Origin of the sequence: Klebsiella sp. CN_Kp104 (assembly GCF_040064515.1) — a bacterium.
Lineage (GTDB): Bacteria > Pseudomonadota > Gammaproteobacteria > Enterobacterales > Enterobacteriaceae > Klebsiella > Klebsiella aerogenes.
Genome location: NZ_JBEAII010000034.1, coordinates 1 through 57153, shown reverse-complemented (window position 1 = coordinate 57153; position 57153 = coordinate 1). Strand labels below are relative to the sequence as shown.

The 57153-nt window shown below is 56.5% G+C and carries 53 protein-coding genes and 1 pseudogene; 36 read left to right on the top strand and 18 right to left on the bottom strand.

Annotation, left to right across the window (positions count from 1 at the left end):
- Positions 1–61: 61 nt before the first annotated feature.
- Complete coding sequence (gene nagB, locus ABLU80_RS17980; protein WP_015367707.1) at positions 62–862, bottom strand: glucosamine-6-phosphate deaminase; 801 nt, start codon at positions 860–862, stop codon at positions 62–64.
- A 314-nt stretch (positions 863–1176) separates the two neighbouring features.
- Between nagB and nagE the strand changes: the two genes are divergently transcribed.
- Positions 1177–3129: a PTS N-acetyl glucosamine transporter subunit IIABC gene (gene nagE / locus ABLU80_RS17975; protein WP_047080588.1), complete on the top strand. Its 1953-nt coding sequence runs from the start codon at positions 1177–1179 to the stop codon at positions 3127–3129.
- Between the two features lie 177 nt (positions 3130–3306).
- Positions 3307–4974 carry a glutamine--tRNA ligase gene (gene glnS, locus ABLU80_RS17970; protein WP_348850276.1) on the top strand — a complete coding sequence of 556 codons (1668 nt, stop codon included), beginning with the start codon at positions 3307–3309 and terminating at the stop codon, positions 4972–4974.
- A 252-nt stretch (positions 4975–5226) separates the two neighbouring features.
- On the opposite strand, the pseudogene ABLU80_RS17965 reads toward glnS, so the two are convergent.
- Positions 5227–5304: pseudogene (locus ABLU80_RS17965) on the bottom strand (methionine synthase); the annotation flags it as partial.
- Positions 5305–5409: 105 nt separating this feature from the next.
- On the opposite strand from ABLU80_RS17965, the gene chiP reads away from it, so the two are divergent.
- Positions 5410–6810, top strand: coding sequence for a chitoporin (gene chiP / locus ABLU80_RS17960; protein WP_015704749.1), 1401 nt, complete (start codon positions 5410–5412; stop codon positions 6808–6810).
- Positions 6811–6857: 47 nt separating this feature from the next.
- Positions 6858–7190 carry a ChiQ/YbfN family lipoprotein gene (chiQ, locus tag ABLU80_RS17955; RefSeq protein ID WP_015367703.1) on the top strand — a complete coding sequence of 111 codons (333 nt, stop codon included), beginning with the start codon at positions 6858–6860 and terminating at the stop codon, positions 7188–7190.
- Between the two features lie 52 nt (positions 7191–7242).
- Here chiQ and ABLU80_RS17950 read toward each other — a convergent pair whose 3' ends face one another.
- From ABLU80_RS17950 to ybfF, 8 genes are all read right to left on the bottom strand, one after another.
- Positions 7243–8538 carry an MFS transporter gene (locus ABLU80_RS17950; protein ID WP_348850274.1) on the bottom strand — a complete coding sequence of 432 codons (1296 nt, stop codon included), beginning with the start codon at positions 8536–8538 and terminating at the stop codon, positions 7243–7245.
- Between the two features lie 54 nt (positions 8539–8592).
- Complete coding sequence (gene tcuB / locus ABLU80_RS17945) at positions 8593–9732, bottom strand: tricarballylate utilization 4Fe-4S protein TcuB (RefSeq protein WP_015367701.1); 1140 nt, start codon at positions 9730–9732, stop codon at positions 8593–8595.
- Positions 9719–11122: an FAD-dependent tricarballylate dehydrogenase TcuA gene (gene tcuA, locus ABLU80_RS17940; protein WP_047080589.1), complete on the bottom strand. Its 1404-nt coding sequence runs from the start codon at positions 11120–11122 to the stop codon at positions 9719–9721. The genes tcuB and tcuA overlap by 14 nt, the downstream gene beginning before the upstream one ends.
- A 96-nt stretch (positions 11123–11218) precedes the next feature.
- Entirely contained in the window at positions 11219–12145 is a 927-nt protein-coding gene (gene tcuR, locus ABLU80_RS17935) for a tricarballylate utilization LysR family transcriptional regulator TcuR (protein WP_047080590.1), read from the bottom strand.
- 113 nt (positions 12146–12258) lie between these two features.
- Positions 12259–12711, bottom strand: coding sequence for a ferric iron uptake transcriptional regulator (fur, locus tag ABLU80_RS17930; protein WP_015367698.1), 453 nt, complete (start codon positions 12709–12711; stop codon positions 12259–12261).
- Between the two features lie 292 nt (positions 12712–13003).
- Positions 13004–13534 (bottom strand): flavodoxin FldA, encoded by a 531-nt coding sequence (fldA, locus tag ABLU80_RS17925; RefSeq protein ID WP_015367697.1) that lies wholly within the window; start codon positions 13532–13534, stop codon positions 13004–13006.
- Between the two features lie 149 nt (positions 13535–13683).
- The gene (gene ybfE, locus ABLU80_RS17920) at positions 13684–13977 is read right to left on the bottom strand and encodes a LexA regulated protein (protein WP_015367696.1); all 294 of its coding nucleotides are present in this window, start codon (positions 13975–13977) and stop codon (positions 13684–13686) included.
- A gap of 133 nt (positions 13978–14110) precedes the next feature.
- Entirely contained in the window at positions 14111–14884 is a 774-nt protein-coding gene (gene ybfF / locus ABLU80_RS17915; RefSeq protein ID WP_015367695.1) for an esterase, read from the bottom strand.
- A gap of 229 nt (positions 14885–15113) precedes the next feature.
- Here ybfF and seqA point away from each other — a divergent pair, with 229 nt between their 5' ends.
- Entirely contained in the window at positions 15114–15674 is a 561-nt protein-coding gene (gene seqA, locus ABLU80_RS17910; protein WP_015367694.1) for a replication initiation negative regulator SeqA, read from the top strand.
- A gap of 32 nt (positions 15675–15706) precedes the next feature.
- Positions 15707–17347: a phosphoglucomutase (alpha-D-glucose-1,6-bisphosphate-dependent) gene (gene pgm, locus ABLU80_RS17905; protein ID WP_015367693.1), complete on the top strand. Its 1641-nt coding sequence runs from the start codon at positions 15707–15709 to the stop codon at positions 17345–17347.
- A gap of 54 nt (positions 17348–17401) precedes the next feature.
- Here the strand turns inward: pgm and kdpE are convergent, their stop codons facing one another.
- From kdpE to kdpF, 6 genes are read right to left on the bottom strand one after another with little or no spacing between them, the layout of a single operon-like run.
- Entirely contained in the window at positions 17402–18079 is a 678-nt protein-coding gene (gene kdpE / locus ABLU80_RS17900) for a two-component system response regulator KdpE (protein ID WP_020079352.1), read from the bottom strand.
- Positions 18076–20763: a two-component system sensor histidine kinase KdpD gene (kdpD, locus tag ABLU80_RS17895; RefSeq protein ID WP_320944397.1), complete on the bottom strand. Its 2688-nt coding sequence runs from the start codon at positions 20761–20763 to the stop codon at positions 18076–18078. The genes kdpE and kdpD overlap by 4 nt, the downstream gene beginning before the upstream one ends.
- Before the next feature lie 3 nt (positions 20764–20766).
- The gene (kdpC, locus tag ABLU80_RS17890; RefSeq protein WP_348850271.1) at positions 20767–21339 is read right to left on the bottom strand and encodes a potassium-transporting ATPase subunit KdpC; all 573 of its coding nucleotides are present in this window, start codon (positions 21337–21339) and stop codon (positions 20767–20769) included.
- A gap of 10 nt (positions 21340–21349) precedes the next feature.
- Entirely contained in the window at positions 21350–23398 is a 2049-nt protein-coding gene (gene kdpB, locus ABLU80_RS17885; protein ID WP_126028432.1) for a potassium-transporting ATPase subunit KdpB, read from the bottom strand.
- A 20-nt stretch (positions 23399–23418) separates the two neighbouring features.
- Complete coding sequence (gene kdpA, locus ABLU80_RS17880) at positions 23419–25098, bottom strand: potassium-transporting ATPase subunit KdpA (RefSeq protein ID WP_032705584.1); 1680 nt, start codon at positions 25096–25098, stop codon at positions 23419–23421.
- Complete coding sequence (kdpF, locus tag ABLU80_RS17875) at positions 25098–25187, bottom strand: K(+)-transporting ATPase subunit F (RefSeq protein WP_020079348.1); 90 nt, start codon at positions 25185–25187, stop codon at positions 25098–25100. Before kdpF ends, kdpA begins: the two co-directional genes overlap by 1 nt.
- A gap of 313 nt (positions 25188–25500) precedes the next feature.
- Here kdpF and ABLU80_RS17870 point away from each other — a divergent pair, with 313 nt between their 5' ends.
- Together ABLU80_RS17870 and phrB are read left to right on the top strand one after the other, a co-directional pair.
- Positions 25501–25707: a DUF2517 family protein gene (locus tag ABLU80_RS17870; protein WP_015367687.1), complete on the top strand. Its 207-nt coding sequence runs from the start codon at positions 25501–25503 to the stop codon at positions 25705–25707.
- 179 nt (positions 25708–25886) lie between these two features.
- Positions 25887–27296, top strand: a complete 1410-nt coding sequence (gene phrB, locus ABLU80_RS17865; protein WP_015704758.1) for a deoxyribodipyrimidine photo-lyase — start codon at positions 25887–25889, stop codon at positions 27294–27296.
- Between the two features lie 3 nt (positions 27297–27299).
- Here phrB and dtpD read toward each other — a convergent pair whose 3' ends face one another.
- Positions 27300–28778, bottom strand: coding sequence for a dipeptide permease DtpD (dtpD, locus tag ABLU80_RS17860; RefSeq protein ID WP_015704759.1), 1479 nt, complete (start codon positions 28776–28778; stop codon positions 27300–27302).
- A 268-nt stretch (positions 28779–29046) separates the two neighbouring features.
- Here dtpD and ybgI point away from each other — a divergent pair, with 268 nt between their 5' ends.
- The 8 genes from ybgI to nei all read left to right on the top strand — a co-directional run bounded on the left by ybgI (position 29047) and on the right by nei (position 35372).
- The gene (ybgI, locus tag ABLU80_RS17855) at positions 29047–29790 is read left to right on the top strand and encodes a radiation resistance protein YbgI (protein WP_015367684.1); all 744 of its coding nucleotides are present in this window, start codon (positions 29047–29049) and stop codon (positions 29788–29790) included.
- A gap of 14 nt (positions 29791–29804) precedes the next feature.
- A complete protein-coding gene (pxpB, locus tag ABLU80_RS17850) occupies positions 29805–30461 on the top strand; it encodes a 5-oxoprolinase subunit PxpB (protein ID WP_015704760.1) in 657 nt (218 codons plus the stop codon).
- Positions 30455–31387, top strand: a complete 933-nt coding sequence (gene pxpC / locus ABLU80_RS17845; RefSeq protein WP_047080596.1) for a 5-oxoprolinase subunit PxpC — start codon at positions 30455–30457, stop codon at positions 31385–31387. The genes pxpB and pxpC overlap by 7 nt, the downstream gene beginning before the upstream one ends.
- On the top strand, positions 31377–32120 hold the full coding sequence (gene pxpA, locus ABLU80_RS17840; protein WP_045362033.1) for a 5-oxoprolinase subunit PxpA: 744 nt from the start codon (positions 31377–31379) through the stop codon (positions 32118–32120). Before pxpC ends, pxpA begins: the two co-directional genes overlap by 11 nt.
- A 73-nt stretch (positions 32121–32193) precedes the next feature.
- Positions 32194–32919 carry a DUF969 domain-containing protein gene (locus tag ABLU80_RS17835; protein ID WP_047080597.1) on the top strand — a complete coding sequence of 242 codons (726 nt, stop codon included), beginning with the start codon at positions 32194–32196 and terminating at the stop codon, positions 32917–32919.
- On the top strand, positions 32916–33911 hold the full coding sequence (locus ABLU80_RS17830) for a DUF979 domain-containing protein (protein WP_015367679.1): 996 nt from the start codon (positions 32916–32918) through the stop codon (positions 33909–33911). The genes ABLU80_RS17835 and ABLU80_RS17830 overlap by 4 nt, the downstream gene beginning before the upstream one ends.
- Before the next feature lie 9 nt (positions 33912–33920).
- A complete protein-coding gene (gene pcp, locus ABLU80_RS17825) occupies positions 33921–34565 on the top strand; it encodes a pyroglutamyl-peptidase I (RefSeq protein ID WP_015367678.1) in 645 nt (214 codons plus the stop codon).
- A 15-nt stretch (positions 34566–34580) separates the two neighbouring features.
- A complete protein-coding gene (gene nei, locus ABLU80_RS17820) occupies positions 34581–35372 on the top strand; it encodes an endonuclease VIII (RefSeq protein ID WP_015367677.1) in 792 nt (263 codons plus the stop codon).
- A gap of 99 nt (positions 35373–35471) precedes the next feature.
- On the opposite strand, the gene gltA is transcribed toward nei, so the two are convergent.
- Positions 35472–36755: a citrate synthase gene (gene gltA, locus ABLU80_RS17815; protein WP_015367676.1), complete on the bottom strand. Its 1284-nt coding sequence runs from the start codon at positions 36753–36755 to the stop codon at positions 35472–35474.
- A gap of 639 nt (positions 36756–37394) precedes the next feature.
- Here gltA and sdhC point away from each other — a divergent pair.
- From sdhC to cpoB, 20 genes are all read left to right on the top strand, one after another.
- Positions 37395–37799 (top strand): succinate dehydrogenase cytochrome b556 subunit, encoded by a 405-nt coding sequence (gene sdhC / locus ABLU80_RS17810; RefSeq protein WP_020079340.1) that lies wholly within the window; start codon positions 37395–37397, stop codon positions 37797–37799.
- The gene (gene sdhD, locus ABLU80_RS17805) at positions 37793–38140 is read left to right on the top strand and encodes a succinate dehydrogenase membrane anchor subunit (protein ID WP_015367674.1); all 348 of its coding nucleotides are present in this window, start codon (positions 37793–37795) and stop codon (positions 38138–38140) included. The genes sdhC and sdhD overlap by 7 nt, the downstream gene beginning before the upstream one ends.
- A complete protein-coding gene (gene sdhA, locus ABLU80_RS17800; RefSeq protein WP_015367673.1) occupies positions 38140–39906 on the top strand; it encodes a succinate dehydrogenase flavoprotein subunit in 1767 nt (588 codons plus the stop codon). The genes sdhD and sdhA overlap by 1 nt, the downstream gene beginning before the upstream one ends.
- A gap of 15 nt (positions 39907–39921) precedes the next feature.
- A complete protein-coding gene (gene sdhB, locus ABLU80_RS17795) occupies positions 39922–40638 on the top strand; it encodes a succinate dehydrogenase iron-sulfur subunit SdhB (protein ID WP_008805686.1) in 717 nt (238 codons plus the stop codon).
- A 265-nt stretch (positions 40639–40903) separates the two neighbouring features.
- Positions 40904–43711: a 2-oxoglutarate dehydrogenase E1 component gene (gene sucA, locus ABLU80_RS17790; protein ID WP_015367672.1), complete on the top strand. Its 2808-nt coding sequence runs from the start codon at positions 40904–40906 to the stop codon at positions 43709–43711.
- A gap of 14 nt (positions 43712–43725) precedes the next feature.
- Complete coding sequence (gene odhB / locus ABLU80_RS17785; RefSeq protein WP_020079338.1) at positions 43726–44946, top strand: 2-oxoglutarate dehydrogenase complex dihydrolipoyllysine-residue succinyltransferase; 1221 nt, start codon at positions 43726–43728, stop codon at positions 44944–44946.
- 145 nt (positions 44947–45091) lie between these two features.
- The gene (sucC, locus tag ABLU80_RS17780; protein ID WP_015367670.1) at positions 45092–46258 is read left to right on the top strand and encodes an ADP-forming succinate--CoA ligase subunit beta; all 1167 of its coding nucleotides are present in this window, start codon (positions 45092–45094) and stop codon (positions 46256–46258) included.
- The gene (gene sucD, locus ABLU80_RS17775; protein WP_015367669.1) at positions 46258–47127 is read left to right on the top strand and encodes a succinate--CoA ligase subunit alpha; all 870 of its coding nucleotides are present in this window, start codon (positions 46258–46260) and stop codon (positions 47125–47127) included. The genes sucC and sucD overlap by 1 nt, the downstream gene beginning before the upstream one ends.
- A 28-nt stretch (positions 47128–47155) precedes the next feature.
- Positions 47156–47317: a hypothetical protein gene (locus tag ABLU80_RS17770; protein WP_015367668.1), complete on the top strand. Its 162-nt coding sequence runs from the start codon at positions 47156–47158 to the stop codon at positions 47315–47317.
- A 601-nt stretch (positions 47318–47918) separates the two neighbouring features.
- Entirely contained in the window at positions 47919–49487 is a 1569-nt protein-coding gene (gene cydA, locus ABLU80_RS17765) for a cytochrome ubiquinol oxidase subunit I (protein ID WP_015367666.1), read from the top strand.
- Positions 49488–49502: 15 nt separating this feature from the next.
- A complete protein-coding gene (gene cydB / locus ABLU80_RS17760) occupies positions 49503–50642 on the top strand; it encodes a cytochrome d ubiquinol oxidase subunit II (RefSeq protein ID WP_015367665.1) in 1140 nt (379 codons plus the stop codon).
- A 15-nt stretch (positions 50643–50657) separates the two neighbouring features.
- The gene (gene cydX, locus ABLU80_RS17755; protein WP_004100325.1) at positions 50658–50771 is read left to right on the top strand and encodes a cytochrome bd-I oxidase subunit CydX; all 114 of its coding nucleotides are present in this window, start codon (positions 50658–50660) and stop codon (positions 50769–50771) included.
- Complete coding sequence (ybgE, locus tag ABLU80_RS17750; RefSeq protein ID WP_015367664.1) at positions 50771–51061, top strand: cyd operon protein YbgE; 291 nt, start codon at positions 50771–50773, stop codon at positions 51059–51061. The genes cydX and ybgE overlap by 1 nt, the downstream gene beginning before the upstream one ends.
- Positions 51062–51221: 160 nt before the next feature.
- Positions 51222–51626 carry a tol-pal system-associated acyl-CoA thioesterase gene (gene ybgC, locus ABLU80_RS17745; RefSeq protein WP_004859689.1) on the top strand — a complete coding sequence of 135 codons (405 nt, stop codon included), beginning with the start codon at positions 51222–51224 and terminating at the stop codon, positions 51624–51626.
- The gene (gene tolQ / locus ABLU80_RS17740; RefSeq protein WP_015704769.1) at positions 51623–52315 is read left to right on the top strand and encodes a Tol-Pal system protein TolQ; all 693 of its coding nucleotides are present in this window, start codon (positions 51623–51625) and stop codon (positions 52313–52315) included. The genes ybgC and tolQ overlap by 4 nt, the downstream gene beginning before the upstream one ends.
- Before the next feature lie 3 nt (positions 52316–52318).
- On the top strand, positions 52319–52747 hold the full coding sequence (gene tolR, locus ABLU80_RS17735) for a colicin uptake protein TolR (RefSeq protein WP_015367661.1): 429 nt from the start codon (positions 52319–52321) through the stop codon (positions 52745–52747).
- A gap of 90 nt (positions 52748–52837) precedes the next feature.
- A complete protein-coding gene (gene tolA / locus ABLU80_RS17730; protein ID WP_015704770.1) occupies positions 52838–54142 on the top strand; it encodes a cell envelope integrity protein TolA in 1305 nt (434 codons plus the stop codon).
- A gap of 130 nt (positions 54143–54272) precedes the next feature.
- Positions 54273–55565, top strand: coding sequence for a Tol-Pal system beta propeller repeat protein TolB (gene tolB, locus ABLU80_RS17725; RefSeq protein WP_015367659.1), 1293 nt, complete (start codon positions 54273–54275; stop codon positions 55563–55565).
- A 34-nt stretch (positions 55566–55599) separates the two neighbouring features.
- Positions 55600–56124 carry a peptidoglycan-associated lipoprotein Pal gene (pal, locus tag ABLU80_RS17720; RefSeq protein ID WP_004859700.1) on the top strand — a complete coding sequence of 175 codons (525 nt, stop codon included), beginning with the start codon at positions 55600–55602 and terminating at the stop codon, positions 56122–56124.
- Between the two features lie 9 nt (positions 56125–56133).
- Positions 56134–56937: a cell division protein CpoB gene (cpoB, locus tag ABLU80_RS17715; RefSeq protein ID WP_015704771.1), complete on the top strand. Its 804-nt coding sequence runs from the start codon at positions 56134–56136 to the stop codon at positions 56935–56937.
- Positions 56938–57153: the final 216 nt, after the last annotated feature.

Sequence of the window (57153 nt, the reverse complement as noted above, 5' to 3'; positions counted from 1 at the left end):
TGTTCTGGCGTTGCATACAAAGAAAAAGATGGTCCCACGCCAGGGCGCGGGACGGACTACATTACAGACCTTTAATATTTTCAGCTTCTAATTCGTTGAAATATTTCAGGGTCTTCACTTTCAGTTCCATCGTGGACGGCTCGTCGCAGACCACAACCGCTTTCGGATGCAGCTGCAGACAGGTGATGGTCCACATGTGGTTGACGTTACCTTCGACCGCCGCCTGCAGCGCCAGCGCTTTCTGATGGCCCAGTACCAGAATCATCACTTCTTCTGCATCCAGCAGGGTACCCACGCCCACGGTCAGCGCATATTTCGGCACCAGATCCACATCGCCGTCGAAGAAGCGGGAGTTGGCCACGCGGGTGTCATGGGTCAGGGTTTTAATACGGGTACGGGACGCCAGAGAAGAGGCCGGTTCGTTAAACGCGATATGACCATCGTTACCTACGCCGCCCATAAACAGGTGGATTTTACCGTAGGAGCGGATTTTTTCTTCATAACGACGGCATTCTGCATCGATATCTGGCGCATTACCATTCAGCAGGTTGATATTTTCAGCTGGAATATCAACATGGTCAAAGAAATTGCGGTGCATGAAGCTATGATAGCTTTCCGGATGCTCTTTCGGCAGGCCGACATACTCATCCATGTTGAAGGTAACAACGTGCTTGAAGCTAACCTGGCCTGCTTTATGCATTTCAACCAGCGCTTTGTAAGCGGTAAGAGGCGTACCACCGGTAGGCAGACCCAGTACGAACGGACGGTCCGCGGTCGGTTTGAACGCGTTAATGCGGTTAACGATATGACGGGCAGCCCATTTACCTACTTGTTCAGCTGTTACCAGGGGGATCAGTCTCATTCTTCACCTCTATAGTTAAATTAGAACCTGGCGGATTGGCGCCAGCATACTATGAAGAGTATTGCAGCAACTGCGCCGACCGGGGTCAATCCGTGTTGATTTTTTGAATGATAAAATAAGTTTTCGATGTTAGCCAGTCAAAGGGAGGGGTGAATACGATATTTGGTGATTATAGTCACAAAAAATACCCGTTTAATTTGCGATACGAATTAATTTTTCACACACTTTGCCGGTAAGTGATAAATCCGACCTTGTTACACAATAAAAAAGTGGCTTTGAAATGAGCCTCATCGGGGTCTCATAGGGGGAATAAGATGAATATTTTAGGTTTCTTTCAGCGGCTGGGTAGGGCATTACAGCTCCCTATCGCAGTGCTGCCGGTCGCGGCATTGCTGCTGCGATTCGGGCAACCGGATCTGCTGAACGTACCCTTCATCGCGCAAGCGGGTGGGGCAATCTTTGACAACTTAGCGTTGATCTTCGCCATCGGCGTGGCATCAAGCTGGTCCAAAGATAACGCGGGTTCTGCGGCGCTGGCCGGCGCGGTAGGTTATTTCGTGATGACCAAAGCGATGGTTACCATCAACCCGGAAATTAACATGGGTGTGCTGGCGGGTATCATTACCGGTCTGGTCGCGGGTGCTGTTTATAACCGCTGGGCCGGCATTAAACTGCCAGACTTCCTGAGCTTCTTCGGCGGCAAACGCTTCGTACCGATCGCTACCGGCTTCTTCTGTCTGGTGCTGGCTGCCATCTTCGGCTATGTCTGGCCGCCGGTGCAGCACGCTATTCATGCGGGCGGTGAATGGATCGTGTCTGCGGGCGCGCTGGGTTCCGGTATCTTCGGTTTCATTAACCGTCTGCTGATCCCAACCGGTCTGCATCAGGTGCTGAACACCATCGCCTGGTTCCAGATTGGCGAGTTCACCAACGCCGCGGGTGCGGTCTTCCACGGCGACATCAACCGCTTCTATGCCGGTGACGGCACCGCGGGGATGTTCATGTCCGGCTTCTTCCCGATCATGATGTTCGGTCTGCCGGGCGCTGCGCTGGCAATGTACATGGCTGCGCCGAAAGATCGTCGTCCGATGGTCGGCGGTATGCTGCTGTCCGTGGCCATCACCGCGTTCCTGACCGGTGTGACCGAGCCGCTGGAATTCCTGTTCATGTTCCTGGCGCCATTGCTGTACCTCCTGCACGCTATCCTGACCGGTATCAGCCTGTTCATCGCAACGGCGCTGGGTATCCACGCGGGCTTCTCCTTCTCCGCGGGCGCTATCGACTACGTGTTGATGTATAGCCTGCCGGCAGCCAGCAAAAACGTCTGGATGCTGCTGGTGATGGGCGTGGTGTTCTTCTTCGTTTACTTCCTGTTGTTCAGCGCGGTTATCCGCATGTTCAACCTGAAAACGCCGGGTCGTGAAGATAAAACCGACGACGTCGTGACTGAAGAAGCTAACAGCAACACCGAAGAAGGTCTGACTCAGCTGGCGACCAACTACATCGCAGCCGTAGGCGGTACCGATAACCTGAAAGCCATTGATGCTTGTATCACCCGTCTGCGTCTGACCGTCGGCGACTCGGCGAAAGTCAACGATGCCGCCTGTAAACGTCTCGGCGCCTCCGGGGTGGTGAAACTGAACAAACAGACCATCCAGGTCATTGTTGGCGCGAAAGCGGAATCCGTTGGCGACGCCATGAAGAAAGTGGTTGCCCGTGGTCCGGTTGCTGCTGCGGCTGCTTCGACTGACAGCGCGCCAGCCGCCGCGCCTGCGGCCAAACCGCAGGCGGTCGCGAACGCCAAAACCGTCGAAGCGCTGGTTTCCCCGATCACCGGTGAAGTGGTGGCGCTTGAGCAGGTGCCGGATGAAGCCTTCGCCAGCAAAGCCGTTGGTGACGGTATCGCGGTGAAACCGACCGATAACATCGTTGTCGCGCCGGCGGCCGGTACGGTGGTGAAAATCTTCAACACCAACCACGCATTCTGCCTGGAAACCGATAACGGCGCGGAAATCGTCGTCCATATGGGCATTGATACCGTCGCGCTGGAAGGCAAAGGCTTTAAACGTCTGGTTGAAGAGGGCGCACAGGTGAAAGCCGGCGAGCCGATCCTGGAAATGGATCTGGCGTTCCTTAACGCCAACGCCCGCTCGATGATCAGTCCGGTCGTCTGCAGCAACAGCGATGATTACAGCGCGCTGGTGATTCAGGCAACGGGTAACGTTGTTGCCGGCCAAACGCCGTTGTTCGAGATTAAAGGCAAGTAAGGCTCCTGAGTAGAGTTTTGCCTCAGCGGCGCAGCGAAACCTGCGCCGCTTTTTTTTGCAGCAAATACCCCCATATCCAACAACAGATACGTATTTTGCGTAACTAATAGTTGTCTCTGCGCCCTGCTTGTAAGATCATGTGCCGTTATACGTTGTTTACGCTTTGAGGAACCCGTGATGAGTGAGGCAGAAGCCCGCCCGACTAACTTTATCCGTCAGATCATCGATGAAGATCTGGCTACCGGTAAGCACACCACCGTTCATACCCGCTTCCCGCCGGAACCGAACGGTTACCTGCACATTGGCCATGCAAAATCCATTTGCCTGAACTTCGGCATCGCTCAGGATTATCAAGGTCAATGTAATCTGCGTTTCGATGACACCAACCCGGTGAAAGAAGATATCGAATACGTGGAGTCGATTAAAAACGACGTGCAGTGGTTAGGTTTCCACTGGTCCGGCGATGTCTGCTACTCCTCTGATTACTTCGATCAGCTGCATCAGTATGCGGTTGAACTGATCAACAAAGGTTTGGCCTACGTTGACGAACTGTCCGCCGACGAGATCCGCGAATACCGCGGTACCCTGAAAGAAGCGGGTAAAAACAGCCCGTACCGCGATCGCAGCGTGGAAGAGAACCTCGCGCTGTTCGAAAAAATGCGTACCGGCGGTTTTGAAGAGGGTAAGGCTTGCCTGCGCGCGAAGATCGACATGGCGTCGCCATTCATCGTGATGCGTGACCCGGTGCTGTATCGCATTAAATTTGCCGAACACCATCAGACCGGCAACAAATGGTGCATCTACCCGATGTACGACTTCACCCACTGCATCAGCGATGCGCTGGAAGGTATCACCCACTCGCTGTGTACCCTGGAGTTCCAGGACAACCGTCGTCTGTACGACTGGGTGCTCGACAACATCAGTATTCCGGTGCATCCGCGTCAGTATGAATTCTCGCGCCTGAATCTCGAATACACCGTGATGTCCAAGCGTAAGCTGAATCAGCTGGTGACCGAAAAGCATGTGGAAGGCTGGGATGACCCGCGTATGCCGACTATTTCCGGTCTGCGCCGTCGCGGCTATACCGCTGAATCCATCCGCGAGTTCTGCAAACGCATCGGCGTGACCAAGCAGGACAACACCATTGAGATGGCGTCGCTGGAGTCGTGCATTCGTGAAGATCTGAATGAAAACGCGCCGCGCGCGATGGCGGTGATCGATCCGGTTAAACTGGTTATCGAAAACTATCCGCAGGGCGCAAGCGAAATGGTGGCGATGCCGAACCATCCGAACAAGCCGGAGATGGGCAGCCGCGAAGTACCATTCAGCGCTGAGATCTGGATCGATCGCGCGGACTTCCGCGAAGAAGCTAACAAACAGTACAAGCGTCTGGTGCTGGGTAAAGAGGTGCGTCTGCGCAACGCCTACGTGATTAAAGCGGAACGCGTTGAGAAAGATGCAGAGGGTAACATCACTACCATCTTCTGTACTTACGATGCCGACACCCTGAGTAAAGACCCGGCCGATGGCCGCAAGGTCAAAGGCGTTATCCACTGGGTGAGCGCGGCGCACGCGCTGCCGGTTGAAATTCGCCTCTATGACCGTCTGTTTAGCGTGCCGAACCCGGGCGCGGCGGATGACTTCCTGGCGGTAATGAACCCGGAATCGCTGGTCATCAAGCAAGGTTTCGCCGAGCCGAGCCTGTCAAAAGCGCAGGCGGGTAAAGCATACCAGTTCGAGCGCGAAGGTTACTTCTGCCTCGACAGCCGCTACGCCACCGAGGGCCATCTGGTCTTCAACCGCACCGTTGGCCTGCGTGACACCTGGGCTAAAATCGGCGAGTAATGCTCACCGTATTCATGAAACGCCGCACATTGCGGCGTTTTTTTTATTTCAGAATCAGTGAATTAAAAATCGATATTTTTTCGATGCGAATTAATCTTATTAAAACACCGTAATAATTCCCCATCTCTTCCTGCCGGTGTATTTACATTTAACCGTTTCAGCTTCCGGCAACTATCAATTTTTTTTCGATATAACCATGACTTATCGTTAAAAAAGCTGAGAAGTAAGTCTGTAACAAAAAGACATAAATTATGTGCGCTTTGTCATAATCTTAAGCTTTGCTCTGCGAAAGAGATTGATAATTCGCGTCACGAAAAATAGTCTATCCATAGTGGTTTCGCGGACTTTTAACCGCACCGCTTTTAGTACTTTTTTATTTTTTTAGCGAGCTGCCTTTGGCAATCGCAATTTTAAAACGTCAAAGAGGATATGCACATGCGTACGTTTAGTGGCAAACGTAGTACGCTGGCGCTGGCTATTGCCGCCGTCACCGCGATGTCGGGTTGGGTTGTGGCTCCACAGGCCAGCGCAGCAGGCTTTATCGATGATTCTACTTTAACTGGCGGTATCTATTACTGGCAGCGCGAGCGCGACCGTAAAAACGTAGAAACCGACAAGTATGAAACCAACCTTTCCCATTCTACCTGGAACGCCAACCTGGATTTCCAGTCCGGCTATGCCGCCGATATGTTCGGGATTGATATTGCCGCCTTCACCGCGATAGAAATGGCGGAAAACGGCGACAGCGGCCACCCGAACGAAATTGCCTTCTCCTCCAGTAACCGTGCCTACAGTGAAGATTATTCCGGCGATAAGAGCGGGATTAGCCTGTATAAAGCAGCGGCTAAATTTAAATTCGGCCCGGCGTGGGCGCGCGCGGGTTATATCCAGCCGACCGGGCAAACGCTGCTGGCGCCGCACTGGAGCTTTATGCCGGGTACCTATCAGGGGGCGGAAGCCGGAGCCAACTTCGACTATGGCGATAACGGCGCGCTGAGTTTCTCCTACATGTGGACCAACGAATATAAAGCGCCGTGGCATATCGAGATGGATGATTTCTACCAGAACGATAAGAAAACCAAGGTCGACTATCTGCACTCTCTTGGCGCGAAATACGATTTTAAAAACGATCTGGTGCTTGAAGCCGCTTTTGGCCAGGCTGAAGGTTATATCGATCAATACTTTGCGAAGGCCAGCTACAAATTTGATATCGCCGGTTCGCCGTTAAGCGCCAGCTATCAGTTCTATGGTACCCGCGATAAAGTCAGCAACGGCGGCGTCAACGACATCTACGACGGCACCGCGTGGCTGCAGGCGATCACCTTTGGCTATAAAGCGGCCGATGTGCTGGATCTGCGTCTGGAAGGGACCTGGGTTAAAGCCGATGGCCAGCAGGGCTACTTCCTGCAGCGTATGACGCCAACCTATGCCTCCTCTAATGGTCGTCTTGATATCTGGTGGGATAACCGCTCCGACTTTAACGCCAACGGCGAGAAAGCGGTGTTCTTCGGGGCGATGTATGACATGAAGAACTGGGATATGCCGGGCTGGGCGTTTGGCGCTTCCTATGTTTACGCCTGGGATGCGAAGCCTGGCAGAATGGCATCCCCGGATGCTTACTACGATCCTAACTATCGTCTGAAAGAGTCCGCCTACAGTCTGGATGCTATCTACACCCTGCAGGAAGGCCGGGCGAAAGGAACGATGTTCAAACTGCACTTCACGCAATACGACAACCACTCCGACATCCCAAGCTGGAGCGGTGGTTACGGCAACATCTTCCAGGATGAGCGTGACGTGAAGTTTATGGTTATCGCGCCGTTCACCATTTTCTGATGCCTGCGCGGCGGGCGTGAGCCTGCCGCCCCTCTGGGAGAATAACTATGAAAAAGTTGCTGCTCATCGCTATCATGGCATCAGGTCTGGTTGCCTGCGCGCCATCGCCAGCGCCGAAAGAAGATTCCAAATTGAAAGATGCCTATAGCGCCTGTATCAACACGGCAGAAGGTAATCCGGACAAGATTGAAGCCTGTCAGAGCGTACTCAACGTCCTGAAGGAAGAGAAACCGCATCAGCAGTTTGCGACGCAGGAGAGCGTCAGAGTGCTGGATTATCAGGCCTGTATTCAGGCGACGCGCACCGGTAATGACCAGGCGGTAAAAGCGCGCTGCGATAAAATCTGGCAGGAGATTCGCAGTAATAACACCACTAAGTAAAGCAGACAGTTAAGCGTAAACGGGCGGAGCGCACACTCCGCCCGTCGCTATTTTAACGCGGTATTTCCGCTGGCTGATAGCCGCGGCTCAGACGCATGAACAGCATGGCGGTGGCGGCGAATCCGCATAGGGCCGCGCACATCAGCCACCAGCCTGGCGCGCTCTTATCACCGGTGATTTCGACCAGTGCGGTAGAGATAGCCGGCGTCAGCCCACCGAAGATAGCGGTGGCGAGGCTAAACGCCAGCGAAAAGCCCACGGTGCGAACGTAGACCGGCATCACTTCCGTTAGCGCCGCCACCATTGCGCCGTTATACATACCAAAGAAGAACGAGAACCACAGCAGCACCAGCGTCATGCGGGTGAAATCCGGCGCGGCGGTGAGCCATTGCATCACCGGCCAGGTGGTCAGCAGCGCCAGGACGGTAATTCCCATCAGTACCGGACGGCGGCCTATTTTGTCTGACAGCGCCCCGCCAATCGGCAACCAGATAAAGTTAGAGATACCGACCAGCATCGTGACCAGCAAGCTGTCGCGTGCGCTCAGATGCAGTACCGCTCTGCCATAAGTTGGGGTATAGACGGTAATAAAATAAAAGGTGGTGGTGGTCATCGCCACCAGTAAGGTGCCCGCGCTGATGATGCGCCAGTTTTTAACAATAGTGGTCAGTATCTCTTTGGTATCGGGACGATGCTTACGCTGCAGAAACGCTTCGGTCTCCTGCAGCGAACGCCGGAGCACGAAAATCAGCGGGATAATCAGGCAGCCGATAAAGAAGGGAATGCGCCAGCCCCATTCTGCAATCTCGTCGTGACCCAGCGTCTCGTTCAGCGCGTAGCCAATCAGCGCCGCCATGAGGATGGCGACCTGTTGGCTGGCGGACTGCCAACTGGTATAGAACCCCTTTTTCCCCGGTTTGGCGATTTCCGACAGGTAGACCGACACACCGCCGAGCTCGACCCCGGCCGAGAATCCTTGCAACAAACGGCCAATTAAGACCAGCACCGGCGCCAGCACGCCGATGGTTTGGTAGCCCGGCACCAGCGCAATCAGTAACGTGCCGCAGCCCATAATCGCCAGGGTGACCATCAGCCCTTTGCGGCGACCGATCCTGTCGATATAAGCTCCTAATACCACCGCGCCGATGGGGCGCATCAGGAAACCGGAACCAAATACGGCAAAGGTGAGCATCAACGCCGCGAACTCACTCTCTGCCGGAAAGAAGGTTCTGGCGATATAGGTGGCATAGAAACCAAACAGAAAGAAGTCGAATTGCTCGAGAAAATTACCGCTGGTTACGCGGAGAATTGCGCCGAAGGTACCGGCGCGCGAGGTTGGTTGGGTCATAGGGTGTGCTCTCCATTGTCTTTATCTTGTTTTTATAGAGGTAAGAGGGGCGGGTTAGTCACCTGCGACTGCCGCCTGTTTTCCGCGGCGTTTCTCAATCGCCCACTTGAGTAGCGCCGCACAGCGATAAAATCCGTGGGCAAATTTTCCGTAAGGCAGCGTTAAAAACAGCGCCATCACCACCCCGAGATGGATAGCGAGCAGAATGCCCATCCACGAGGTGTCCCGGCCCACCAGTAGCGCGAGCCCGGTAAAACTGGTCAGCAGCAACAGTAGGATAAAAGCGCGATCCATTGGTTTTTGCCGTGCGTCGCCGTGCAGCGGCGAGCGGCGCAGGTTCAGCCATAGCAAACCCGCCGGGCCCACCAGTAGCCCGATGCCGCCAAGTGTGCCAAGCAGCACCGGTACGCTGAAGAACGGATAGGGCGCTTCCCAGCCGGCGAAATAGTGATAGCCCGTAGCCACCAGCGTGGCGGCGAAACAGAGCATAAAGCCGTAAAAGGTGAAGTGGTGAAAACGGCGGCGCATCAGCGTGAAGGCATCATCGGCCTCGTTACAGCCTTTACCGTGGCCACCGTCGAGATATTTCAACGTCAGCGCATCATGCGAGGCCCTGGCGATATCACCAGCTTGCGGTTGGCCAGGCGAGATCTCGCGCCAGAAACGAATCACCCCGCTCATCAATAAACCAATGGCCACAATGAAAACCGAACCGAACATCCACGCCAGCAGGTTATGCGGGAAAATCTGGTAGAAATCACCGGCCAGCGGCGGGTGCAGCAGCGAACCTTTAAGCCCCATCGCCAGCAGCAGAAACAGAACAAGACCCGCGACCAGCGCCAGCACCGTGGCGATCCCCGCACGGCGATATAAACTGCCGAAAGCGGCGGGCCGGGCGTAATGTTGATAGGTTTCCAGCCGCACTTCCGCCATTGCTTTGGGAACATTAATCGCAAACTCGTGCGGCGGGGCATACTGACAGGCGTGCAGACAGGCGCCGCAGTTGTGGCACAGGTTCGCCAGATAGTTAATATCCGCCTTGCCGAATGCCAGACGCTGGGTCATGGCAGGGAATACGGCGCAAAACCCTTCGCAATAGCGACAGGCGTTACAGACCTGCATCACCCGTTCGACTTCCGCCTCCGGCTCGGTGATGATTTGCGCCTCGATGATCAGCTTTTCAAGCGACTTCATGATGTTTCTCCTGCTGCGCCGCCAGGGCGGCTTGCTGACCGGCAATGCGGCCGAATGTGGTCCCGATCGACATGCCTACGCCGGCGGTATAGCCTTTGCCCAGTACGTTGCCAGCCATCATTTCGCCGGCGACAAACAGGTTGCGGCTCGGCTTACCGGCAAAGTGAACGGCGGCGTGTTGATTGACGTACAGCCCGAGGTAGGTGAAGGTGATCCCTGGACGCAGGGCATAACCATAATAAGGCGGCGTATCGATAGGCCGCGCCCAGTGGGTTTTTGGCGGCGTCAGGCCGGAGGTAGCGCAATTATCAAGACGGGTATGGTCGAACTGGCCTGGCGTACAGGCGGCATTGTAGCTGGCGATGGTCTGCGACAAACGTTCGCCATCCAGCCCCAATTGGCGGGCCAGTTCCGCGATGGTATTGGCCTGGGCGCCCGGAAAAACGGGCGGCATAAACTGTCCAACGGCTTTACTGTCGATGATCGAATAGCCGATTTGCCCCGGCTGGTGGGCGACCAGACGGCCCCAGATGGCGTAACGTTTGGGCCAGAAATCCTCCCCTTCATCATAAAAGCGCTCGGCATCGCGGTTCACCACCACCCCCAGCGACACGCAGTCGACGCGGGTACAGATGCCGCCGTCATAGAGCGGCGCCCGGGCGTCAATGGCGACGCAGTGCGACTGTGAAGGATCGCCGATGATATCGGCTCCTGCGTCGATCATAAATTTGAGCAGCACTCCCTGGTTAAAACGGGTGCCGCGGATGAGAAAGTTGTCGGCAGGCCACTCGCCGCGCTCATTTTGCCCCCAGGCTTCGCGCAGCCACTCGCGGTTAGATTCAAAACCGCCGGCGGCGAGCACGCAGGTTTTCGCGGCGATCCGCTCGGTGCCCGCCAGCGCGGCGACGAATTCGCCATCACGTAATTCAAGCGCCTGCACCGGCGTGTTATAGCGGATCTGCACGCCCATCTGCTCGGCGCTGCGGTAATAGGCATTGACCAGGGCTTTACCGCCGCCCATAAAAAAGGCGTTGGTGCGGGCGACATGCAGGGCGCCGGATAAGGGCGGTTGAAAGTTAACGCCATGACGGCGCATCCAGTCCCGACATTGCGACGAAGTGCGGATCACCAGGCGAGCCAGCGCTTCGTTGGTGTTGCCCCCGGTGACGCGCAGCAGATCCTGCCAGTATTCTTCTTCCGGGTAGCTGTCGACTAAGACATCCTGCGGCGCATCGTGCATACAACGCAGGTTACGCGTGTGCTGAGAGTTACCGCCCCGCCATTCCCGCGGCGCGGCTTCCAGCAGCAGTACGGATGCGCCTGCTTCCCGGGCGGTTAAGGCGGCGCATAACGCGGCGTTGCCGCCGCCAATCACCAGTACATCCACCATTATCGGCTCCATTACGCTTTGACTAATTGTTAAATTTGTAATGGAAATGTAAGGCGCAGGGGCGACAGGCGCTATGGCGTAAAGCTAAAGAGGGGTTTAGGAAGTGTAAAGACTGGCGCCCGGCCAGCAGCCAGTTTCCACAAGCTGACGCATGACTTTGGTCAGTATCACGCGCGCGGCAAGGCCTGCCGGGGTGAGTTCGTCATCTGAGAGACTGACCAGAAAATTAGGTCGGCTTAGTACCGGATTGTCGACGCCGATCACTCTTAGCGCCTTGCTGTCGAGATGAGAAATCGCCGCGCCCGGCTGCAGCGTGGCGCCGAGCCCGTCACGGACGGCGCGCATCAGCAGGGCCAGGCCATCGATTTCAGCCACCACGTCAACGTTGATGGCGTGCTCCTGGCAAATAGCGTCCAGCCTGCCGCGCAGGCCATGTCCCTGGCTTGGCATAATCAGCGGGATGGCGGCAAGCTGGTCCGGAGAGATGCTATCGCCGGGCAGCGGCGCCAGCACGTCATGGGCGCCAATCAGGAACAGACGTTCCTCAAGAATGGGTCGGGCGCTCCAGCGCAGGATCTTCTCTTTCTGGAAAACGATGGCTAAATCGAGCTGGCGGGTGTTGATCATCCGTTCCAGATTGCCGGAGAGGCTTTCCACCAGGTGCAGGCGGACGTCGGCGTAGCTTTCGCGCATGGCGTTGATAAAAGGTACGCCCAGCACAGAAGCGGTACTCGGCGCCATACCGACGCTGACGTGACCGGAAAGGCGTGCTTCACGCGCGGCGAGAATGGCATCGTCAGCATGGCGCAGCGCCAGTTGCGCCTGCGAGTAAAAGGCGAGGCCGGCGCTGGTGGGCATTACGCCGCGCGAAGTCCGTTGCAGCAGGCGGATAGCGAGTTCATTTTCCAGACGCGCCATTTGCTGGCTGAGCGCAGAGACGCCAATATTCAGATCGAGCGCGGCGCGGCCCATACTGCCGGTTTCCACGATGCGGACAAAATAGCGTAGCTGGCGCAGCTCCATAGTAACTCTCCGTACAAGGCGTTAGGCTCTGACAGAATACGCATTCAGGCGGATTTCACCCATAAAAAAAGCCAACCTGAAGGCTGGCTTTTCATTACATACGAGACGGGAAATTATTTATTCACCGCATCGTGGGCATGTTCATCTTCGCGGCAGTCGCCTTCCGCACAGTGGCCGTAGAGGTACAGGCTGTGGTTGGTTAAGCGGATGCCGTGTTGCGCAGCAATTTCACGTTGGCGGGATTCGATAGAATCATCGCTGAACTCGATCACTTTGCCGCAATCGAGGCAAATCAGGTGATCGTGGTGGTGTTGCTGAGTCAGCTCGAATACGGATTTACCGCCTTCGAAGTTGTGGCGAGTCACGATGCCTGCATCGTCGAACTGGTTCAGCACGCGGTAAACGGTAGCCAGACCAATCTCTTCACCCATATCGATCAGGCGTTTGTATAAATCTTCCGCACTGACGTGATGGTTATCCGGTTCCTGCAACACTTCCAGAATTTTCAGTCGGGGAAGTGTGACTTTCAGGCCAGCCTTCTTTAATGCGATATTGTTGTCAGTCATGCGGAATCTGTCCTGTTGCTAAAGATCGGCTTCCTTTAAAGGGAAGCAATACAGAGAATCACCCGATGTAATGCGTCTCATTATAGAGCTGCTACTCTGAAATGAAAACTGCAACCATCGCGCCTTGTAAGCTGTCAAAAACGAATTACCAGCTACAAACTGTGTCACGTGACCTCGTGGAATCAGAGGACATTGTACAGATATGTGATGAAAAGTTAAAAACTTGTAGCTATTAGTTTGATTGCTTTTATCTATTAATTCAGCGCAGCTTAATAGCTGCGCTGTTTGATTCTTAGGCGTTTTTGATTTCTTCCAGATGCAGCTCTTCGGAAATCTGCTTCACCCACTTCTCAACGCGCTCGTTGGTCAGCTCCGGTTGACGGTCTTCATCAATCGCCAGACCGACGAAGTGATCGTCGTCCGCCAGGCCTTTAGACGCTTCGAAGTGGTAGCCCGCGGTCGGCCAGTGGCCAACGATGGTTGCGCCGCGCGGTTCAATAATGTCACGAATGGTGCCCAGCGCATCGCAGAAGTATTCTGCGTAATCTTCCTGGTCGCCGCAGCCAAAGACGGCTACCAGCTTACCGTTGAAGTCGATCTCTTCCAGCGTCGGGAAGAAGTCGTCCCAGTCGCACTGCGCTTCGCCGTAGTACCAGGTTGGGATGCCGAGCAGCAGAATATCGTGGCTTTCCAGATCTTCTTTGCTGCTCTTGGCAATGTCGTGAACTTCAGCAACGTCTTTACCGAGCTGCTTTTGGATCATTTTTGCAATATTTTCGGTGTTGCCGGTGTCGCTGCCAAAAAAGATGCCGATGATTGCCATGAGTAAAATAACCTCTTGAAACTTAATGATGTGGTAGTGGCATTATGCCTACAGTTAACGGCAATCATAGCAGAACAGGGAAGGGCGCGGAAACAGCAATAACGTCCTGGTGCACACTCTGCTACATGAAAGCGATTTTTTTGCGTTTTTCAGACTTCGCCCTGGTTACGCAGGCAGGCCAGTTGGTGCATCAGCATCTCTTCGATAAGATCGCTGCGGCTCATGTTGCGGGCTTCCGCCAGCTCATTAAGCGCGTCGACCGCATCGGCGTTGAGCTTCAACTCAACGCGCTTCAAGCCGCGAACCTTATCGCGTTTGAGCTGATTGCGTTTGTTGATGCGCAGTTGTTCATCGCGCGAAAGCGGATTGGTTTTCGGTCTACCCGGGCGACGCTCATTTGCGAACAAATCTAATGTCGTTCGGTCCGTTTGTTCTTTTGCCATGATTCAGAGTGACTTCGGGGAAACAAGCTGCCGGGCTATAGCCGGCGCAGATAGCGCGCCATAATACATCAGGCGAACCGCTGCGCCAACGACCGCGGGCATTCTGCCGCGCGGTCGGGCGTTTTTTAGCCACTCAGGCTTCAATTGTGCTCAGATAACGGCGAATTGCGCGTAAAACCGCCTCGGGTTTTTCCGCATGCACCCAGTGTCCGGCGCCGGCAATGACGTGGGCGCGGGCTTGCGGGAACTGCGCCAGCAGCGCGTCGCGGTATTCATCGGTGACATAAGGGGAGTTGCCGCCGGGAATAAATTGCGCCGGGTGCGGCCAGGCGGGCACGGTTTCCCAGCCGACAATATGCGGGTATTGATCCCACAGCGCCGGCACGTTGAAGCGCCACGCGCCGTCGACAAAGGATTTCAGCAGAAACTGAATGACGCCTTCTTCATTTATATACTCGCGCATTACCTGCGCCGCCTGCTGGCGGGTGCTGGCGGCGGATTCGCTGACGGCGTTAATCGCCGCGAAGATCTCATCATGACGGCGGACGTGATAAGCCACCGGCGCGATATCAATCGCCACCAGCCCGGCGATGCGATCCGGCGCCAGCGCGGTCAGCGCCATCACCGCTTTGCCGCCCATCGAATGGCCGATAAAGGTCGCTTTCTCGATCTGATGATCGTCGAGGGTATCGAGCAGGTCCTGCGCCATCGCGCGGTAGGTCATCTCCGGTGAACGCGGCGATAAGCCGTGGTTGCGCATATCGACCTGCAATATATCGTAGTCGGCGACCAGATCGCGGGCGAGGATCCCAAGGTTGTCCAGGCTGCCGAACAGGCCGTGTACCAGGACGATTGGGGATTTATTGTGCGGGTTTTGTGCAGATTGCGCTCGGCTATTTAATTTCATGGCAAAGTTCTTTTTTTCGCTCCGTCGGGTTAGGGTATTATGTTGGACATTCTGCCATTAGGCTGCAAGACCCGGAAGCATTCTGAGTTTTACCGCCATCCTGGTTTGACGCTATTCGCGGTTGGGATTTGTCCTCTATCTGATGCCTTTTGCGCAGTAGTGTGAAAGACAAAGGATAGTTAATCCCGACGACTTGTATTCAGAAACAAAGAAATCGCACTGGATTAAGATGAAAACAATCGAAGTTGATGATGAGCTCTACCGCTATATTGCCAGCCACACTCTGCATATCGGCGAGAGCGCATCCGACATTTTACGGCGCATGCTGAAATTTTCCGCCGTTTCTCAGCCTGCATCTGGCGCGCCAGCGGCGAAAGCCGCGCCGGCGGCTGCTCCTGCGGCGGCGCCAGTCGTCGAAGCGAAGCCGGCCAACCCGGTTAAAGATAAAGTCCGCGCCATGCGCGAGCTGCTGTTATCTGACGAATACGCTGAACAAAAGCGCGCGGTTAACCGCTTCATGCTGGTATTGACTACGCTTTACTCGTTAGACAGCAAGGCATTTTCAGAAGCCACTGAGTCTCTGCACGGACGCACCCGCGTATACTTCGCCGAAGACTCACGGACGCTGCTGAAAAGCGGTAATCAGACCAAACCGAAACAGGTTCCTGGTACGCCGTGGTGGGTTATCACCAATACTAATACCGGCCGTAAATGCAGCATGATCGAACACATCATGCAATCAATGCAGTTCCCTGCGGAGCTGATTGAAAAGGTATGCGGCACGATCTAGTTAATTAAACTTTGCACCAGAAGGATCAGGCAATGGCAATCGATAAACGTGCGGGTCAGCCGGCACAACAGAGTGATTTGATTAACGTCGCCCAGCTGACCGCTCAGTACTATGTGCTGAAGCCGGAAGCGGGCAATGCGGAGCATGCGGTTAAGTTCGGCACCTCCGGCCATCGCGGTAGCGCAGGGCGCCACAATTTCAATGAGCAGCATATTCTGGCGATTGCGCAGGCGATTGCGGAAAACCGCGCGAAAAACGGCATCACCGGCCCGTGCTACGTGGGTAAGGATACCCACGCTTTATCCGAACCGGCCTTCATTTCCGTGCTGGAAGTGCTGGCGGCGAACGGTGTTGATGTGATCGTTCAGGAAAACAACGGTTTCACCCCGACGCCGGCGGTTTCCAACGCGATTCTGGTGCATAACAAAAAAGGCGGCCCGTTGGCGGATGGTATCGTTATCACCCCGTCGCACAACCCGCCGGAAGATGGCGGTATTAAGTACAACCCGCCAAACGGCGGCCCGGCTGATACCAACGTGACTAAAGTGGTGGAGAACCGCGCGAATGAACTGCTGGCCGCCGGTCTGCAGGGCGTGAAGCGTATTTCTCTCGACGCCGCGCTGGCTTCCGGCCACGTGAAAGAGCAGGACCTGGTACAGCCGTTTATTGAAGGGCTGGCGGATATCGTCGATATGGCGGCTATTCAGAAAGCGGGCCTGAAACTGGGCGTCGACCCGCTGGGCGGTTCGGGTATCGAATACTGGAAACGCATCGGCGAGCACTACAAGCTGGATCTGACCATCGTTAACGATCAGGTCGATCAGACGTTCCGCTTTATGCACCTGGATAAAGATGGCGCGATCCGCATGGACTGCTCCTCCGAGTGTGCGATGGCGGGTCTGCTGGCGCTGCGCGATAAGTTCGATCTGGCCTTCGCCAACGATCCGGATTACGACCGTCACGGTATCGTGACCCCGGCTGGCCTGATGAATCCGAACCACTATCTGGCGGTGGCTATCAACTACCTGTTCCAGCATCGTCCGCAGTGGGGTAAAGACGTTGCGGTTGGTAAAACGCTGGTTTCCTCGGCGATGATTGACCGCGTGGTTAACGATCTGGGCCGTAAGCTGGTGGAAGTGCCGGTGGGCTTCAAGTGGTTTGTTGACGGTCTGTTCGATGGCAGCTTCGGCTTCGGCGGCGAAGAGAGCGCAGGGGCATCATTCCTGCGTTTCGATGGCACGCCGTGGTCCACCGATAAAGACGGTATCATCATGTGCCTGCTGGCGGCGGAAATCACCGCGGTGACCGGTAAGAACCCGCAGGAGCACTACAACGAGCTGGCGGAACGCTTTGGCGCCCCGAGCTACAACCGTCTGCAGGCATCGGCCACTTCCGCGCAGAAAGCGGCGCTGTCTAAGCTGTCGCCGGAAATGGTTAGCGCCGACACGCTGGCGGGCGATCCAATCACCGCGCGTCTGACCGCGGCGCCGGGCAACGGCGCTTCTATCGGCGGGCTGAAAGTGATGACCGACAACGGCTGGTTCGCGGCCCGTCCGTCAGGCACCGAAGACGCCTACAAAATCTACTGCGAGAGCTTCCTTGGCGAAGAACATCGCAAGCTGATTGAAAAAGAAGCGGTAGAGATTGTCAGTGAAGTGCTGAAAAACGCCTGATCCTGTTTACCCCGGCGGCATTAACCGACCGCCGGGGTCATTGATTTGTTTCCTTCAAGGCATAAAGCGATAGCCAATACCGGTTTCGGTCAGCAGATGCTGCGGCCGCGCCGGGTCAGCCTCCAGTTTTTGCCGTAAGTGCCCCATATAAATCCGCAAATAGTGACTGTGCTCCACGGCGTTAGGTCCCCATACCTGATTCAGAAGCTGGCGTTGGGTAAGCACTTTGCCCGGATTGTTCAGTAGCGCCGCCAGCAAGCGAAACTCGATGGGCGTCAGATGAATTTCTTCACTGCCGCGCATGATACGGCGGGCGGGGATATCGACGCTAATATCGGCAAAGCGCACCACCGGCTCATCGGCCTGTGCGCTGCCGTGACGGCGCAGCGCGACGCGCAGTCGCGCCTGCAGTTCGCCTATGCCAAACGGTTTACTCAGGTAGTCATCGGCGCCAGCGTCAAGGGCGGCGATTTTGTCATGCTCTTCGCTGCGTGCCGACAGCACGATAATCGGCATCTGGCTCCACTGGCGGACTTCACGGATAAAATCATTACCGTCCCCGTCCGGCAGGCCGAGATCGAGGATCGCTAAATCCGGTTTGCGGGTGGCGGCTTCGATGAGCCCCCGCTGCAGGGTTTCGGCTTCAAATACGCGCATACCGTCGGCTTCCAGCGCGGTGCGCAGAAAGCGGCGGATAGCGTGTTCGTCTTCGATGATTAAAACGTTAATCACATGTCCTCGGTTAACTCTTCCAGTTCTGGGGGCGCTTCTCGCGGCAGTGTAACACGGAAACAGGCTCCGCCCTCCGGACGGTTGCTGGCGGTAATGCTACCGTCGTGCACCTCGACAATGGCCTGGCAAATCGCCAGCCCCAGACCGACGCCGGGGATAGCCGATTCTTTATTACCACGCGCGAACTTATCAAAGATAGCCTGTTCCTGGCCTGCCGGGATCCCCGGCCCATTATCCCAGACTTCAATGATCAACTGCTGCCTATCCGCTTCGGAGTGAATGCCAATCTGCGCCTGCGCGCCGGCGTATTTATGCGCGTTTTCCAGCAGGTTGATCAGCACCCGCTCAAACAGCGGGCCGTCTACGTGGACCAGCAGTAGCGGGTCCGGCAGCGACAGCTGGATGTGCTGGCCGCCAAGCCCCGGCTCCAGCATACGCAGGGCGCTACCGACTATCTCTTCGAGGGTTAACCACTCTTTATGCAGATTAAAGCCGCCGGACTGAATACGCGCCATATCCAGTAAATTATTCACCAGCCGGGTGGTGTTGAGCACGTGCTGGCGAATTTCGTTGGCCTGCGGCGCGTGCTTCGAACCTTCGCTGGCCAGATCGAGGGTCAGGATCTCCGCCTGGCCGAACAGGACCGTCAGCGGCGTCCGCAGATCGTGGGAGAGGGCGGCCAGTAGTGAGTTGCGCAGGCTTTCGCGTTCGCTGGTCAAGCGCGCCTGCTCTTCGCTGGCGGTCAGGGTCAGACGTTCAAGGGCGCTGGCCACCAGCAGGGTAAAGGTTTCCAGCAGCCGTTGCTGTTCGGGGATCATCAGCTGACGCAGATTTTCCGGTTCGACCAGCAGCAGTCCCCAGGTGCGGGCGGCGCTTTGTAGCGGCAGAATTTGATACGGCACGCCGGGGAGAGTGTCGGTACCGGCTCCGGCTGGCTGGCCCTTATCGAAGCTCCAGCGGGCAATCGCATCATCCCACGAGAAAACGCCGGATTGCTGGGTCATCGGCTGCAGCTGCCCGTTCTCATCTGGCAGCAGTAGTTGGCTGCGGGCCTGAAAGGTGGAGGTAATAAAGCGTTCGCTGGTGGCGGCGATATCTTCGCGGCTGCGGCCGACCGCCAGCGCTTTCGACATTTCATACAGGTGGCGGGTGCGCCGCTCGCGGTAACGCGCCACCCGCGCCTGGTAACGCATCCCGGCGGTCAGGTTGCCGATCACCAGACCAACGGTCAGCATCACGCCGAACGTCAGCAGATACTGGACGTCGGAAACCGCCAGCGTGCCGCGTGGGGCGACAAAAAAGAGATCGAAGCTAATGACGTTGATAAAGGTCGCCAGCACCGATGGCCAGCGGCCATACAGCAGGGCGATAATCACCACGCCCAGTAGATAGAGCATCACCAGGTTGGCGGCTTCGAAGGCCATCAGCCACTGCATGGCGACTACGGTGATAATGGCGCATAGCGCCACAGCCAACAGACAGCCCTTCAACTGCTGGCGCCATTTGTCGAGCGCCGTACGATTGTCGTTCGCGCGGGCGGGCAGGGAGGCCGGTTTTTCATCCAGCGCGATCACCACCAGATCGAGGTCCGGGGCGCGACGCGCCAGACGGTCGGCAAACCCGGCTCGTTCCCACCAGCGGCGCTCTCCCTGGCGGCCAATCACAATTTTGCCGAGGTTGTGCTCGCGAGCGTAATGCAGCACCGCTTTTTCTTCCGATGGGTCGGAGAGGGTGGCGGTCTCGGCGCCTAACTCTTGCGCCAGCTTCAGCGCGGCGAGGATCGCCCGCCGCCTGGCCTCCGGCAGTCGGTGCAGAGCGGGCGTTTCTACATAGACCGCGTGCCAGACGCTGCCGAGCCTGGCTGCCAGCCGGGCGGCGGCGCGAACCAGTTTTTCACTGCCGGTGTTGTGGCCGATACACAGCAGAATGGCGTCGCGGGTGTGCCAGACTTTTTCCTGCCCCTGGCGGTCGCGCCAGGCGCGCATTTGCTCGTCTACCCGGTCGGCGGTACGGCGCAGCGCCAGCTCGCGCAGGGCGATCAGATTACCTTTGCGGAAGAAGTTTTCGATGGCGCGTTCGGCCTGACCGCCAATGTACACCTTGCCCTCATTCAGGCGCTGGCGCAGATCGTCCGGCGGCAAATCCACCAGAACGACATCATCGGCGGCGTCAAAGAAGGGGTCGGGGACGGTTTCGCGTACCTGCACGCCGGTAATACCGCTGACCACATCATTGAGGCTTTCAAGATGCTGGACGTTGACGGTGGTGAAGACGTCGATACCGGCTTCGAGCAGTTCTTCGACGTCCTGCCAGCGTTTCGGGTGGCGCGAACCCGGCGCGTTGCTATGCGCCAGTTCGTCCACCAGGATCAGCGCCGGGCGGCGGGCCAGTGCGGCATCGAGGTCAAACTCATGGACGTAGCGTCCGCGATGGGAAATGCGCTTTTGCGGGAGGGCGCTAAGCCCCTCCAGCATGGCGGCGGTATCTTTGCGGCCGTGGGTTTCCGCCACGCCGATCAGAATATCCAGCCCCTGAGCGCGCAGCCGCTGCGCTTCCGCCAGCATAGCCCAGGTCTTACCCACCCCGGCGCAGGCGCCGAAAAACACCTTCAGCTTGCCGCGATGCGGCGCAGCGGTTTGTTGCAGCAGACGGTCGGGGTCCGGGCGCAGCGGCTCGTCACTCATTGATTAATCCTTCAGGGCATCCAGCGCCATATTCAGTTGCAGTATATTTACCACAGGTTGACCGAGAAAGCTGAGCAACGGTTTTTGCGTCGCCTGATCCACTAACTGTTTCACCTGCACATCGCTGAGATTGCGCGCTTTGGCGACGCGCGGTACCTGCCACAGCGCCGCGGCAGGGGTCAGGTTGTTATCCAGCCCGCTGGCCGATGCGGTCACCAGCTCGACCGGCACCGTCGGATTCGCTTGCGGGTTAGCGGCGCGTAACGCCTCTACCCGTTCGCTAATCGCTTTATCCAGCGCCGGATTGCTGACCGCCAGGTTACTGCCGCCAGAGGCCAGCGGATTATCCGCCACCTCTGCCGTCGCGGAAGGGCGTCCATGGAAATAACCGGCGGCGGTAAAGTTCTGCCCGATCAGAGCGGAGCCGCGCACCTCGCCGTCGATCTGGATCAGCGAGCCGTTAGCCTGCTGCGGGAACCACCACTGCCCTAAGGCGGTAGTCAGCAACGGATACAGGCCGCCAGTGAGCAGGGTTAACAGAATAAATAGCACAAATGCCGGACGAATTAATGACATGGTAGTTTCCTCACACCAGACCGGTCAGGGTCAGCAACAGGTCGATAGCTTTAATACCGACAAACGGCACAATCAGCCCGCCGAGGCCGTAAACCCACAGGTTGCGGCGCAGCATCGCCGATGCCGACAGCGGACGATAGCTCACGCCCTTCAGCGCTAAAGGGATCAGGCAGACGATAATCAGGGCGTTGAAAATAACCGCGCTCATGATCGCCGAAGAGGGCGAGTGCAGATGCATCACGTTCAGCATCGCCAGCTGCGGATAGGCGGCGGCGAAGGCGGCCGGAATAATCGCGAAATACTTGGCGACGTCGTTGGCGATACTGAATGTGGTTAACGACCCACGGGTCATCAGCATCTGTTTACCGATATGCACCACTTCAATCAGCTTGGTCGGGTTCGAGTCGAGATCCACCATATTGCCCGCCTCTTTTGCTGCCTGGGTGCCGGAGTTCATCGCGACCGCCACATCAGCCTGCGCCAGCGCCGGGGCGTCGTTGGTACCGTCACCGGTCATCGCCACCAGCCGTCCTTCCGACTGATACTGACGAATCAGCGCCAGCTTGGCTTCCGGCGTCGCTTCGGCCAGAAAATCATCAACCCCCGCTTCGGCGGCGATGGCGGCGGCGGTCAGGCGGTTATCACCGGTGATCATCACCGTTTTAATGCCCATTTTGCGCAGCTGGGCGAAACGCTCTTTAATGCCGCCTTTGACGATATCTTTGAGCGAAATAATGCCCAGCACGCGTTCGCCTTCCGCCACCACCAGCGGCGTGGCCCCCTGGCGGGCGACCTCTTCTACCTGCTTATCGACATCGGCCGGGAAGTGGCCGCCGTTAGCTTCGATATGGCGGCGAATCGCGTCCACCGACCCTTTGCGGATCATGCGTTGGTCGATGTTGATACCGCTCATACGGGTCTGGGCGGTAAAGGGGACAAATGTGGCGTGCAGCGACTGCAGGTCGCGTTCGCGCAAATTAAAGCGCTGTTTCGCCAGTACCACGATGCTGCGGCCTTCCGGCGTTTCATCCGCCAGCGACGACAGTTGGGCGGCGTCGGCCAATACGCGCTCTTCGACGCCGCGAGCCGGCAGGAAAGCCGAGGCCTGACGGTTGCCGAGGGTGATGGTGCCGGTTTTATCCAGCAGCAGTACGTCGACATCGCCGGCGGCTTCCACCGCGCGGCCGCTGGTGGCGATGACGTTGGCGCCGAGCATCCGGCTCATCCCGGCGACGCCGATAGCGGAGAGCAGGCCGCCGATGGTGGTCGGGATCAGACACACCAGCAGCGCGACCAGCACGGTAACGCTAACCGCATTACCGCTCCACGCCGAGAAGGGCCAGATGGTGGCGGTGGCCAGCAGGAACACCAGCGTCAGGGCGATCAGCAGGATCGTCAGCGCGATTTCGTTTGGAGTTTTACGGCGCTGCGCGCCTTCAACCATAGCGATCATCCGGTCAAGGAAGGTTTCGCCAGGGTTGACGCTGCAGCGGATCACCAGCCAGTCAGAGAGGATCCGGGTGCCGCCGGTGACCGAGGCGAAATCGCCGCCGGACTCGCGGATCACCGGCGCGGATTCCCCGGTGATGGCGCTTTCATCTACCGAAGCGCCGCCTTCGATCACTTCGCCGTCGCAGGGGATAATGTCGCCAGCTTCGACCAGCACGATATCGCCTTTGCGTAACTCTTCCGCCGGGACGTGATCCATCGGAGCATCGTGCTGCGGCGCGCGCAGCTTACGGGCGAAAGCGGTTTTCTTCACCCCTTTCAGGCTGTTGGCCTGCGCTTTACTACGGCCTTCGGCCATGGCTTCGGCGAAATTGGCGAACAGCACGGTAAACCATAACCACAGGCTGACGGCGGCGGTAAAGCCGGTGTGACCCGTGAGATACCCCCCGGCCATGGCCATCGCCAGCAGGGTGGTCAGTACGCTGCCAATCCAGACGATAAACATCACCGGGTTACGCCACTGCACCGAGGGGCTGAGTTTTTTCACCGCATCCAGCAGCGCCTGACGCACCAGCGTCGGCTCCAGCAGGGCTAATTGTTTGCGACTCATAACAGGCTGCTCCGCATCGCTTAAAGTAAAGAGAAGTGTTCCGCCACCGGGCCGAGCGCCAGTGCGGGGATAAAGGTCAGGGCGCCGACCAGCAGGACGGTGCCGATAAGCAGGCCGATAAACAGCGCGTCGTGGGTGGCGAGCGTGCCGGAGCTGGCGGGCTGAATTTTCTTATTCACCAGCGACCCGGCAATCGCCATCACCGGGACGATCACCCCGAAGCGGCCCACCAGCATGCAGAACGCCAGCAGCAGGTTCCAGAATGTCGTGCCGGCGCTTAAGCCGCCGAAGGCGCTGCCGTTGTTGTTGGCCGCCGAGGTGACGGCGTACAACACTTCGCTAAAGCCGTGCGGCCCAGGATTCAACATGGCGCTGCGTCCGGCTTCGGTCATCATCGCCAGCGCGGTGCCGAGCAGTACCAGCGTCGGGGTCACCAGAATCGCCAGCGCGATCATTTTCATTTCGCGCACGTCGATTTTCTTGCCGAGATATTCCGGCGTGCGGCCAATCATCAACCCGGCGATAAATACCGCCAGCATGACGAACAGCAGCATGCCGTATAGCCCGGAGCCTACGCCGCCGAAGACCACCTCGCCAATCTGCATCAACCACATCGGCACCATACCGCCCAGCGCGGTGAAGGAATCATGCATCGCGTTGACCGCGCCGCAGGAGGCCGCAGTAGTGACCACCGCAAACAGGCTGCTGGCGAGAATGCCAAAGCGGCTCTCTTTCCCTTCCATATTCAGGCTGCTGTCGGCGCCAAGGCTGAGCAGATGCGGATTTCCGCGGGTTTCCGCCCACATCACCACCGCCACGCAGACCACGAAAATCAGCGCCATCGCCCACAGGATGGCGCGTCCCTGACGGCGATCGCCGACCGCTTCGCCAAAGGCAAAACACAGCGCCGCCGGGATCAGGAAGATCGCCAGCATCTGCACCAGGTTGGTTAACGCCGTCGGGTTCTCAAACGGATGCGATGAGTTGGCATTAAAGAAACCGCCGCCGTTGGTACCGAGCATTTTGATCGCTTCCTGCGAGGCGACCGGCCCCATCGGCAGCCACTGGCGAACGCCTTCCAGGCTGGTGAACGGCTGATAAGCCTGCAGGTTCTGCGGCACGCCCTGTTGCACAAAGAACAGCGCGATCAGCAGAGAAAGAGGCAGTAGCAGCCACAGCGTAATGCGGGTCAGGTCGACCCAGGCGTTGCCGAGGGTGCTGACTTTCTGTCGCGCCCAGGCGCGGGTCAGCACGAAGATCACCGCAATACCGGTCGCGGCCGACAGGAAGTTTTGCACCGCCAGGCCCACCATCTGGCTGAGATAGCTCATGGTGGTTTCCCCGGCGTAGGCCTGCCAGTTGGTGTTGCTGACGAAACTGACCGCGGTATTCAACGCTAAATCCCATGACAGGCTGGGGAAGTGCTGCGGATTGAACGGCAGCCACCCCTGGCACATCAGCAGCGCCATCAGCGCCGCGAGACCAATGGCGTTAAACAGCACAATGGCGATCAAGTACTGCCGCCAGTCCATCTCCTGGCGGCGAATCCCCGCCAGCCGCCAGATACCGCGCTCAACGCCGGCAAGCCCCGGGAGCGGAACGTCGTTTATCATTCGCGCCAGCAGCGAACCGAGTGGCCGCGCCAGCACCAGCAGTACCAGCAGGAAGCTGGCGATAAGTAAGAACCCTTGCGCGGCCATCAGAATGCCTCCGCATGTATCAGGGCATAGACCAGATACGCCAGCAGCAGGAACACCAGCGTTACGCCGGCAATGATGCCTGTAGTCACTTTCCACCTCCGGGTGTGTCTCTTATTGATATACCGAGAGGGTAGGAATTTCGGCGCAAAGATTTCGCAAAAATCGCCGCGGGCGGTGTAAAAAAAGTATAAAAATGGCTAAAGGCACAATTTAACTAATGGTTAGTATTAATTTAACTTTTTTGTAACTCAGTTACGCCGTGAATGTAAATTAAGTATAAATAAGTGCTTTTTAGTGGTCGGATGAGTAGTAAAATTACAACCAGCGCGGTACTATTTGTGCAGACAAACATTGTGACATTTACCGGCGTTGCTTGCCGGCCTGACAAAGGGGAGAGAAATTATGGCGTTGTACAAAGCTTATCCTGCTCACATTATCCTGATGCGTCGCGCTTTCGCCGTCGTGGCCGGGGTCGCTGCGCTGCCGGTAATGCTGTTCTGGAAAGATCGCGCCCGTTATTACAGCTGGCTGCATCGGGTATGGGCGAAAACCAGCGAACAGCCGGTATGGATGGCGCAGGCGGAAAAAGCCGCGCATGACTTCTACTAAATCCGCGCTGCTGCGACGAATATCAAAACCGCCGGTTGACGACCGGCGGTTTTTTTTCGTCTGCTGTCTACACTTAGCTTTCACGCGCCGTGGCAGAATTGGCAGGTGCGTATTTTACCGCAGCGCGCTATTTTGCCGGCCTGAGTGCTGAGTTTTGCTTACGGAGAGTGAGGAGTTTTATGGCCACCCATTTGGTCTGGTTTCGCATGGATTTACGCCTTAACGATAATCTGGCGCTGGCCGCCGCCTGCCGCGAGCCGCAGGCGCAGGTGCTGGCGCTGTATATCGCTACGCCAGAACAGTGGCGCCAACATCACATGGCGCCGCGCCAGGCGGCCTTTATCGCCAGCCATTTACGCAGCCTCCACGCGGCGTTGGCGGAACGCGGTATTCCGCTGCTGGTTGAAGAAGCGGACAATTTCGCCGCCAGCATCGAGCTGCTGACGCGCATCTGTAAACAGCACCAGGTTAGCCATCTATTTTATAATTATCAGTATGAGTTTAATGAGCGCCAGCGCGACGCCGGTGTTGAGAAAATCCTGAAAGAAGTCACCTGCCAGGGGTTTGATGACAGCGTGCTGTTGCCGCCGGGCAGCGTGATGACCGGCAACCGTGAGATGTATAAAGTCTTTACGCCGTTTAAAAATGCCTTTATCCGCCGCCTGCGTGAAGGGCTGCCGGAGTGCGTGGCGGCGCCGAAACCGCGCCAGTCAGCCATCCGACAGGCCTCGCCGCTGCCTGAGATCAACTATCCGCAAACGCCGTTCGACACCGATCTGTTCGCGGCGGATGAAAAAACGGCGCTGGCTCGATTGCGCGCGTTTTGTCAGCAGCCGGCGGCGGATTACGACCAGCAGCGCGATTTTCCGGCGATAGAGGGAACCAGCCGGCTATCGCCGTGTCTCGCGGTAGGCGTACTGTCGCCGCGCCAGTGCCTGCATCGCTTGTTACGGGAGCAGCCCGGCGCGCTGGATGGCGAAGCGGGCGCAAGCTGGCTGAACGAGATTATCTGGCGCGAGTTCTATCGTCATCTGATGGTTTACTACCCGAAACTGTGTAAAGGCCGGCCGTTTGTCGCCTGGACCGACAAGGTCGCCTGGCGCAGCAATGAGGATGAACTGCAGGCCTGGCAACAGGGGCAAACCGGTTTCCCCATCGTCGATGCCGCCATGCGGCAGCTTAACGCCACCGGCTGGATGCACAATCGCCTGCGGATGATTGTCGCCAGCTTCCTGGCGAAAGACCTGCGCCTCGACTGGCGGCAAGGAGAGCGCTATTTCATGAGCCAACTGATCGACGGCGATTTGGCGGCCAACAACGGCGGTTGGCAGTGGGCGGCCTCGACCGGTACCGATGCAGCCCCTTATTTTCGTATTTTCAATCCGACGACCCAGGGCGAGAAATTTGATAAGCAGGGCGAGTTTATTCGCCGCTGGCTGCCGGAACTGGCTGAAGTGCCAGAAAAAGCGCTGCATCAGCCGTGGCTGTGGGCGGATAAACAGGGGGTAACGCTGAGGTATCCGCGCCCGCTGGTTGACCATAAGCAGGCGCGGCTGGAGACGCTGGCGGCCTGGGAAGCCGCCAGATAGTTTCTATTCTACCGCCAGTTGGCGGGTTTTGACCTTCACGGAGTGATACAGCCAGATGACCAGCACCAGGCCGACGCAGGCCAGCGCGCCCCAGGTGATCTGGCTGAAGACGTCGATGTAGGCTTCAATCGAATAGTTAACCGCGCCCGCGGCATCAAACGACGCCTGCGACGTCTGGTCGGCGATGACGCCGGCCAGATAGTTGGCGATCGCCCCGGAAAGCAGCATATAGATACCGGTCAGCACCCCGGTGACGCCGGGGATTTCGATCCGGGTGATTTGCGACATCGCAACCGGGTCGATAAACAGTTCGGCGAAGCCCATCACCGCCAGCCCCAGTACCATCAGCGGCATGGAGGAGTGGCCATAAGCGGCCGACCAGCGGGCGCTTAAAGTCAGAATGCAGAACCCGGCGCTCATTAGCCCCAGACCGAGGGCGAATTTCCCCCAGATACGCACGGTGCGGTTGCCCTTGATGTTCTCTTTGACCAGCCATGCCAGCACCATACCGCAGAGCATTACCGCGAAGGCGTTAACCGACTGGAACATCGCGGTTGGTACTTCATAGCTCATGACGTGGCGGTTCACGAAGCGGTCGATATACAGGCTGATGGAGCTGCCGCCCTGCTGGGCAAAGGCCCAGAACAGCAGGCTAAAACCGGTGAGGACGATAATCAGACGCAGCTCTTTACGCTGTTTGTCGTTCTCCGCGCGCAGGTAAATACGCGCCAGTACCGCCAGGCCAATCACCGTCGCGACGATCAGCGCATACACCGACCACTCCTGCCAGAACAGCACGGTAATCAACAGCGGCGTCGCCACCAGCAATACCAGCAGCCAGCCCCAGTTCGGCAGGAGGAAGGTCCGCGCGCGCAGTGCCTCGCGGTTAACGCCGGTGGTATGGCGGAAGTGGCGACCGCCGCAGAGGAAGATCACCAGACCGGCAATCATACCGACTGCCGCCAGCGCAAAGCCCATCGCCCAGCTGTACTCTTCCTGCACGTAGCCGCAGGCGATAGGCGCGATGATCGAACCAATATTTCCCGCGGCGTACATCAGCGAGAAGCCGCCATCGCGGCGCGGATCGGTCGGCTCATACAGTTCGCCAAGCAGGCAGCTGACGTTGGATTTAAACAGCCCGTAACCGCAAACGATAATCGCCAGCGATAAATAGAGGAAGGTGGGGGCGATTTCGCTGGCGCCGAGCACCAGGTGACCGATAGCCATGAGTAGCGCCCCGAGCATCACCGCCATGCGGTTACCGAGCAGTTTGTCGGCGAGGAAGCCGCCGAGAATAGGGGTGACATAGACCAGGGAGCAGTAGGCGCTAAACAGGGTATAGGCGTGGTTATCGTCGTACTTGAGCTGGTTGGTGAGGTACAGGATTAACAGCGCCCGCATGCCGTAAAAACTGAAGTATTCCCAAATTTGCAGCGCAACGACGTAATAAATCGCCCGTGGCTGTGAAGTTTGTCTGTTCATGTAACGTTCATTTCCTGGCCGTAAAACGAAAGTCGATCTTTCTGCATGAATAGCGCTTGTCTGGTGTTATTCATGGCCTAAATGGCTTTCTGATTATTTAATATGCTTTATAAGTGCATAAATATACACTAATGCGCGGTGAGGGGAAGAGGCAATTTGGGCGATTATGCGAATGGCTGAAATAGACCCTTTGGCGTCGCTATCGACGACTCGGGCGGATGTGGTTATGTTATAGGTTTGTACAAACTGATTTTCTGATGGAGCGGCAATGAAAAATAGCGAACTGGAACAATTAATTAACGAAAAACTGAATAGCGCGGCCATCAGTGATTACGCCCCGAATGGCCTGCAGGTCGAAGGGCGGGAGTCGGTGCGGAAAATCGTTACCGGCGTGACCGCCAGCCAGGCGCTTCTCGATGAAGCCGTGCGTCTGCAGGCGGATGCGGTGATTGTGCATCACGGCTACTTCTGGAAAGGCGAGTCGCCGGTGATCCGCGGCATGAAGCGCAATCGGCTGAAAACGTTGCTGGCCAACGATATCAACCTTTATGGCTGGCATTTACCGCTGGATGCGCATCCGGAACTGGGCAATAACGCCCAACTGGCGCAACTGCTGGGGATCAACGTGATGGGGGAAATCGAACCATTGGTGCCGTGGGGCGAGCTGTCTATGCCGGTATCCGGGCTGGAACTGGCCTCGTGGATTGAAGCGCGATTGGGACGTAAACCGCTGTGGTGCGGCGATACCGGGCCAGACAAAGTCGCCCGCGTCGCCTGGTGTACCGGTGGCGGCCAGAGCTTTATCGATAGCGCGGCCCGCTTTGGCGTCGATGCCTTTATTACCGGCGAAGTGTCTGAGCAGACCATCCATTCCGCTCGTGAGCAAGGGTTGCATTTTTATGCCGCTGGCCATCATGCCACCGAGCGTGGCGGTATTCGCGCTCTGAGCGAGTGGTTGACGGAAAATACCGACCTGGACGTCACCTTTATTGATATCCCTAACCCGGCCTGATGAGAGAGAAAAAAGTGCAGCGAGCGCGTTGTTATCTATTAGGTGAAACGGCGGTGGTCCTGGAGCTTGAGCCTCCGGTGACCCTGGAGAGCCAAAAACGTATCTGGGGCCTGACGCAGCGGTTAACCGACCACGAAGAAGTGGTTGAAGTGATACCGGGGATGAACAACATCACCGTTGTACTGCGCCGCCCGCAGGAGATGGCGTGGGAGGCGATTGACAAGCTGCAGCGCTGGTGGGAAGAGAGCGAAGCGCTGGAACCGGAATCCCGCGAGATTAGTATTCCGGTTATCTATGGCGGCGAGGCGGGGCCAGACCTTGGCGACGTCGCGCGCCATTGCGGATTGAGCGAAAAGCAGGTGGTCGAACTGCACTCTTCGGTGGAGTACATGGTGTGGTTTCTGGGTTTCCAGCCGGGGTTTCCGTACTTTGGCGGCCTGCCGGAGCAGCTGGCGATGCCGCGTCGCGCCGAGCCGCGCGTACTGGTACCGGCGGGATCGGTTGGTATCGGCGGATCGCAAACCGGTATTTATCCGCTGGCGACGCCGGGCGGCTGGCAGCTACTGGGGCGCACGCCGCTGGCATTATTCGATCCAAAGCGTGAAGAGCCGGTGCTGCTGCGTTCTGGCGATCGCGTGCGCTTTGTGCCGCAGAAGGAGGGGGTATGTTGAAATTTATCCGCGCCGGCATGTACACCTCGGTACAGGATGGCGGCCGGGAAGGCCAGCGCCAGTGGGGAATTAGCCGCTGCGGCGCGCTGGATAAACCGGCGATGACCATTGCCAATCTGCTGGTGGGCAATGCGCCGGAGACGGCGGCGCTGGAAATTACGCTGGGTCAGGTCGATGTACAGTTTACCCGCCATTGCTGGTTCGCATTGACTGGCGCCGCCTGTGAAGCGACGCTCGACGGCGCGCCGGTCTGGCTGGGCTGGCGAATGGAAGCGAAGGCCGGGCAGCGGCTGGTGTTGAAAACGCCGCAGCATGGGATCCGCAGCTACCTGGCGGTGGCGGGCGGTATCGACGTGCCTGAAGTTTTAGGTTCCCGCTCTACCGATCTGAAAGTCGGTATCGGCGGAATCGAAGGGCGCCGGTTGCAGGATGGCGATCAATTGAAGATTGGGAAATCCTCCCGCCGCTTTAGCGCCTCGCGCGGCGTTAAACAGCTGCCGATAGGCAATATTATTCGCGCGCTGCCGGGGCCGGAGTATCACGAATTCGACAGCGTGTCGCAGGAGTCTTTCTGGCGTTCTCCGTGGCGCCTTAGCCCGCAGAGCAACCGGATGGGCTACCGCCTGCAGGGCCAGCCGCTCAAACGCACAACCGACCGGGAAATGCTCTCCCATGGCCTGCTGCCCGGCGTGGTACAGGTGCCGCATAACGGCCAGCCGATTGTGTTGATGAACGATGCGCAGACCACCGGCGGCTATCCGCGTATAGCGTGCATTATTGAAGCCGATATGTACCAACTGGCGCAAATTCCGCTGGGTCAGCCGATCCATTTCGTCCCCTGTTCGCTGGAAGACGCGCTGAAAGCGCGCGCCGACCAGCAGCGTTACCTTGAACAACTGGCCTGGAGATTAAGCGATGAAAATTGATTTAAATGCCGACCTCGGCGAAGGCTGCGCCAGCGATAGCGCGCTGCTGCAGCTGGTCTCTTCCGCCAATATCGCCTGCGGCTTTCACGCCGGCGATGCGCTGCTCATGCAGCAGTGTGTGCGCGAGGCGCTGAAAAATGGCGTCGCTATTGGCGCGCACCCCAGCTTTCCGGACCGGGAAAATTTCGGCCGCACCGCGATGCAGTTACCGCCAGAGACGGTCTATGCCCAGGTGCTGTATCAAATTGGCGCGCTGGCGGCAATCGTGCATGCTCAGGGCGGCGAGCTGCGGCACGTCAAACCGCATGGCATGTTGTACAACCAGGCGGCGAAAGAGCCGGCTTTGGCCGATGCCATCGCCCGTGCGGTGCGCGATGCCGACGCCGGCCTGGTGCTGGTCGGGCTGGCGGGGAGCGAGCTTATCCGCGCCGGACAGCGCTATCAGCTGACGACGCGCCAGGAAGTCTTCGCCGATCGCGGTTATCTCGCCGACGGTAGCCTGGTGCCGCGCAGCCAGCCGGGCGCGCTGATAGAGAGCGAAGAGCAGGCGCTGGCGCAAACGCTGGAAATGGTGCAGCACAATCGGGTGCGCAGCCTGAGCGGCGAATGGGCGCATGTGAAGGCGGAAACGGTCTGTCTGCATGGCGATGGCGCTCATGCGCTCGATTTCGCCCGACGCCTGCGCGCCGCGTTTGCCGGGCGCAATATTGACGTCAGCGCGGACATCGATTAATCGTCCGCCTGAGTATTTTAATAATAATTAAATCAAACAATAAACAACACTCACAACTGAACAGGACGTTATTATGCAAGAGGCGATATCCCTCTGGCCGCTGATCGGCATTGCCGTGATTGTGGTCGGTTTTGTATTACGCTTTAACCCGGTGCTGGTGGTGATAATCTCCGGGATCGTCACCGGCGTGGCGGCGCATATGCCAATAGACACTATTCTGGAGAAACTGGGCGAGGGCTTCCTCAATACCCGTAATCTGCCGTTTATTCTGCTACTGCCGCTGGCGGTGATCGGGCTGCTGGAGCGACATGGTCTGAAAGAGCGGGCGCAGGCGTGGATCGCGAAGATCCATAGCGCGACCGCCGGACGACTGCTGATCGTCTATCTGTTTGTGCGCGAAGCCACCGCCGCCCTGGGATTGACCAGCCTCGGCGGGCATCCGCAAATGGTGCGCCCGCTGCTGGCGCCAATGGCGGAGGGGGCGGCGGAAAAGCGCTTTGGCCCGCTGCCGGGTCATGTGCGCTACCGGCTGCGCGCGATGTCGGCGGCGACCGATAACGTCGGGCTGTTTTTCGGTGAAGATATTTTTGTCGCCTTTGGCGCGATCATCTTCATGCACAACTTTATGCTGGAGTCGGGCGGGATCCAGACGGAACCGTTGCATATTGCCCTGTGGGGGATCCCGACGGCGATCTGCGCCTTCCTGATCCACGCCGCGCGCCTGTGGCGCCTCGATCGCCATCTCCAGCGTGAGCTGGACCGGGTTAACGCCGGGCAGGCGAAAGGCGGTGCGGCATGAACTTCCAGCAAACGTATTTATACTGGCTGGCCGGCGCGGTACTGCTGGTCGTGGCTATCATGTCCTGGCGCGACAAAAGCAATCCGCGGCGTCTGACAACCGGCCTGTTCTGGGGTCTGTACGGGCTGGTGTTCTTGCTCGGCGACTGGACGTATCAACTGGTGGGCGATAAGCGTGCGGTGAATATCGCCGTCGGCGGGGTGGTGGTGGTACTGGCGCTGATCGCCGGTTTTGGCGGTGTGCGCCTCGGCAGCTACCATCAGCGTAGCCAGGAAGAGAAAACCGCCAGCGCGAAACGCCTCGGCAACAAACTTTTCTATCCGGCGCTGGCGATTCCGGTCGTCACCGTCATTGGCGTACTGCTGTTTAACAATCTGCCTTCATGGCAGGTGGCGCTCTTCGGGCCGGGCAACCACGCGACGCTGATTACCCTGTTCTCGATGACCGTCGGTACGCTGATTGGCCTGGCGATGGCGATTCGTATGACCCATGAAACGGTGGCGCAGCCGATGCAGGAAGCGCGCCGTTTGCTTGATTCCGTCGGCTGGGCCTTTATCCTGCCGCAGATCCTCGCGGTGCTGGGGCTGCTATTTACCACGGCGGGCGTCGGAACCAGCATTTCATGGCTGACCGAGCACTATCTGGCGGTAGATAATCGCTTTATCGCCGTGGCCGTGTACGCCATCGGCATGGCGGTGTTGACGATGGTGATGGGCAATGCCTTTGCCGCTTTCCCGATTGTGACAGCCGGGGTTGGCATTCCGATTTTAGTTCTGCAGCACGGCGGCAATCCGGCGGTAATGGCGGCGATTGGTATGTTTTCCGGCTACTGCGGTACGCTGATGACGCCGATGGCGGCGAACTTTAATATCGTACCGGCGGCGCTGCTGGAACTGCCGGATAAAAACGCGGTGATTAAAGCCCAGGTACCGACCGGTATCCTGCTGCTGATCGTCAACGTATTCTTACTCTATTTCCTGATGTTCCTGTAAGGAGGGATGATGGCTGGCGTATTAATTACCGGTTTTGAGCCGTTCGGCGGCGAAACGGTTAATCCTTCATGGGAAGTGGTTAAGCAGCTTGATGGCATGATTATTCGCGGGCAGCAGGTGGTGGCTAAACAGTTACCCTGCGTGTTCGGCGAGGCGCTAACGGTGCTGAACGCCGCGCTGGAAACCTATCAACCGCAGCTAACGATTGCCGTCGGGCAGGCCGGAGGCCGTGTCGATATTACCGTCGAACGTGTGGCTATCAACGTCGATGATGCGCGGATCCCCGACAATAAAGGCCAGCAGCCGATCGATGAGCCGATCGTCGCTGACGGCCCCGCGGCATGCTTCAGTACGCTACCGATCAAAGCGATCGTTAGCGCGTTGCGCCAGCAGGGGATCCCGGCCTCGGTGTCGCAAACCGCGGGCACCTTCGTCTGCAATCACGTGATGTATGGTTTGCTGCATCAGCTGCAGGGAAAAAGCGGGCAGAAGGGCGGGTTTATCCATATTCCTTATCTGCCTGAACAGGCGGCGGCCCACCCGGGGCAGGCGAGTATGTCGGTCGCGACGGTACGTGCGGCGCTGGAAACGGCGATTGCCGTCGCCCTTGAACAGGATGACGACGTCAAAATTGGCGGCGGCGCCACGCACTAACAGAAGGACGAAACTATGCCTGAAGGCCCGGAGATCCGCCGCGCGGCGGATACCCTGGAGGCGGCTATCAAAGGCGAACCATTAACCGAAGCCTGGTTCGCCTTTCCACAGTTGCAACCTTATCAAACTCAGTTAATTGGTCAGCGGGTGACCCATATCGCCACCCGCGGCAAGGCCTTGTTAACCCACTTCTCCGGCGGATTGACGCTGTATAGCCATAACCAGCTGTATGGCGTCTGGCGCGTGGTGGATGCGGGCGTTGAGCCGCAATCGAACCGCGTGCTGCGCGTCAGGTTACAGACCGCACGCAAGGCGATTTTGCTCTATAGCGCCTCCGAGATTGAGATACTGACGGCGCAACAGCTGGCCCATCATCCGTTTTTACAACGGGTCGGGCCGGATGTGCTGGATATGACGTTAACCGCCGGGCAGGTCAGAGAGCGGCTGTTATCGGCGAAATTTCGCAATCGCCAGTTTTCCGGCCTGTTGCTGGACCAGGCGTTTCTCGCCGGGCTTGGTAACTATCTGCGGGTGGAGATCCTGTGGCAGGTGGGGCTGACCGGGCAGCATAAGGCCGCCGAGCTCAATGACACGCAGCTCGATGCGCTGGCGCACGCGCTGCTGGATATCCCGCGCCTTTCTTACCGCACTCGCGGGCAAGTGGATGAAAACAAACATCATGGCGCGCTATTCCGCTTTAAGGTTTTTCATCGCGAGGGTGAGGCCTGCGAACGCTGCGGCAGTATCATTGAGAAAACCATGCTGTCATCGCGACCCTTTTACTGGTGCCCTGGCTGCCAGCACTAACGCCAGTTGTTGAGTGATTCAAATTTTTTTGTACGCTTAAATAAAAAAAAATCGGGGAAGGTCCCCGATTTTTTTTTGCTAACCCCAACAGGGTTGAAATTACTTCTTGAGATCGGACTTGAAATCGCGCTTCTGGTAGCCGGTATACAGCTGACGCGGACGGGCAATTTTCATACCGTCGCTGTGCATTTCGTTCCAGTGGGCAATCCAGCCGACGGTACGCGCCATCGCGAAGATGACGGTAAACATCGAGGATGGAATACCCATCGCTTTCAGGATGATGCCGGAGTAGAAATCGACGTTCGGATACAGTTTCTTCTCGATGAAGTACGGGTCGTTGAGCGCGATATGCTCAAGTTCCATCGCCACTTCCAGCAGATCGTCCTTGGTGCCCAGCTCTTTCAGTACTTCGTGGCAGGTTTCACGCATTACGGTGGCGCGCGGATCGTAGTTCTTGTACACGCGATGGCCGAAGCCCATCAGGCGGAAAGAGTCATTCTTGTCTTTCGCGCGGCGCACGAATTCCGGAATGTGTTCAACGGAGCTGATCTCTTCCAGCATTTTCAGCGCGGCTTCGTTGGCGCCGCCGTGCGCCGGCCCCCACAGGGAGGCGATACCCGCAGCGATGCAGGCGAACGGGTTAGCGCCGGAAGAGCCAGCGGTACGCACGGTAGAGGTTGAGGCGTTCTGTTCGTGGTCAGCGTGCAGGATCAGGATACGGTCCATCGCGCGTTCCAGCACCGGGTTAACCTCATAGGTTTCGCACGGCGTGGAGAACATCATATTCAGGAAGTTACCCGCGTAGGAGAGATCGTTGCGCGGATACACGAAAGGCTGGCCGATAGAATATTTGTAACACATCGCTGCCATGGTCGGCATTTTGGACAGCAGACGATAGGCGGCGATTTCACGGTGACGTGGGTTATTTACGTCCAGGGAATCGTGATAGAACGCCGCCAGGGCGCCGGTAATACCGCACATCACCGCCATCGGGTGAGAGTCGCGGCGGAACGCGTGGAACAGACGGGTAATCTGCTCGTGGATCATGGTGTGGCGGGTAACGGTAGTTTTGAATTCGTCGTACTGCTGTTGAGTTGGTTTTTCGCCGTTCAACAGGATGTAGCACACTTCAAGATAATTTGACTCGGTAGCCAGCTGATCGATCGGGAAACCGCGGTGGAGCAGGATCCCTTCATCGCCGTCGATAAAAGTAATTTTAGATTCACACGAGGCTGTTGAAGTGAAACCGGGGTCGAAGGTGAAGACACCTTTTGAACCAAGACTACGAATATCAATAACATCCTGACCGAGCGTGCCTTTTAGCACATCAAGTTCAATAGCAGTGTCACCACCCAGGGTGATTTTTGCTTTAGCATCAGACATTTATGGTCTCCTTAGCGCCTTTTATTGCTTAAGACTGCCGGGTGGTGGATTTGCATTCGGCCCGAACCTGACTACGTTACCAGATTGTTATGTTGCTCACAGCTCTGTGTCGCGAAAATTGCAGGGTACAGAGCGCAGGCGCTTGATGGTACGTCTTCAGCCCGGGAGTGAAACGGCAGCAAATCAGCGTTTTAGCAGCCCGAATATTAAAACCTGTATACCACTAATAACTGTCCTGATTACATCGGTCAATACCATCACACTGTTACATAACTTATTCTCAGGTGAAAGAGTGACCCCATAACTTTTGGGCATTATTGCATTAATCTAGTAATGGTTGTAACAAGAATGTTTAATATTTGTCAAATCAGGTGATTAAAATTTAAAATAATGTTGTAATCGTGACCTTGATCACTGTTCCGGACAAAACCCGACAAACTATATGTAGGTTAATTGTAATGATTTTGTGAACGGCCTATACTGCCGCCAGGTCTCCGGAACACCCTGCAATCCCGAGCCACCCAGCGTTGTTTGGTCACGCTTTTACTCCTGGAAAGGGGTTTTAACATGACTTCTGGTTATAGAAAGGACGCTGTCTGACCCGCAAGCAGACCGGAGGAAGGAAACAATAAGAACAGCATGTGGGCGTTATTCATGGTAAGAAATGTGAAAAAACAAAGACCTGTCAATCTGGATCTACAAACGATTCGATTCCCAATCACGGCGATAGCGTCCATTCTCCATCGCGTATCCGGTGTGATCACTTTTGTGGCGGTCGGTATTCTGCTTTGGTTGCTGGGCACCAGCCTTTCCTCTCCGGAGGGCTTCCTGACGGCCGCTTCCATCATGAATAGCTTCTTCGTGAAGTTCATCATGTGGGGCATCCTCACCGCGCTGGCTTATCACGCCGTTGTCGGTATCCGCCATCTGCTGATGGACTTTGGCTATCTGGAAGAAACCCTCGAAGCAGGGACACGCTCCGCCAAAATTTCTTTTGTTATTACTGTCGTGCTTTCACTTCTCGCAGGAGTCCTCGTATGGTAAGCAACGCCTCAGCACTGGGACGCAACGGCGTACATGACTTTATTCTGGTCCGTGCTACCGCCATCGTTCTGACCCTCTACATCATCTACATGGTTGGCTTCTTCGCCACCTCCGGTGAGATCTCCTGGGAAATCTGGACCGGATTCTTCTCCTCCGCGTTCACCAAAGTCTTTACCCTGCTGGCTCTCGTTTCCATCCTGATTCACGCCTGGATCGGTATGTGGCAGGTGTTGACGGACTACGTTAAACCACTGGCCGTGCGCTTAGTTCTGCAACTGATTATCGTTGTGGCGCTGGTGGCTTACGTTCTTTATGGATTTGTTGTGGTGTGGGGTGTGTAATGAAATTGCCAGTCAGAGAATTTGATGCAGTTGTAATTGGTGCCGGCGGCGCAGGTATGCGCGCGGCGCTGCAGATTTCCCAGAGCGGACAGACCTGTGCGCTGCTCTCTAAAGTTTTCCCTACCCGTTCCCATACCGTTTCCGCGCAGGGTGGCATCACCGTCGCGCTCGGTAATACCCATGAAGATAACTGGGAATGGCACATGTACGACACCGTAAAAGGGTCGGACTATATCGGCGACCAGGACGCCATCGAATATATGTGTAAGACCGGCCCGGAAGCGATTCTTGAGCTGGAACATATGGGTCTGCCGTTCTCCCGTCTTGATGACGGCCGTATTTATCAGCGTCCGTTTGGCGGCCAGTCGAAAAACTTCGGCGGCGAGCAGGCGGCACGTACCGCGGCGGCGGCCGACCGTACCGGTCACGCGCTGCTGCACACCCTGTATCAACAGAACCTGAAAAACCACACCACTATCTTCTCCGAATGGTATGCCCTCGATCTGGTGAAAAACCAGGACGGCGCGGTGGTCGGTTGTACCGCTCTGTGCATCGAAACCGGTGAAGTGGTGTACTTCAAAGCTCGCGCTACGGTGCTGGCGACCGGCGGTGCAGGCCGTATTTATCAATCCACCACCAACGCCCACATCAACACCGGTGACGGCGTCGGTATGGCTTTGCGCGCGGGCGTTCCGGTGCAGGATATGGAAATGTGGCAGTTCCACCCGACCGGTATCGCCGGGGCAGGGGTACTGGTCACCGAAGGTTGCCGCGGCGAAGGCGGTTACCTGCTGAACAAACACGGCGAGCGCTTTATGGAGCGTTATGCGCCGAACGCGAAAGACCTGGCGGGTCGTGACGTGGTGGCGCGTTCCATCATGATCGAAATCCGCGAAGGCCGCGGCTGCGATGGTCCGTGGGGCCCACACGCCAAGCTGAAACTGGATCACCTGGGTAAAGAAGTGCTGGAATCCCGTCTGCCGGGCATTCTTGAACTTTCTCGTACCTTTGCCCACGTTGACCCGGTTAAAGAACCGATTCCGGTTATCCCAACCTGCCACTACATGATGGGCGGTATTCCGACCAAAGTAACTGGTCAGGCGCTGACCGTGAACGAGAAGGGCGAAGATGTGGTGATCCCGGGCCTGTTCGCCGTTGGCGAAATCGCCTGCGTATCGGTACACGGCGCCAACCGTCTGGGCGGCAACTCGCTGCTGGACCTGGTGGTCTTCGGCCGCGCGGCGGGTCTGCATCTGCAGGAATCCATCGCCGAGCAGGGCGCGCTGCGCGCTGCCAGCGAGTCCGATGTCGAAGCTTCCCTGGACCGCCTCAACCGTTGGAACAACACCCGTTCCGGCGAAGATCCGGTTGCTATCCGTAAAGCGCTGCAGGAATGTATGCAGCATAACTTCTCGGTCTTCCGTGAAGGCGACGCGATGCACAAAGGTCTGGAAAAACTGAAAGAGATCCGCGAGCGTCTGAAAAATGCGCGCCTGGACGACACTTCCAGCGAGTTCAACACCCAGCGTGTCGAGTGTCTGGAGCTGGATAACCTGATGGAAACTGCCTATTCCACGGCGGTATCCGCAAACTTCCGTACCGAAAGCCGCGGCGCGCATAGCCGCTTCGACTTCCCGGAACGTGATGATGAAAACTGGCTGTGCCATTCCCTGTATCTGCCAGAGTCGGAATCCATGACGCGTCGAGCGGTCAACATGGAACCGAAACTGCGTCCGGCATTCCCGCCGAAGATTCGTACTTATTAATGCGGAGACAGGAATATGAAACTCGAGTTTTCAATTTATCGCTATAACCCGGATGTTGACGACGCTCCGCATATGCAGGATTACACCCTCGAAGCGGAAGAAGGTCGCGACATGATGTTGCTGGATGCGCTTATCCAGCTGAAAGAAAAAGATCCGTCGCTGTCGTTCCGCCGCTCCTGCCGTGAAGGGGTGTGCGGTTCCGATGGTCTGAACATGAACGGTAAAAATGGTCTGGCGTGCATCACGCCGATCTCCGCGCTGAACCAGCCGGGTAAGAAAATTGTTATCCGTCCACTGCCTGGATTGCCGGTTATCCGCGATTTGGTGGTAGACATGGGGCAATTCTACGCACAATATGAGAAGATCAAGCCTTACTTATTGAATAATGGGCAAAATCCTCCGGCTCGCGAGCATCTGCAGATGCCTGAGCAGCGCGAGAAACTCGATGGTCTGTACGAGTGTATTCTGTGCGCATGTTGTTCGACCTCTTGCCCGTCGTTCTGGTGGAACCCGGACAAGTTCATCGGCCCGGCAGGCCTTCTGGCCGCGTATCGCTTCCTGATCGACAGCCGCGATACCGAAACCAGCGAGCGTCTGGAAGGTCTGAGCGATGCTTTCAGCGTATTCCGCTGTCACAGCATTATGAACTGCGTCAGTGTGTGTCCTAAGGGATTGAACCCAACGCGCGCTATCGGCCATATTAAGTCGATGCTGCTGCAGCGCAGCGCGTAAGTTGTTTTCGTTGCCGGATGGCGACGTAAACGTCTTATCCGGCCTACAGGATCGTATCTTGTAGGCCTGATAAGCGAAGCGCCATCAGGCAATAGAGATAGCAGGAAACCTCTAAAAACTGCCCCTGATAGTTAGACAGTTTTTAAAGGTTCCTTAGCGGATAGAAACCACAACTCGTCCGCAACAAGTGAACCCCGGCACGTGCACTCGGTGTGCGTGGTAGTTTCTACGGCGAAATAAGCATAAAAATGCTTAAGGGATCACGATGCAGAACGGCGCAATGAAAGCCTGGCTGGACTCTTCTTACCTCTCTGGTTCGAACCAGAGCTGGATAGAACAGCTCTATGAAGACTTCTTAACCGATCCTGACTCTGTTGACGCCAACTGGCGTTCGATGTTCCAGCAGTTACCTGGCACCGGAGTTAAACCGGATCAATTTCATTCGAAAACGCGTGATTATTTCCGTCGACTGGCGAAGGATGCCTCACGTTACACTTCTTCGATATCCGACCCTGATACCAATGTGAAGCAGGTTAAAGTCCTGCAGCTCATCAACGCATACCGCTTCCGTGGTCACCAGCAGGCGAATCTCGATCCGCTGGGACTGTGGCAGCAAGAGAGAGTGGCGGATCTCGATCCGGCTTACCACGATCTCACCGAGGCCGATTTCCAGGAAAGCTATAACGTAGGTTCTTTCGCCATCGGAAAAGACACGATGAAGCTGGGCGACCTGATCGCGGCGCTTAAGCAAACCTACTGCGGCTCCATCGGCGCGGAATACATGCACATCACCTCTACTGAAGAAAAACGCTGGATCCAGCAGCGCATTGAGTCAGTAGCAGGCAAAGCGAGCTTCACCGCGGAAGAGAAAAAGCGCTTCCTGAGCGAACTGACCGCCGCGGAAGGCCTGGAGCGCTATCTCGGCGCCAAATTCCCGGGCGCGAAACGCTTCTCGCTGGAAGGCGGCGATGCGTTAATCCCGATGCTCAAAGAGATCATCCGCCACGCCGGTAAGAGTGGCACCCGTGAAGTGGTGCTGGGCATGGCGCACCGTGGTCGTCTGAACGTACTGGTCAACGTGCTGGGTAAAAAACCGCAGGACCTGTTCGACGAATTCGCGGGCAAACATAAAGAACACCTCGGCACCGGCGACGTGAAGTACCACATGGGCTTCTCTTCCGATATGGAAACCGAAGGCGGTCTGGTTCACCTGGCGCTGGCGTTTAACCCGTCGCACCTGGAAATCGTCAGCCCGGTGGTTATCGGCTCCGTACGCGCCCGTCTGGATCGTCTGGACGAGCCGAGCAGCAATAAAGTTCTGCCAATCACCATCCACGGCGACGCCGCGGTAGCCGGCCAGGGCGTGGTTCAGGAAACCCTGAACATGTCCAAAGCGCGCGGTTACGAAGTGGGCGGAACCGTTCGCATCGTTATCAACAACCAGGTTGGCTTCACCACGTCCAACCCGCTGGATGCGCGTTCTACGCCGTACTGCACCGATATCGGTAAGATGGTTCAGGCGCCGATTTTCCACGTTAACGCGGATGACCCGGAAGCGGTTGCTTTCGTTACCCGTCTGGCGCTGGATTTCCGTAATACCTTCAAACGCGATGTCTTCATCGACCTGGTGTGCTATCGCCGTCACGGCCACAACGAAGCCGACGAGCCGAGCGCAACCCAGCCGCTGATGTACCAGAAAATCAAAAAGCATCCGACTCCGCGCAAAATCTATGCTGACAAGCTGGAACAGGACAAAGTCGCGACGCTGGAAGACGCTACCGAACAGGTTAACCTCTACCGCGATGCGCTGGATGCCGGCGATTGCGTGGTAGCGGAATGGCGTCCGATGAACATGCACTCCTTTACCTGGTCTCCATACCTCAACCATGAGTGGGACGAGAGCTACCCGGATAAAGTTGAGCCAAAACGTCTGCAAGAGCTGGCCAAACGCATCAGTACGGTACCGGAAACCGTTGAGATGCAGTCTCGCGTAGCGAAAATCTACGGCGACCGTCAGTTGATGGCCGCCGGTGAGAAACTGTTCGACTGGGGCGCGGCGGAAAACCTGGCGTACGCCACCCTGGTTGATGAGGGTATCCCGGTGCGTCTGTCCGGCGAAGACTCCGGTCGCGGTACCTTCTTCCACCGTCATGCGGTTATCCATAACCAGAGCAACGGTTCTACCTATACGCCGCTGCAGAACGTACACAACGGCCAGGGCCAGTTCCGCGTCTGGGACTCCGTGCTGTCTGAAGAAGCGGTACTGGCATTCGAATACGGTTACGCCACCGCGGAACCACGCACCCTGACCATCTGGGAAGCGCAGTTCGGCGACTTCGCCAACGGCGCGCAGGTGGTGATTGACCAGTTCATCAGCTCCGGCGAGCAGAAATGGGGCCGGATGTGCGGCCTGGTGATGCTGCTGCCGCACGGCTACGAAGGGCAGGGCCCGGAGCACTCCTCCGCGCGTCTGGAACGTTATCTGCAGCTGTGCGCTGAGCAGAACATGCAGGTTTGCGTACCGTCCACTCCGGCACAGGTTTACCACATGCTGCGTCGTCAGGCGCTGCGCGGTATGCGCCGTCCGCTGGTGGTCATGTCGCCGAAATCTCTGCTGCGTCACCCGCTGGCGGTTTCCAGCATGGACGAACTGGCGAACGGCACCTTTATGCCGGCGATTGGCGAAATCGACGAGCTCGATCCGCAAGCCGTGAAACGCGTCGTACTGTGCTCTGGTAAGGTTTACTACGACCTGCTGGAACAGCGCCGTAAAAACGAGCAAAAAGATGTCGCCATCGTGCGTATCGAACAGCTCTATCCGTTCCCGCATCAGGCGGTACAGGAAGCGCTGAAAGCTTACTCGCACGTCCACGATTTTGTCTGGTGCCAGGAAGAGCCGCTCAACCAGGGCGCATGGTACTGCAGCCAGCACCACCTTCGTGAAGTAGTTCCATTTGGGGCCTCTCTGCGTTATGCAGGCCGCCCGGCCTCCGCCTCTCCGGCGGTAGGGTATATGTCCGTTCACCAGAAACAGCAACAAGATCTGGTCAATGACGCGCTGAACGTCGATTAATTAAAGGATACACAATGAGTAGCGTAGATATTCTGGTTCCCGACCTTCCTGAGTCCGTAGCTGACGCAACCGTCGCCACCTGGCACAAAAAACCGGGCGACGCGGTAGTCCGCGACGAAGTTCTGGTCGAAATCGAAACTGACAAAGTGGTACTGGAAGTACCGGCATCAGCGGACGGCATTCTGGATGCAGTACTGGAAGACGAAGGCGCCACCGTGCTGTCTCGTCAGATTCTGGGCCGCCTGCGTGAAGGCAACAGCGCCGGTAAAGCCGCTGATGCGAAAGCTGATACCAAAGAGTCCACCCCGGCTCAGCGTCAGCAAGCGTCTCTGGAAGAGCAGAGCAACGACGCGCTTAGCCCGGCTATCCGTCGTCTGCTGGCTGAACACAGCCTCGACGCGGCGGCGATTAAAGGCACCGGCGTTGGCGGCCGCCTGACCCGCGAAGACGTTGAGAAACATCTGGCGAGCGCGCCGGCGAAAGCTGAAGCGAAAGCGCCAGCCGCTGCTGCGGCGCCGGTTGCGCAACTGGGCCACCGCTCTGAAAAACGCGTACCGATGACCCGTCTGCGTAAACGCGTTGCCGAGCGTCTGCTGGAAGCGAAAAACTCTACCGCCATGCTGACCACGTTCAACGAAGTCAACATGAAGCCGATTATGGATCTGCGTAAGCAGTACGGCGAAGCGTTCGAAAAACGTCACGGTATCCGTCTGGGCTTCATGTCCTTCTACGTGAAAGCGGTTGTTGAAGCGCTGAAACGCTACCCGGAAGTGAATGCTTCCATCGATGGCGACGATGTGGTTTATCACAACTACTTCGACGTGAGCATGGCGGTTTCGACCCCACGTGGCCTGGTGACTCCGGTGCTGCGTGACGTTGACCTGCTGGGCATGGCGGATATCGAAAAGAATATTAAAGAGCTGGCAGTGAAAGGCCGTGACGGCAAGCTGACCGTAGATGACCTGACCGGCGGTAACTTCACCATTACCAACGGCGGCGTATTCGGTTCTCTGATGTCCACGCCGATCATCAACCCACCGCAGAGCGCCATTCTGGGTATGCATGCCATTAAAGACCGTCCGATGGCGGTCAATGGCAAGGTAGAAATTCTGCCGATGATGTACCTGGCGCTCTCCTACGACCACCGTCTGATCGACGGACGTGAATCGGTAGGCTTCCTGGTAGCGATTAAAGAGCTGCTGGAAGATCCGACTCGTCTGCTGCTGGACGTGTAGTCAGTAAGAGTATTACCTACCGTAGGCCGGATAAGGCGTTCGCGCCGCCATCCGGCGTTGATGAGATGCCTGATGGCGACGCTTGCGCGTCTTATCAGGCCTACAGGTTTAAAGATAATTATTACCTGAAGGATGGACTGAACACATGAACTTACATGAATATCAGGCAAAACAACTTTTTGCCCGCTATGGCTTACCGGCGCCGGTGGGTTATGCCTGTACTACTCCGCGTGAAGCAGAAGAAGCCGCTTCAAAAATCGGCGCGGGTCCGTGGGTAGTGAAATGTCAGGTTCACGCTGGTGGCCGCGGTAAAGCGGGCGGTGTGAAAGTAGTTAAGAGCAAAGAAGAGATTCGCGCTTTTGCTGAGCATTGGCTGGGCAAACGCCTGGTGACTTACCAAACAGATGCTAACGGCCAGCCGGTAAACCAGATTCTGGTTGAAGCGGCGACCGATATTGATAAAGAGCTGTATCTGGGCGCGGTTGTTGACCGTAGCTCCCGTCGCGTGGTGTTCATGGCGTCTACCGAAGGCGGCGTGGAAATCGAAAAAGTAGCGGAAGAAACCCCGCACCTGATCCACAAGATCGCCATCGATCCGCTGGCGGGCCCGATGCCTTACCAGGGTCGCGAACTGGCGTTTAAACTGGGTCTGGAAGGTAAACAGGTTCAGCAGTTCACCAAGATCTTCATGGGTCTGGCGACCATCTTCCTGGAGCGCGATCTGGCGCTGATCGAAATCAACCCGCTGGTTATCACCAAGCAGGGCGATCTGATCTGCCTCGACGGTAAACTGGGCGCTGACGGCAACGCGCTGTTCCGCCAGCCGGATCTGCGTGAAATGCGCGACCAGTCTCAGGAAGATCCGCGCGAAGCTCAGGCGGCGCAGTGGGAACTGAACTACGTTGCCCTCGACGGCAACATCGGTTGCATGGTTAACGGCGCAGGCCTGGCGATGGGTACCATGGACATCGTTAAGCTGCACGGCGGCGAACCGGCTAACTTCCTCGACGTTGGTGGCGGCGCGACCAAAGAGCGCGTGACCGAAGCGTTCAAAATCATCCTCTCTGACGACAACGTTAAAGCGGTTCTGGTTAACATCTTCGGCGGTATCGTACGTTGCGACCTGATCGCTGACGGCATCATCGGCGCGGTTGAAGAAGTGGGTGTTAACGTACCGGTTGTTGTACGTCTGGAAGGTAACAACGCCGAACTGGGCGCGAAAAAACTGGCTGACAGCGGCCTGAATATTATTGCAGCGAAAAGTCTGACGGACGCAGCACAGCAGGTTGTTGCCGCAGTGGAGGGGAAATAATGTCAGTTTTAATTAATAAAGACACCAAGGTTATCTGCCAGGGCTTTACCGGTAGCCAGGGTACATTCCACTCTGAACAAGCGATCGCTTACGGCACTCAGATGGTTGGCGGCGTAACGCCAGGTAAAGGCGGCACCACCCACCTGGGCCTGCCGGTATTTAATACCGTGCGCGAAGCCGTTGAAGCCACCGGCGCGACTGCGACCGTCATCTACGTTCCGGCGCCGTTCTGCAAAGACTCCATTCTGGAAGCTATCGACGCGGGCATTAAGCTGATCATCACCATCACCGAAGGTATCCCGACTCTGGATATGCTGACCGTGAAAGTGAAGCTGGACGAAGCTGGCGTTCGCATGATCGGCCCGAACTGCCCAGGCGTTATCACCCCGGGCGAATGCAAAATCGGCATCATGCCGGGTCACATTCACAAGCCGGGTAAAGTGGGCATCGTTTCCCGTTCCGGTACCCTGACCTATGAAGCGGTTAAGCAGACCACCGACTACGGCTTCGGCCAGTCTACCTGCGTCGGTATCGGCGGCGACCCGATCCCGGGCTCCAACTTCATCGATATCCTGAAAATGTTCCAGGAAGACCCGCAGACCGAAGCGATCGTCATGATCGGTGAAATCGGCGGCAGCGCGGAAGAAGAAGCGGCAGCTTACATTAAAGAGCACGTGACTAAGCCGGTTGTCGGCTACATCGCGGGCGTTACCGCGCCGAAAGGCAAGCGTATGGGCCACGCCGGCGCCATCATCGCGGGCGGTAAAGGTACTGCTGATGAGAAATTTGCTGCGCTGGAAGCGGCCGGTGTGAAAACCGTTCGCAGCCTGGCGGATATCGGCGAAGCGCTGAAAGCTATCATCAAGTAAACCCTCACTGCTCCTCAGGAGCAGACTAATGTCCGATTTCGACATGGTTGGCCACCGTCAGGTGGCCTTTTTTTTGCCTTGTCGACAGCCGCAGGCGCTCTCTTGCGTTAAAAAACGCTATTATATTGATTTACTGAATATTATTGGGAATAATCACTCGCCGCTTTGCCGGGGGCGGGGAGATGGTTAATTTTATGTGAAAATAAACAGAAAAACGCAGACGTTATTTTTGGCATTTCGATTGGGAAAAATAGTGTGACCGGTCTAACATTATTAGGATCGCATCATTTCTTACCTTAAATTGGTCAAAGTTAAAATTATATTACCTATAATTCTCATCTCTCTCTTTTTAGTAACCGCTAGCGGCAGACTTTAAACACATTTTTAACATCAATTTCACTGTTATTCTTTATTGCGCCACATAATTAACATGGGCGGGAAAAATTGATTTATATCAATGCTTAATACTTGGAAAAAATCCCCAAAAAACGTTAAATTGTCGCAAATCAAATTGGCCTATTCAGGGCATTTTCGCTATATATTGATCACCGTCGAAAAATGTAAAGCTGGAACAATAAAATCCTATTTATTGTAAGGTTATTGCGGCGTAATATATTAGAGAATCATTTGGTTTTTTCGTTAACGTATTTGTAACCTTTGCGAGGGCACTGTTTCATCACCAGATGAGCAGTAACGTACCAGGGAGCAAATAATTTTGTATTGGGGCATGCGTATGAACCTGAATTTTGGGTTCGTTCTCGGAGTCTTCATGCGATGAGCAAGGAGTCATGATGTTAGATATAGTCGAACTGTCGCGCTTACAGTTTGCCTTGACCGCGATGTACCACTTCCTTTTTGTGCCGCTAACGCTCGGTATGGCGTTCCTGCTGGCCATCATGGAAACGGTCTACGTCCTTTCCGGCAAACAGATTTATAAAGATATGACCAAGTTCTGGGGCAAGTTGTTTGGTATCAACTTCGCTCTGGGTGTCGCAACCGGTTTGACCATGGAGTTCCAGTTCGGGACTAACTGGTCTTACTATTCTCACTATGTGGGCGATATCTTCGGTGCGCCGCTGGCCATTGAAGGTCTGATGGCCTTCTTCCTCGAATCTACCTTTGTAGGTCTGTTCTTCTTCGGTTGGGATCGTCTGGGCAAAGTTCAGCACATGGCGGTGACCTGGCTGGTCGCTCTGGGGTCTAACCTCTCCGCGCTGTGGATCCTTGTGGCCAACGGCTGGATGCAGAACCCGATCGCATCGGATTTCAACTTTGAAACCATGCGTATGGAGATGGTCAGCTTCTCTGAGCTGGTCCTGAACCCGGTTGCTCAGGTTAAATTCGTCCACACCGTGGCCTCCGGCTATGTGACTGGCGCGATGTTCATCCTTGCTATCAGCTCCTGGTACATGCTTAAAGGCCGTGATTTCGCCTTTGCTAAACGCTCCTTCGCGATTGCTGCAAGCTTTGGTATGGCCGCTATCCTCTCCGTTATCGTCCTCGGCGATGAGTCCGGTTACGAAATGGGTGACGTGCAGAAAACCAAACTGGCGGCGATTGAAGCAGAATGGGAAACTCAGCCGGCGCCGGCTGCCTTTACCCTGTTTGGTATTCCCGATCAGGAAGCGCAAACCAACCACTTCTCCATCCAGATCCCTTACGCGCTGGGTATCATCGCTACCCGCTCGGTGGATAAGCCGGTTATCGGCCTGAAAGATCTGATGGCGCAGCATGAAGAGCGTATTCGTAACGGGATGAAAGCCTATGCGCTGCTGGAACAGCTGCGCGCCGGTTCCACCGATCAGGCGGTACGCGATCGGTTCAATGATGTTAAGAAAGACCTCGGTTATGGCCTGCTGCTCAAGCGCTATACCCCGAACGTCGCCGACGCCACGGAAGAGCAGATCGCTAAAGCGACCAAGGACTCTATTCCGAGCGTAGCGCCGCTGTACTTCGCCTTCCGTATCATGGTGGCGTGCGGCGTACTGATGCTGTTGATTATCGGCGCCTCTTTCTGGACCGTGATTCGTAACCGCATTGGCGAGAAAAAATGGCTGCTGCGCGCCGCGTTCTTCGGTCTGCCGCTGCCGTGGATTGCCGTTGAAGCGGGCTGGTTTGTTGCCGAGTATGGCCGTCAGCCGTGGGCGATTGGTGAAGTGCTGCCTACAGCGGTGGCGAACTCATCGCTGACCGCGGGCGATCTGATCTTCTCGATGTTGCTGATCTGCGGTCTGTATACGCTGTTCCTGGTGGCTGAACTGTTCCTGATGTTCAAGTTTGCCCGCAAAGGACCGAGCAGCCTGAAAACGGGTCGCTATCACTTTGAACAGTCCTCCGCGGCTATTCAGTCGGCACGCTAAGACAGGAGTCGTCAAATGATCGATTATGAAGTATTGCGTTTAATCTGGTGGCTACTGATCGGCATCCTGCTGATTGGCTTCGCCGTCGCCGACGGTTTCGACATGGGGGTGGGCATGCTCACCCGTTTCCTCGGTCGTAATGACACCGAGCGTCGAATCATGATCAACTCCATCGCCCCGCACTGGGACGGAAACCAGGTGTGGCTCATCACCGCCGGCGGCGCGCTGTTTGCTGCCTGGCCGATGGTATACGCCGCCGCGTTCTCCGGCTTCTATGTGGCGATGATTCTGGTGCTGGCATCTTTATTCTTCCGTCCGGTGGGCTTCGACTACCGCTCCAAGATTGAAGATACCCGCTGGCGCAACATGTGGGACTGGGGCATCTTCGTGGGGAGCTTTGTGCCGCCGCTGGTTATCGGCGTGGCTTTCGGCAACCTGCTGCAGGGCGTACCGTTCCATATTGATGAGTATCTGCGTCTGTACTACACCGGCAACTTCTTCCAGCTGCTGAATCCGTTTGGTCTGCTGGCGGGTATCGTCAGCGTGGCGATGATCCTGACGCAGGGCGCGACCTACCTGCAGATGCGTACCGTAGGCGAATTGCATCTGCGCACCCGCACCGTCTCCACGGTGGCGGCGCTGGTGACGCTGGTTTGCTTCGCGCTGGCGGGCGTATGGGTCTACTACGGTATCGACGGTTACGTGGTGAAATCGGTGCTGGATCATACCGGCCCGTCTAACCCGCTGACCAAAGAAGTGGCGCGTGAAGCTGGCGCGTGGATGGTTAACTTTAACAATATGCCAGCGCTGTGGGCTATTCCTGCCTTGGGCGTGGTGCTGCCGCTGCTGACCGTCGCGTCGACAAAAGCAGATAAAGGCGCCATGGCGTTTCTGTTCTCCTCGCTGACGCTGGCCTGCATCATCCTGACCGCGGGTATCGCGATGTTCCCGTTCATCATGCCGTCCAGCACGATGCTGAATGCGAGCCTGACGATGTGGGATGCCACCTCCAGCCAGCTGACGCTGAATGTGATGACCTACGTGGCTATCGTGTTTGTGCCGATTATCCTCGGCTACACCACCTGGTGTTACTGGAAGATGTTTGGCCGCATTACCCGCGAAGACATCGAAAAGAACACCCACTCGCTGTACTAAGGTAAGGAGCTATATATGTGGTACTTCGCATGGATTTTGGGAACGCTGCTTGCCTGTGCCTTTGGGGTGATTACCGCGCTGGCGCTTGAGCACGTGGAAGCAACCAAAGCAGGTAAAGAAGAGCATTGATGAAAATTATCGCGACCCTTTACGCGATGATGGACAAGCGCCCGTTAAGGGCGCTTTCCTTATTAATGGCGCTGCTGCTGGCAGGCTGCATCTTCTGGGATCCGTCGCGCTTTGCGGCGAAGACCAGTGGGCTTGAAATCTGGCATGGTTTCTTGCTGATGTGGGCGGTGTGCGCCGGCGTCATTCACGGTGTGGGCTTCCGTCCGAAAGCCGTGCACTGGCAGGGGATTTTCTGTCCGCTTATCGCTGATATTGTTCTCTTTGCAGGCCTGATCTTTTTCTTCTTTTGAAAGATAAGAGTATAAGAGAAGTCTGTTAACCGCATGGGCTTGCATAAGCCCATAAAAATTTACTCGCCGTTTACTTTCTCCCATTCCAAACCACGATTCCCGCGCGTATAGTAGCGAAGTTTGAAAGCACTACTCTTTTTTTGCATTACCGGGATGTAAAGTGAATACAACGCTGTTTCGATGGCCGGTCCGGGTCTACTACGAAGATACCGATGCCGGTGGTGTGGTTTACCACGCCAGTTACGTCGCTTTTTATGAAAGAGCACGCACAGAGATGCTGCGCCACCATCACTTCAGTCAGCAGGTTCTGTTGGCTGAACGAGTTGCCTTTGTCGTTCGCAAAATGACGCTGGAGTATTTTGCGCCCGCCAGACTCGACGACATGCTCGAAATCCAGACGGAAATTACCTCGATGCGAGGCACCTCTTTGGTTTTCACGCAGCGAATCGTCAACGCCGAGAATACAGTTTTGAACGAAGCTGAAGTTCTCATTGTGTGCGTTGATCCACTCTTAATGAAGCCTCGTGCGCTTCCCAAGTCTATTGTCGCGGAGTTTAAGCAGTGACTGACATGAATATCCTTGATTTGTTCCTGAAGGCGAGCCTTCTGGTTAAACTTATCATGTTGATTTTGATTGGTTTTTCTATCGCTTCCTGGGCTATTATTATTCAGAGAACGCGTATCCTCAATTCCGCCAGCCGCGAAGCCGAAGCGTTTGAAGATAAGTTCTGGTCCGGTATTGAACTGTCTCGCCTGTACCAGGAGAGCCAGGGCCGTCGCGATAGCCTCGCCGGTTCCGAGCAGATTTTTTACAGCGGCTTTAAAGAGTTCGCGCGTCTGCATCGTGCCAACAGCCATGCGCCGGAAGCGATTGTCGAAGGGGCGTCGCGCGCGATGCGTATCTCGATGAACCGCGAACTGGAAACGCTGGAAACGCATATTCCGTTCCTTGGCACCGTGGGTTCCATCAGCCCGTATATCGGCCTGTTCGGTACCGTCTGGGGGATCATGCACGCCTTTATCGCCCTCGGCGCGGTGAAGCAGGCGACACTGCAGATGGTTGCGCCGGGGATCGCGGAAGCGCTGATCGCCACGGCAATCGGTCTGTTTGCCGCCATCCCGGCGGTTATGGCCTACAACCGTCTGAACCAGCGCGTGAATAAACTTGAACTGAACTACGACAACTTTATGGAAGAGTTCACCGCCATTCTGCACCGTCAGGCGTTTACCAGCAGCGAAAGCAATAAGGGGTAAGCCATGGCCAGAGCACGTGGACGCGGACGTCGCGAACTGAAGTCCGAGATTAACATCGTTCCGCTGCTGGATGTCCTGTTGGTGCTGTTGCTGATCTTCATGGCGACAGCGCCGATTATTACGCAGAGCGTGGAAGTCGATCTGCCGGACGCCACGGAGTCGCAAGCGGTGAAAAGCAACGATGAACCACCGGTTATCGTTGAAGTCTCCGGAGTAGGGCAGTACAGCGTGAAAGTCGGTCAGGAAACGTTGTCCCAACTGCCGCCGGAGCAGGTCATTGCTGAAGCGAAGCGCCGACTCGAAGCGAACGAGAAGACGGTGTTCCTTATCGGTGGCGCGAAAGATGTGCCTTACGATGAAATCATTAAAGCGCTTAACCTGTTGCATAGCGCAGGGGTTAAATCGGTTGGCTTAATGACCAAGCCTATTTAATCGGCCCGCGGAGCGAGCGGCGGTGGATATCGATAGCATTCCGCCGTTGCTTTTAAGCGGCAACAGGCGAACAGTTTTTGGGAACCGATAGTGTCAAAGGCAACCGAACAAAACGATAAGCTTAAACGAGCGATCATAGTTTCAGTGGTGCTGCACATCATTCTGATTGCGCTACTGATCTGGAGTTCGTTCGACGAGCATCTGGATACTTCCGGCGGCGGCGGAGGTTCGTCCATTGATGCGGTGATGGTCGATCCTGGCGCGGTAGTCAACAACTACAACCGCCAGCAGCAACAGCAGTCCAGCGCGCGTCGCGCGGCCGAGCAGCGTGAAAAGCAGGCTCAGCAGCAGGCCGAGGAACTGCGGGAAAAACAGGCTGCCGAGCAGGAACGCCTGAAGCAAATGGAACAAGAACGTCTGCAGGCGCAGGAAGCGGCTAAAGAAGCGAAAGAGCAGCAAAAACAGGCTGAAGAAGCGGCAGCCAAGGCGGCGGCCGCGGCAAAAGCGAAAGCAGATGCCCAGGCGAAAGAAGCGCAGGAAGCTGCCGCTAAAGCCGCTGCTGATGCCAAAGCTAAGGCCGATGCCCAGGCGAAAGTCGCGGAAGCGGCTGCCGCTAAGGCGGCAGCCAAAGCAGCCGCTGACGCGAAGAAACAGGCGGAAGCCGAAGCGGCGAAAGCCGCCGCGGATGCGCAGAAGAAAGCCGAAGCGGAAGCTGCGAAAAAAGCTCAGCAGGATGCAGAGAAGAAAGCGCAGCAGCAGGCCGAGAAGAAAGCTCAGCAGGAAGCGGCGAAACAGGCTGCGGCAGAAAAGGCCGCCGCTGAGAAAGCCGCTGCCCAGAAAGCTGCCGCGGAAAAAGCCGCTGCTGAAAAAGCCGCAGCAGCCGAAAAAGCCGCTGCCGCCAAAGCTGCCGCAGCAGAAAAAGCGGCGGCTGATAAAGCGGCCAAAGCCGCCGCCGCGAAGGCCGCCGCGGCCAAGAAAGCCGCTGCAGCTAAAGAAGCAAGCGGTGTTGACGATCTGCTTGGTGACCTGAGCTCAGGTAAGAATGCGCCGAAAACCGGCGGTGGCGCTAAAGGCAACGGCCAGCCATCGAAAGATAGCGGTGCCTCAGGCGCCAACGGCGGGGCAACGGGAGCTGATATCAGCGCATACGCAAAGCAAATACAGATGGCTATTCAAAGCCGCCTGTATGATGCCAGCCTCTATCAAGGCAAGCGTTGCGTGTTGCATATCAACCTTGGGCCTGACGGCACATTAAAGGATATCACCTCTGAAGGAGGCGACCCTGCGCTGTGTCAGGCGGCATTAACGGCAGCACGTACTGCGAGTATTCCTAAACCGCCAAGTCAGGCTGTTTATGAGAAAATAAAAAATGCGACACTAGACTTTAAACTGTAATCGTTTTTCCCCGTGCAAGCGGGGAAAAACAATCTATGGTAGTCACAGGGTTTTGGTAGTTTTGTGTATTTGGGTTTGTTAACATTCTGCTAAATTATCGTGGGCTTTCCGCCCGGATAAGGGAGATATGATGAAGCAGGCATTACGAGTAGCATTTGGTTTTTTGATGCTGTGGGCGGCGGTGCTGCACGCAGAAGTACGCATCGAGATCACCCAGGGGGTGGACTCGGCGCGCCCCATCGGTGTGGTGCCATTCCAGTGGGCTGGCCCAGGCGCTGCGCCTGAAGATATTGGCGGCGTGGTAGCGGCTGACCTGCGTAACAGCGGCAAGTTTAACCCGCTGGATCGCTCGCGCCTGCCTCAGCAGCCGGGTAGCGCTCAGGAAGTGCAACCTGCAGCATGGTCCGCGCTGGGCGTTGACGCCGTGGTCGTAGGCCAGGTGACGCCAAACCCTGACGGTTCTTACCAGGTTGCCTATCAGTTGGTTGATACCGGCGGTGCGCCGGGTACCATCCTGTCGCAAGGCTCTTTCAAAGTGACCAAGCAGTACCTGCGTTATGCCGGACATACTGCCAGTGACGCGGTATTCGAAAAGCTGACCGGAATTAAAGGCGCTTTCCGTACCCGTATCGCTTACGTGGTTCGCACCAACGGCGGTCAGTTCCCGTATGAGCTGCGCGTCTCTGACTACGACGGCTACAACCAGTTCCTGGTTCACCGTTCATCACAGCCGCTGATGTCGCCGGCATGGTCTCCGGACGGTTCTAAACTGGCCTATGTGACCTTCGAAAGCGGCCGCTCCGCGCTGGTAGTTCAGACGTTGGCGAATGGCGCAGTCCGTCAGATTGCCTCCTTCCCGCAGCACAACGGCGCGCCGGCCTTCTCGCCGGATGGCAGCAAACTGGCATTCGCACTGTCGAAAACCGGTAGCCTGAATCTGTACGTGATGGACCTTGGCTCCGGCCAGATTCGTCAGGTGACTAACGGTCGCAGCAATAACACCGAACCGAGCTGGTTCCCGGATAGCCAGAACCTGGCGTTTACTTCCGACCAGGCTGGCCGTCCTCAGGTGTATAAAGTCAACATCAACGGCGGTACGCCGCAGCGTATTACCTGGGAAGGTTCGCAGAACCAGGATGCTGACGTCAGCGCTGATGGTAAAATTATGGTAATGGTAAGCTCGGCCAACGGTCAGCAGCACATTGCTAAGCAAGATCTGGAAGCGGGTGGTGTACAGGTTCTGTCATCAACGTTTTTAGATGAAACGCCAAGTCTGGCACCTAACGGCACTATGGTAATCTACAGCTCTTCTCAGGGGATGGGATCCGTGCTGAATCTGGTTTCTACAGATGGGCGTTTCAAAGCGCGTCTTCCGGCAACTGATGGACAGGTAAAATTCCCTGCCTGGTCGCCGTATCTGTGATAATAAATAATTGATTATTAAAGGAATCAAAGAAATGCAACTGAACAAAGTGCTGAAAGGGCTGATGATCGCTCTGCCGGTTATGGCAATCGCGGCGTGTTCTTCCAACAAGAACGCCAGCAACGACCAGAGCGGTGAAGGCATGCTGGGTGCCGGCACTGGTATGGACGCTAACGCTAACGGCGGCAACATGTCTTCCGAAGAGCAAGCTCGTCTGCAGATGCAGCAGCTGCAGCAGAACAACATCGTTTACTTCGATCTGGACAAGTACGATATCCGTTCTGACTTTGCTGCAATGCTGGATGCGCACGCTAACTTCCTGCGTAGCAACCCGTCCTACAAAGTGACCGTAGAAGGTCACGCGGATGAGCGCGGTACTCCGGAATACAACATCGCTCTGGGTGAGCGTCGTGCTAACGCCGTTAAGATGTATCTGCAGGGCAAAGGTGTTTCTGCTGACCAGATTTCCATCGTTTCTTACGGTAAAGAAAAACCTGCAGTACTGGGTCATGACGAAGCGGCATATGCCAAAAACCGTCGCGCCGTACTGGTTTACTAAGAGAATTGCATGAGCAGTAACTTCAGACATCATTTATTGAGTCTGTCGTTACTGGTTGGCATAGCGGCCCCCTGGGCCGCTTTTGCTCAGGCGCCAATCAGTAGTGTCGGCTCAGGCTCGGTCGAAGACCGCGTCACTCAACTTGAGCGTATTTCCAATGCTCACAGCCAGCTTTTAACCCAACTCCAGCAACAACTCTCCGATAACCAAAGCGATATTGATTCCCTGCGCGGTCAGATTCAGGAAAATCAGTATCAGCTCAATCAGATTGTCGAACGCCAGAAGCAGATTCTGCAACAGATCGACGGGCTGACGAGCGGTGGCGGAGCAGCAGCGGCAGGCGCGCAGGCGCAGGCTCCGTCGTCTTCCGGCGATCAAAGTTCGGCTGCCGCCAGTACGGCGCCAGCGGCGTCTTCCGGGGCGCCTGCGATGACCGGGGATGCCAACACCGATTACAACGCGGCTATTGCGCTGGTTAAAGATTCGTCCCGCCAGGATGACGCAATGGTGGCGTTTCAGAACTTCGTCAAGAAGTACCCGGATTCAACTTATCAGCCGAACGCCAACTACTGGCTCGGACAGTTGAACTACAATAAGGGGAAAAAAGACGATGCGGCATATTATTTTGCCTCAGTGGTGAAAAACTATCCGAAATCCCCGAAAGCGCCGGATGCGATGTTTAAAGTCGGCGTTATCATGCAGGACAAAGGCGACACCGCGAAAGCGAAAGCGGTTTACCAGCAGGTAGTCAGCAAATTCCCTGGCACCGATGGTGCGAAACAAGCGCAAAAACGTCTTAACGCCCTGGGTTGATTATGGCATGACCAGAAATCGCGTTATTTCTGGTCTTGTCGCACGAAACCCAAGCAGTTAAGTGATCTTTATCGAAATTTTAGTTGCGCTGAAATCTGAAATCAGTAATATATGCCGCCGTTGCCAAGGGATATCGAACAAGCCCAAAGCGACGCCAGAGTGGGTCGTTAGCTCAGTTGGTAGAGCAGTTGACTTTTAATCAATTGGTCGCAGGTT

Excerpts from the sequence above, each read along its gene's own strand:
- nagB (WP_015367707.1), bottom strand. The coding sequence starts at position 862 with ATGAGACTGATCCCCCTGGTAACAGCTGAACAAGTAGGTAAATGGGCT.
- nagE (WP_047080588.1), top strand. The coding sequence starts at position 1,177 with ATGAATATTTTAGGTTTCTTTCAGCGGCTGGGTAGGGCATTACAGCTC.
- glnS (WP_348850276.1), top strand. The coding sequence starts at position 3,307 with ATGAGTGAGGCAGAAGCCCGCCCGACTAACTTTATCCGTCAGATCATC.
- chiP (WP_015704749.1), top strand. The coding sequence starts at position 5,410 with ATGCGTACGTTTAGTGGCAAACGTAGTACGCTGGCGCTGGCTATTGCC.
- chiQ (WP_015367703.1), top strand. The coding sequence starts at position 6,858 with ATGAAAAAGTTGCTGCTCATCGCTATCATGGCATCAGGTCTGGTTGCC.
- ABLU80_RS17950 (WP_348850274.1), bottom strand. The coding sequence starts at position 8,538 with ATGACCCAACCAACCTCGCGCGCCGGTACCTTCGGCGCAATTCTCCGC.
- tcuB (WP_015367701.1), bottom strand. The coding sequence starts at position 9,732 with ATGAAGTCGCTTGAAAAGCTGATCATCGAGGCGCAAATCATCACCGAG.
- tcuA (WP_047080589.1), bottom strand. The coding sequence starts at position 11,122 with ATGGTGGATGTACTGGTGATTGGCGGCGGCAACGCCGCGTTATGCGCC.
- tcuR (WP_047080590.1), bottom strand. The coding sequence starts at position 12,145 with ATGGAGCTGCGCCAGCTACGCTATTTTGTCCGCATCGTGGAAACCGGC.
- fur (WP_015367698.1), bottom strand. The coding sequence starts at position 12,711 with ATGACTGACAACAATATCGCATTAAAGAAGGCTGGCCTGAAAGTCACA.
- fldA (WP_015367697.1), bottom strand. The coding sequence starts at position 13,534 with ATGGCAATCATCGGCATCTTTTTTGGCAGCGACACCGGCAACACCGAA.
- ybfE (WP_015367696.1), bottom strand. The coding sequence starts at position 13,977 with ATGGCAAAAGAACAAACGGACCGAACGACATTAGATTTGTTCGCAAAT.
- ybfF (WP_015367695.1), bottom strand. The coding sequence starts at position 14,884 with ATGAAATTAAATAGCCGAGCGCAATCTGCACAAAACCCGCACAATAAA.
- seqA (WP_015367694.1), top strand. The coding sequence starts at position 15,114 with ATGAAAACAATCGAAGTTGATGATGAGCTCTACCGCTATATTGCCAGC.
- pgm (WP_015367693.1), top strand. The coding sequence starts at position 15,707 with ATGGCAATCGATAAACGTGCGGGTCAGCCGGCACAACAGAGTGATTTG.
- kdpD (WP_320944397.1), bottom strand. The coding sequence starts at position 20,763 with ATGAGTGACGAGCCGCTGCGCCCGGACCCCGACCGTCTGCTGCAACAA.
- kdpC (WP_348850271.1), bottom strand. The coding sequence starts at position 21,339 with ATGTCATTAATTCGTCCGGCATTTGTGCTATTTATTCTGTTAACCCTG.
- kdpB (WP_126028432.1), bottom strand. The coding sequence starts at position 23,398 with ATGAGTCGCAAACAATTAGCCCTGCTGGAGCCGACGCTGGTGCGTCAG.
- kdpA (WP_032705584.1), bottom strand. The coding sequence starts at position 25,098 with ATGGCCGCGCAAGGGTTCTTACTTATCGCCAGCTTCCTGCTGGTACTG.
- ABLU80_RS17870 (WP_015367687.1), top strand. The coding sequence starts at position 25,501 with ATGGCGTTGTACAAAGCTTATCCTGCTCACATTATCCTGATGCGTCGC.
- phrB (WP_015704758.1), top strand. The coding sequence starts at position 25,887 with ATGGCCACCCATTTGGTCTGGTTTCGCATGGATTTACGCCTTAACGAT.
- dtpD (WP_015704759.1), bottom strand. The coding sequence starts at position 28,778 with ATGAACAGACAAACTTCACAGCCACGGGCGATTTATTACGTCGTTGCG.
- ybgI (WP_015367684.1), top strand. The coding sequence starts at position 29,047 with ATGAAAAATAGCGAACTGGAACAATTAATTAACGAAAAACTGAATAGC.
- pxpC (WP_047080596.1), top strand. The coding sequence starts at position 30,455 with ATGTTGAAATTTATCCGCGCCGGCATGTACACCTCGGTACAGGATGGC.
- pxpA (WP_045362033.1), top strand. The coding sequence starts at position 31,377 with ATGAAAATTGATTTAAATGCCGACCTCGGCGAAGGCTGCGCCAGCGAT.
- ABLU80_RS17835 (WP_047080597.1), top strand. The coding sequence starts at position 32,194 with ATGCAAGAGGCGATATCCCTCTGGCCGCTGATCGGCATTGCCGTGATT.
- ABLU80_RS17830 (WP_015367679.1), top strand. The coding sequence starts at position 32,916 with ATGAACTTCCAGCAAACGTATTTATACTGGCTGGCCGGCGCGGTACTG.
- pcp (WP_015367678.1), top strand. The coding sequence starts at position 33,921 with ATGGCTGGCGTATTAATTACCGGTTTTGAGCCGTTCGGCGGCGAAACG.
- nei (WP_015367677.1), top strand. The coding sequence starts at position 34,581 with ATGCCTGAAGGCCCGGAGATCCGCCGCGCGGCGGATACCCTGGAGGCG.
- gltA (WP_015367676.1), bottom strand. The coding sequence starts at position 36,755 with ATGTCTGATGCTAAAGCAAAAATCACCCTGGGTGGTGACACTGCTATT.
- sdhC (WP_020079340.1), top strand. The coding sequence starts at position 37,395 with ATGTGGGCGTTATTCATGGTAAGAAATGTGAAAAAACAAAGACCTGTC.
- sdhD (WP_015367674.1), top strand. The coding sequence starts at position 37,793 with ATGGTAAGCAACGCCTCAGCACTGGGACGCAACGGCGTACATGACTTT.
- sdhA (WP_015367673.1), top strand. The coding sequence starts at position 38,140 with ATGAAATTGCCAGTCAGAGAATTTGATGCAGTTGTAATTGGTGCCGGC.
- sdhB (WP_008805686.1), top strand. The coding sequence starts at position 39,922 with ATGAAACTCGAGTTTTCAATTTATCGCTATAACCCGGATGTTGACGAC.
- sucA (WP_015367672.1), top strand. The coding sequence starts at position 40,904 with ATGCAGAACGGCGCAATGAAAGCCTGGCTGGACTCTTCTTACCTCTCT.
- odhB (WP_020079338.1), top strand. The coding sequence starts at position 43,726 with ATGAGTAGCGTAGATATTCTGGTTCCCGACCTTCCTGAGTCCGTAGCT.
- sucC (WP_015367670.1), top strand. The coding sequence starts at position 45,092 with ATGAACTTACATGAATATCAGGCAAAACAACTTTTTGCCCGCTATGGC.
- sucD (WP_015367669.1), top strand. The coding sequence starts at position 46,258 with ATGTCAGTTTTAATTAATAAAGACACCAAGGTTATCTGCCAGGGCTTT.
- ABLU80_RS17770 (WP_015367668.1), top strand. The coding sequence starts at position 47,156 with ATGTCCGATTTCGACATGGTTGGCCACCGTCAGGTGGCCTTTTTTTTG.
- cydA (WP_015367666.1), top strand. The coding sequence starts at position 47,919 with ATGTTAGATATAGTCGAACTGTCGCGCTTACAGTTTGCCTTGACCGCG.
- cydB (WP_015367665.1), top strand. The coding sequence starts at position 49,503 with ATGATCGATTATGAAGTATTGCGTTTAATCTGGTGGCTACTGATCGGC.
- cydX (WP_004100325.1), top strand. The coding sequence starts at position 50,658 with ATGTGGTACTTCGCATGGATTTTGGGAACGCTGCTTGCCTGTGCCTTT.
- ybgE (WP_015367664.1), top strand. The coding sequence starts at position 50,771 with ATGAAAATTATCGCGACCCTTTACGCGATGATGGACAAGCGCCCGTTA.
- tolR (WP_015367661.1), top strand. The coding sequence starts at position 52,319 with ATGGCCAGAGCACGTGGACGCGGACGTCGCGAACTGAAGTCCGAGATT.
- tolB (WP_015367659.1), top strand. The coding sequence starts at position 54,273 with ATGAAGCAGGCATTACGAGTAGCATTTGGTTTTTTGATGCTGTGGGCG.
- pal (WP_004859700.1), top strand. The coding sequence starts at position 55,600 with ATGCAACTGAACAAAGTGCTGAAAGGGCTGATGATCGCTCTGCCGGTT.
- cpoB (WP_015704771.1), top strand. The coding sequence starts at position 56,134 with ATGAGCAGTAACTTCAGACATCATTTATTGAGTCTGTCGTTACTGGTT.